The organism is Burkholderia aenigmatica (assembly GCF_902499175.1).
Taxonomy (GTDB): Bacteria; Pseudomonadota; Gammaproteobacteria; order Burkholderiales; family Burkholderiaceae; genus Burkholderia; species Burkholderia aenigmatica.
In genome coordinates this window covers 1-48,153 of the sequence record NZ_CABVQC010000071.1, presented here as the reverse complement: position 1 = coordinate 48,153, position 48,153 = coordinate 1, and the positions used below count along the sequence as shown (strand labels likewise).

45 protein-coding genes, 1 tRNA gene and 2 pseudogenes are annotated in these 48,153 nt (G+C 63.1%); 2 read left to right on the top strand and 46 right to left on the bottom strand.

The window, feature by feature from the left end:
• Positions 1-75: 75 nt before the first annotated feature.
• The 45 genes and pseudogenes from BDO18943_RS34960 to BDO18943_RS34740 form a co-directional block, all read right to left on the bottom strand.
• Positions 76-330, bottom strand: a pseudogene (locus BDO18943_RS34960) (integrating conjugative element protein pill, pfgi-1); the annotation flags it as partial.
• 142 nt (positions 331-472) lie between these two features.
• A complete protein-coding gene (locus BDO18943_RS34955) occupies positions 473-2,194 on the bottom strand; it encodes a UvrD-helicase domain-containing protein (RefSeq protein ID WP_071543045.1) in 1,722 nt (573 codons plus the stop codon).
• Positions 2,191-3,993, bottom strand: a complete 1,803-nt coding sequence (locus BDO18943_RS34950) for an ATP-dependent nuclease (RefSeq protein WP_012205971.1) — start codon at positions 3,991-3,993, stop codon at positions 2,191-2,193. Before BDO18943_RS34950 ends, BDO18943_RS34955 begins: the two co-directional genes overlap by 4 nt.
• 172 nt (positions 3,994-4,165) lie before the next feature.
• Positions 4,166-6,445: a helicase-related protein gene (locus BDO18943_RS34945; RefSeq protein WP_023112354.1), complete on the bottom strand. Its 2,280-nt coding sequence runs from the start codon at positions 6,443-6,445 to the stop codon at positions 4,166-4,168.
• Positions 6,446-6,580: 135 nt separating this feature from the next.
• A complete protein-coding gene (locus BDO18943_RS34940) occupies positions 6,581-6,886 on the bottom strand; it encodes a hypothetical protein (RefSeq protein ID WP_008266046.1) in 306 nt (101 codons plus the stop codon).
• A gap of 69 nt (positions 6,887-6,955) precedes the next feature.
• Entirely contained in the window at positions 6,956-7,267 is a 312-nt protein-coding gene (locus tag BDO18943_RS34935) for a hypothetical protein (protein WP_012251142.1), read from the bottom strand.
• A 102-nt stretch (positions 7,268-7,369) separates the two neighbouring features.
• On the bottom strand, positions 7,370-8,515 hold the full coding sequence (locus tag BDO18943_RS34930) for a DUF6094 domain-containing protein (protein ID WP_223723579.1): 1,146 nt from the start codon (positions 8,513-8,515) through the stop codon (positions 7,370-7,372).
• 40 nt (positions 8,516-8,555) lie between these two features.
• Positions 8,556-9,206, bottom strand: coding sequence for a hypothetical protein (locus tag BDO18943_RS34925; protein WP_012251144.1), 651 nt, complete (start codon positions 9,204-9,206; stop codon positions 8,556-8,558).
• Between the two features lie 84 nt (positions 9,207-9,290).
• Positions 9,291-9,698 carry a hypothetical protein gene (locus tag BDO18943_RS34920; protein WP_012205969.1) on the bottom strand — a complete coding sequence of 136 codons (408 nt, stop codon included), beginning with the start codon at positions 9,696-9,698 and terminating at the stop codon, positions 9,291-9,293.
• Positions 9,699-9,792: 94 nt separating this feature from the next.
• Entirely contained in the window at positions 9,793-10,491 is a 699-nt protein-coding gene (locus BDO18943_RS34915) for a DUF3275 family protein (RefSeq protein WP_012205968.1), read from the bottom strand.
• A 95-nt stretch (positions 10,492-10,586) separates the two neighbouring features.
• Positions 10,587-11,414 (bottom strand): DUF932 domain-containing protein, encoded by an 828-nt coding sequence (locus tag BDO18943_RS34910; RefSeq protein WP_012205967.1) that lies wholly within the window; start codon positions 11,412-11,414, stop codon positions 10,587-10,589.
• Positions 11,415-11,564: 150 nt separating this feature from the next.
• Positions 11,565-12,479 (bottom strand): DUF3577 domain-containing protein, encoded by a 915-nt coding sequence (locus tag BDO18943_RS34905; RefSeq protein ID WP_012205966.1) that lies wholly within the window; start codon positions 12,477-12,479, stop codon positions 11,565-11,567.
• Positions 12,480-12,857: 378 nt separating this feature from the next.
• Entirely contained in the window at positions 12,858-13,670 is an 813-nt protein-coding gene (locus BDO18943_RS34900) for a hypothetical protein (protein ID WP_023112353.1), read from the bottom strand.
• Positions 13,671-13,934: 264 nt separating this feature from the next.
• Positions 13,935-15,155, bottom strand: coding sequence for an ISL3 family transposase (locus BDO18943_RS34895; protein ID WP_175025826.1), 1,221 nt, complete (start codon positions 15,153-15,155; stop codon positions 13,935-13,937).
• A gap of 108 nt (positions 15,156-15,263) precedes the next feature.
• Complete coding sequence (locus BDO18943_RS34890) at positions 15,264-16,373, bottom strand: S-(hydroxymethyl)glutathione dehydrogenase/class III alcohol dehydrogenase (RefSeq protein WP_058131072.1); 1,110 nt, start codon at positions 16,371-16,373, stop codon at positions 15,264-15,266.
• A gap of 72 nt (positions 16,374-16,445) precedes the next feature.
• Positions 16,446-17,030 (bottom strand): flavin reductase family protein, encoded by a 585-nt coding sequence (locus BDO18943_RS34885; RefSeq protein WP_023112350.1) that lies wholly within the window; start codon positions 17,028-17,030, stop codon positions 16,446-16,448.
• 103 nt (positions 17,031-17,133) lie between these two features.
• On the bottom strand, positions 17,134-18,147 hold the full coding sequence (locus BDO18943_RS34880; protein ID WP_023007052.1) for a zinc-dependent alcohol dehydrogenase family protein: 1,014 nt from the start codon (positions 18,145-18,147) through the stop codon (positions 17,134-17,136).
• A 71-nt stretch (positions 18,148-18,218) separates the two neighbouring features.
• Entirely contained in the window at positions 18,219-19,274 is a 1,056-nt protein-coding gene (locus tag BDO18943_RS34875) for an NAD(P)-dependent alcohol dehydrogenase (protein ID WP_023102505.1), read from the bottom strand.
• 27 nt (positions 19,275-19,301) lie between these two features.
• A complete protein-coding gene (locus BDO18943_RS34870) occupies positions 19,302-19,712 on the bottom strand; it encodes an organic hydroperoxide resistance protein (RefSeq protein ID WP_023102504.1) in 411 nt (136 codons plus the stop codon).
• Between the two features lie 63 nt (positions 19,713-19,775).
• Positions 19,776-20,828, bottom strand: a complete 1,053-nt coding sequence (locus tag BDO18943_RS34865) for an aldo/keto reductase (protein WP_023112349.1) — start codon at positions 20,826-20,828, stop codon at positions 19,776-19,778.
• 62 nt (positions 20,829-20,890) lie between these two features.
• Positions 20,891-22,030, bottom strand: a complete 1,140-nt coding sequence (locus BDO18943_RS34860; protein WP_023112348.1) for an alkene reductase — start codon at positions 22,028-22,030, stop codon at positions 20,891-20,893.
• Between the two features lie 80 nt (positions 22,031-22,110).
• On the bottom strand, positions 22,111-23,502 hold the full coding sequence (locus BDO18943_RS34855) for an NAD-dependent succinate-semialdehyde dehydrogenase (RefSeq protein ID WP_023102500.1): 1,392 nt from the start codon (positions 23,500-23,502) through the stop codon (positions 22,111-22,113).
• A 70-nt stretch (positions 23,503-23,572) separates the two neighbouring features.
• Positions 23,573-24,403 carry an NADPH-dependent oxidoreductase gene (locus tag BDO18943_RS34850; RefSeq protein ID WP_023102499.1) on the bottom strand — a complete coding sequence of 277 codons (831 nt, stop codon included), beginning with the start codon at positions 24,401-24,403 and terminating at the stop codon, positions 23,573-23,575.
• Between the two features lie 33 nt (positions 24,404-24,436).
• Complete coding sequence (locus BDO18943_RS34845) at positions 24,437-24,742, bottom strand: DUF1330 domain-containing protein (RefSeq protein WP_023102498.1); 306 nt, start codon at positions 24,740-24,742, stop codon at positions 24,437-24,439.
• Between the two features lie 11 nt (positions 24,743-24,753).
• A complete protein-coding gene (locus BDO18943_RS34840) occupies positions 24,754-25,431 on the bottom strand; it encodes a type 1 glutamine amidotransferase domain-containing protein (protein WP_023102497.1) in 678 nt (225 codons plus the stop codon).
• A gap of 37 nt (positions 25,432-25,468) precedes the next feature.
• Positions 25,469-26,500, bottom strand: a complete 1,032-nt coding sequence (locus tag BDO18943_RS34835) for an NADP-dependent oxidoreductase (protein WP_023112347.1) — start codon at positions 26,498-26,500, stop codon at positions 25,469-25,471.
• Between the two features lie 133 nt (positions 26,501-26,633).
• Positions 26,634-27,245, bottom strand: a complete 612-nt coding sequence (locus BDO18943_RS34830; RefSeq protein WP_023112346.1) for a TetR/AcrR family transcriptional regulator — start codon at positions 27,243-27,245, stop codon at positions 26,634-26,636.
• Between the two features lie 494 nt (positions 27,246-27,739).
• Positions 27,740-28,018 carry a hypothetical protein gene (locus BDO18943_RS34825; protein ID WP_023112345.1) on the bottom strand — a complete coding sequence of 93 codons (279 nt, stop codon included), beginning with the start codon at positions 28,016-28,018 and terminating at the stop codon, positions 27,740-27,742.
• A gap of 96 nt (positions 28,019-28,114) precedes the next feature.
• Positions 28,115-28,852: a DUF5983 family protein gene (locus tag BDO18943_RS34820; RefSeq protein WP_023112344.1), complete on the bottom strand. Its 738-nt coding sequence runs from the start codon at positions 28,850-28,852 to the stop codon at positions 28,115-28,117.
• Positions 28,853-29,063: 211 nt separating this feature from the next.
• A complete protein-coding gene (locus tag BDO18943_RS34815) occupies positions 29,064-29,456 on the bottom strand; it encodes a hypothetical protein (protein WP_023112343.1) in 393 nt (130 codons plus the stop codon).
• Positions 29,457-29,477: 21 nt separating this feature from the next.
• A complete protein-coding gene (locus tag BDO18943_RS34810; RefSeq protein WP_023112342.1) occupies positions 29,478-29,702 on the bottom strand; it encodes a hypothetical protein in 225 nt (74 codons plus the stop codon).
• 328 nt (positions 29,703-30,030) lie between these two features.
• Positions 30,031-30,255 (bottom strand): annotated as a pseudogene (locus BDO18943_RS34805) (hypothetical protein); the annotation flags it as partial.
• 553 nt (positions 30,256-30,808) lie between these two features.
• Positions 30,809-32,821 carry a DNA topoisomerase III gene (locus tag BDO18943_RS34800; protein ID WP_023112340.1) on the bottom strand — a complete coding sequence of 671 codons (2,013 nt, stop codon included), beginning with the start codon at positions 32,819-32,821 and terminating at the stop codon, positions 30,809-30,811.
• A 272-nt stretch (positions 32,822-33,093) separates the two neighbouring features.
• The gene (locus tag BDO18943_RS34795; RefSeq protein ID WP_023112339.1) at positions 33,094-33,546 is read right to left on the bottom strand and encodes a single-stranded DNA-binding protein; all 453 of its coding nucleotides are present in this window, start codon (positions 33,544-33,546) and stop codon (positions 33,094-33,096) included.
• A 73-nt stretch (positions 33,547-33,619) separates the two neighbouring features.
• Complete coding sequence (locus tag BDO18943_RS34790) at positions 33,620-34,147, bottom strand: DUF3158 family protein (protein WP_023112338.1); 528 nt, start codon at positions 34,145-34,147, stop codon at positions 33,620-33,622.
• On the bottom strand, positions 34,144-34,926 hold the full coding sequence (locus tag BDO18943_RS34785; protein ID WP_023112337.1) for a PFL_4669 family integrating conjugative element protein: 783 nt from the start codon (positions 34,924-34,926) through the stop codon (positions 34,144-34,146). The genes BDO18943_RS34790 and BDO18943_RS34785 overlap by 4 nt, the downstream gene beginning before the upstream one ends.
• A gap of 316 nt (positions 34,927-35,242) precedes the next feature.
• Entirely contained in the window at positions 35,243-36,505 is a 1,263-nt protein-coding gene (locus tag BDO18943_RS34780) for an STY4528 family pathogenicity island replication protein (RefSeq protein WP_023112336.1), read from the bottom strand.
• Positions 36,506-36,508: 3 nt separating this feature from the next.
• Complete coding sequence (locus tag BDO18943_RS34775; RefSeq protein ID WP_023112335.1) at positions 36,509-37,069, bottom strand: DUF2857 domain-containing protein; 561 nt, start codon at positions 37,067-37,069, stop codon at positions 36,509-36,511.
• A gap of 15 nt (positions 37,070-37,084) precedes the next feature.
• Complete coding sequence (locus BDO18943_RS34770) at positions 37,085-38,719, bottom strand: ParB family protein (RefSeq protein WP_175025825.1); 1,635 nt, start codon at positions 38,717-38,719, stop codon at positions 37,085-37,087.
• Positions 38,712-38,960, bottom strand: a complete 249-nt coding sequence (locus tag BDO18943_RS34765; protein ID WP_023112333.1) for a hypothetical protein — start codon at positions 38,958-38,960, stop codon at positions 38,712-38,714. The genes BDO18943_RS34770 and BDO18943_RS34765 overlap by 8 nt, the downstream gene beginning before the upstream one ends.
• Complete coding sequence (locus BDO18943_RS34760) at positions 38,944-39,819, bottom strand: ParA family protein (RefSeq protein ID WP_023112332.1); 876 nt, start codon at positions 39,817-39,819, stop codon at positions 38,944-38,946. Before BDO18943_RS34760 ends, BDO18943_RS34765 begins: the two co-directional genes overlap by 17 nt.
• A gap of 42 nt (positions 39,820-39,861) precedes the next feature.
• Complete coding sequence (locus tag BDO18943_RS34755; RefSeq protein WP_012205952.1) at positions 39,862-40,074, bottom strand: AlpA family transcriptional regulator; 213 nt, start codon at positions 40,072-40,074, stop codon at positions 39,862-39,864.
• Positions 40,075-40,192: 118 nt separating this feature from the next.
• Positions 40,193-40,948 carry a hypothetical protein gene (locus BDO18943_RS34750; protein WP_175025824.1) on the bottom strand — a complete coding sequence of 252 codons (756 nt, stop codon included), beginning with the start codon at positions 40,946-40,948 and terminating at the stop codon, positions 40,193-40,195.
• A 564-nt stretch (positions 40,949-41,512) separates the two neighbouring features.
• On the bottom strand, positions 41,513-43,441 hold the full coding sequence (locus BDO18943_RS34745; RefSeq protein WP_014596114.1) for a tyrosine-type recombinase/integrase: 1,929 nt from the start codon (positions 43,439-43,441) through the stop codon (positions 41,513-41,515).
• Between the two features lie 240 nt (positions 43,442-43,681).
• A tRNA-Gly gene (locus tag BDO18943_RS34740) sits at positions 43,682-43,756 on the bottom strand.
• A 164-nt stretch (positions 43,757-43,920) separates the two neighbouring features.
• Here BDO18943_RS34740 and BDO18943_RS34735 point away from each other — a divergent pair.
• Together BDO18943_RS34735 and BDO18943_RS34730 are read left to right on the top strand one after the other, a co-directional pair.
• Positions 43,921-46,440 carry a P-loop NTPase gene (locus BDO18943_RS34735; RefSeq protein ID WP_175025823.1) on the top strand — a complete coding sequence of 840 codons (2,520 nt, stop codon included), beginning with the start codon at positions 43,921-43,923 and terminating at the stop codon, positions 46,438-46,440.
• A gap of 172 nt (positions 46,441-46,612) precedes the next feature.
• Entirely contained in the window at positions 46,613-46,849 is a 237-nt protein-coding gene (locus BDO18943_RS34730; protein WP_175025822.1) for a hypothetical protein, read from the top strand.
• Between the two features lie 5 nt (positions 46,850-46,854).
• On the opposite strand, the gene BDO18943_RS42825 is transcribed toward BDO18943_RS34730, so the two are convergent.
• Complete coding sequence (locus BDO18943_RS42825; RefSeq protein ID WP_235996272.1) at positions 46,855-47,934, bottom strand: HNH endonuclease; 1,080 nt, start codon at positions 47,932-47,934, stop codon at positions 46,855-46,857.
• Between the last annotated feature and the right edge of the window lie 219 nt (positions 47,935-48,153).

Here is a 48,153-nt window from a genome sequence, read left to right as displayed (position 1 = left end):
AGTGGCTCAGCCGACGGTCGTCAGGTGGGGGAATTTGAAGTGACCATACCCGGAGGAATTTGACCGACCGCCGGGGTCCTCGGGCATGGACACGTCGATGGTCTGCAACAGCAAGTCACGCTGCGCCGCCGTGGGTGCCAGCTCGACCAGCGTGTAGCGGCCATAGCGCACGACGGGAATGAACTCGGGTGCCTCGGGTTCGGGAGCGGAGGAGACGCCTTCTATGGCGTCTGGCACCAGCGGCGCGGTGGTGGTCGCGCAGCCGCTGGCCAGCGCTGCGGCCAGGAGACCAGCGCCGACCAGACGCCGGGATACAGGGATTGCGGGCATGGCATCGGCTCTTCTGTTGCGATGCCGATACCTTGGCGGAGCGCCGTTGAGCGGTCAGCTAGGAATGCGGACTGATGGACGACCGCTTTTTCAGAAACATGCGAAGACCGTGCTGATTTGGACAGTACTCGCTACCAGCTGATTACAAAAAAATGCTGCGGTCTCCCGATGGCGTCAGGATTGTTGCTCTCTTCATAGCTCTTGTGACTGCGACCCGCAGTGCCAAAAGGGCTTGGCTTTGACGAGAAGTATCTGCATTCGCAGGCACAATTCGTCCAGCATATCGCCCTTCGTAAATCAGTACCTCGTCAAACTCCTTACCCTTTGCTTTGTGAATGGTCATGAGATGAACTCCACGCCATTCCTTGGCGGCTGCTGTGAAATGCTCCTGCAGCAAAGCGCCCCGGACAGCTTCGATAGCGCCGACATACTGTCCTTGGGATCTCCAAAGCTCTGACAAAGACGCCCGCAGGTTTGAGCCCTTGTGAAGCAGGCGGAGATACTTGGCATCAGCGGCAACGCGCGACAGTTGGCCAACGGCAGACGTCGCGAGAAGCCCCCGCGCAGTCAACCAGTCTTCTTCAGGATGGCCGGTGAATACGACGTCCTGGCGAAGCGCTGCTAGGCGCGCGCACTCGCTGATCAACGCTTGGCGATTCTTGCCGCGGATCTTTCCGGAGACCAAGTATTGGTCGATGGCGTCGGCCATGTCGAGTTCCGCCTGCGCAGGGCGTTTGGTGCCACTGCGGCCCCGGATGTGGGTATGTAAGGCGGAGAGTAGCCGCGCAGCCAGAAGCTCCGAAGGGCCTCCTTCCATTAGCGTGGCGATGACGTTTGCCGCAAGCGCCGGGGATTCCGCGTCCATCGCCACCTCGTGGCGAAGGTTGGGCATGCCATCGGACTCCGCGGAGAGGTAGTCGGACACTTGAAGCATGAAGGCCTTGGATGGGACGAGCACTGCGATGGACCAGGCCGGCTCCTTGCGAAGTCGCTTGATTGCCTGGATGAGCTGGGCCTTCGCATGGAAATGCGGACCCCTTCCGTAGTACACGCCGTACTCGACCACCGACACATTGGCATAGACGGCGCCCTTGTTTTTCCCGGTGAGCAAGTCTGAACCGTACGTTGCGATGTCGGTTCCGGCACTGCGATGATTCTCCCCTTCAAACTCGACTGGCAAGGGGTCGAACTGGTCCACGAATTCCTTGAGCCGCTGAGGATCGGCGCCGCGGAATTCGTAAATACGCTGGTCGGGGTCGGCCAAGGCAATGATCCTGCAGCCGCGTCCAAGCTCGCGGACCATCGCCCATTCGTCGGCGTTCGTGTCCTGGAACTCGTCCACGACGAGTATCGGGTAGGTCGCTGTGTAGATACCTGCCAGCCGCCGGCTGCGGCGCAGCAGTTCAGCCGTCAACTGGGCGAAGAGGTCGAAGTGGAGCAGCCCCTCTTCATGGAAAAGGCGCAACTTCTCCTGGTGATGCTGCTCCTTGGCAAAGTGAGCCAAGCGCGCGGAGCCCTCGGGAGGTGGTAGGAGCTGGAGCGGCTTTCCGTTGCTGAGCAGATAGCCATGACTTCGCAGAACGCTCCATGCGAAGCCGTGATAGGTGTTGACATCTAGAAGTCTCAGATCATCCGCGGTGATGAGTTCCTTGGCTTTCTCAAGGACCCGTGCCACTGTGGGCCTCGCGAAGCTGAGAAACAGGATGCGCTGGCCTGATAGGAGCTTTGCTGATCGAATCTCGTCCCTGGCTTTGACCAGGGCGACATGCGTCTTTCCGGAGCCTGGACCACCCATGGCGAGCACGTGCCCCGTGCTTTGCAGAAAGTCCCTCTTCTGCGGTGTCCAGTCTTGTTCGACCGTCATAACTCTTCGTCATCGAACGGTGCTGCCGCCGCTGACGGCACGGGTGGCAGCGGCGGAGGTTCGACGGTGATGTGGATCACCCGCAGCGTGTCCCGGACATACTGCGGCATCTCCGCCTCGGTGCAGCACCCGAGCAAGTCGCCGGCATCGCCGCTTCCCTTGGCCCAGCCAAAGAATTGCCGCAATGCGTCGCGAATTTGCTCCACGGTCTGGGCGGCGTTAGGAGTTTTGGCGATCAGATGGTTCGGCCACGCGTTCTCCGCGACGAGGCTGAGCGCATATCGACGAAGGGCTGCCTCCGCGGTGTGGTGCAGCACTACGTTCTCGAAACCTTTCTCGGCAGATTCAAATGAGTGGTGCACGGCGGCCTTGATGGCAGCGGAAGCGGCTGGTTCCTGCTTGTCGAACACAGCAAAGACCGTCTTGCCCAAGTCTCTAAAGAACTTGCCGAGAGGCGCAACCTGCGCATCGGTTTGCGCATCGATGACGGCCACCCCCAGGGCCTCAAGCGTCTTGTATTCTGTGGGGTTCAAGTCGTTAAGCCGGCGCGCCGCTGCAGGTATCGCATCGAACTCCGTTCGACCTTCGACAACAAGTACATATCGGGCAAGCAGCGCTTCACAGAAGCGGGCCCTGAACTCTGCCTTGTATGCCTTGGGCTTGACCGCTGGTGGGTATGTCGCCAGCATCGCAGAAAGCTTGCCCCCGTCACGCCGCAGCACATGCATCTCGGACGGCGCGAATTCTTCGAGCACATAGGGCGAGTGCGACGTGAAAAGCGCCTGTGCCGACGTCTCGCGCACGCTGTTAACGATGCGCTTCTGGGTATGTGGCGGAAGGGCGATCTCGGGCTCCTCCATCGCGAAGATGACGTTCTGCTTCAGGCCCGCGATGATGGATAGCAGCGCCAGCACCAGTGTATTGATCGTGCCGGTGCCCTGATGGTGATATGGCGCGCAATAGGTGCTGCCGTCCGGACGCTTCGCGCCGGTGCCCATGAAAACGGTCAAATCCTTGCGCAGGGCCTCTCTAGTGAGATCCGACACGCGCATGTGAGGTTCCTCTGCCCAGTCAGAAGGAACGAATCGGCGAACAGCGTCCTGGACGTCCTTCAAGAGCGGGGCGATGCCGAGTTCCGGCTTATCGGCCACGGGGAGTTTGCGCAACTCGTTCAGCAGGTCTTCCCACATCGTCACGCGCTTGTCTTGAAGCCTGAGGATGACATCAAGCAACGACCCGCGCTCCAGGCTCAATGCCCGCGCCCCTGTCCTCAGCGTCCGGAGGTACAGGAAGCCGCACTTGCGCTTGTCGGTCGTTTTGAAAGTTGGGTGAGTACCTTCAGCTAGCACTGGGGTCGCGAAGAAAGTATTGCCCGTGAAGTCGTCTTCTTCCTTGTCGTAGCGACCCTCGAAAAACACCCGCAGCGCGGCCGACACGTCTGACGCATCCGTGCCTTCCGGGGGCGGGCCTACGAGTAGCGTCTTTTCCGTGGCGGACCACCACTCGATGTGGTCACGAAAGTGTCGCTGCTGCTCGGCGGACAGGTCACTGACGATAACTTCAATCCGAATGAGAACCGGATCTCCCTCTTCATCCAGGTAGCGCCCGGCGTGGAAGTCGTGCTCGTCGATGACGGGTCTTCGGGAGAGCCGTTCCGGGCCGAGGACGAGATCTATGGCCTCCAGCAGCGTTGACTTCCCGACGTTGTTGTCACCGAGAAATACGCTGTGGCCTGACAGCGTCACGATGCCGGATTCAATCCCACGAAACTTTTCGACCTTGACTTTTGCAATCTGCATTGGCTCCCCCGATTCTGCTCATGTGAGTTTAGCCAGTAACCAATCGTTTCTCCAAAGAGAGTCCACACTGAATCTGAAAGGACGCAGCCACGTCCTGCGGAGACTGCGGGACGTGGCTGCAAGGTGGGAAGAACAGAAAGCCGGCGGCGCTAGGCCGGCGATGGCGTGGAAATTAGGTAGCGACCAACTGCCGAGCCAGTGCGACCTCGACGGAATCACCGTCCTGGTTCAGAACATCCAGCCCCGATTCGGGCACATCGCCCGAGGTGGACTGCGAGACCATGATCTTCTTGGCCATCAGTTCCAGGCAGGTCATCTGCGAGGAACCGGCGTAGCCGAGGTAGATCACGCGCACGGGCTGTTTCTGCCCAATGCGCCAGGAGCGGCGTGCTGCCTGTTGGAGCGAGTACACGTTGTAGCCACTTTGCATGAACACAATCGTCGGGAACTCCAGCAGGTCCAGCCCCGTCTTGACCAGCTCGGGATTGGTGACGAGCACGTCGATGCCCCGGTCCAGTTGCTCGGCGATCCAGTCCTCGCGGCGGCTGGCATCCACGCTTGCGCGCAGTACCGCCACCTTGAATCCTTCCTGCTCCAGCAGCCCCTTCAGGCGTGACGTGGTGTCGCGCGTTCCGGTATAGACCGTGTAGGCCAGAACCTTGCGCCCCTGTTCCTTCTCCGCTTTGCAGATGTCGATCAGCTCGCGCTCCTTGGGGCTGATCTCGAACTCATTGAACTGAGCCGGGACAAACGCCAAGGTGTTGCGCGTGCGCGGATGCACCACGGTCTCCGACCGGAAGCAGCAATCCGGCCAGGCCAATAGCACGTTGAGCACCACCCCCAGCAAGGTCGTATCGCGTCGCGCCAGAGCCTGTTTCAGTTCTGCGGTCAGCCGACCCGCCAGATCGCGGTAGGCCGCAGCTTGCGCCACGTCCATCTGGACTTCACGAAACTCCTCGTCATACGGCGGCAGGACGTTGCCACCGATGTCCTTGAGCTTGAGGAAAATCGTAAACGGCAGGATGCAGCGCAAGACGCCTTTCGGGCCGAAGCCGGGAGCCTTGACCGTGCGCACCGATACCTTGGTGCCTTTGGCTGTCTTGTGCGCCGTGCCGGCGCTCTCGGAGTAGATGTCCTTGAGGACGCCGTGATCGCGCATGAATGCCATCGCAGCCGAGGTCATGCTGCCGCTCGTGGTCGGGCGGTAGCCGTCTTCGATCATCCGTCCGGGCAGTGCCCGGAACAGCAGGTAGAACAGATCATCGCCGTAGCCGCCCATCAGCGTGCCGGTCAGCAGCAAGGTCTTGCGAGCCTTCGCCGCCAGCACGCCCATGGCCTGGCCCTGGGCACTGCCACCGTTCTTGTACTCGTGCGCCTCGTCGGCGATGAGCAGGTCGAACGTGCCTTGCGGTAGGTAGCGTTTGATGAACTCGGACGGTTGGTAGCCGCCTTCGCCAAAGCCAAACTCCATGTTGGCCATCGCACGTTCCATGCGCGTGGCCTGACGGTCGGAAAACACCAGCTCGCCGTTGCCATCCATGAGGTTGATGAACTCATGGATGTTGTCGCCCAGCATCGAGGCCAGGAAGCCGTCACCGAACTTCTGCATCAGCTTCTGTGCAGTGACTTCCCCGATGGTCGGGATGCGCTTCAAGGCTTTGAGGACGACCGAGGACTGGTCGCTGCCGGACAGGCTACGCGGGCGGATCAGCGTCCACAGGGGCGCGGCGCAGTGGCTGCACTTCCTGCGGGACTCCTCGGCTTCGAGCGCGACCGGGTTGACCGGCTCGCCGTCGAGGTCGGTGATGAGTGTGCCGCAGTCCGGGCAGGCTGCCACGTCGCCGTGGCGGGTGCGCCGCTGGGTGAAGACAGGTTTCCAGTGGAACCCCATCCGCATCCTGACGCGCCCCAGGATGAAAAACTCCTGGCCCGTGGGCTGCACACCCAACTGCTCGCGCAGCTTGATGAGCTTGACCAGCGTGTCCGGGCCATTGAGCACCCAGACCTTGGCGCCGGCCACCGTCTCCTGGATCTCACGCCGCCACTTGTAAACCAGGTGGGGAGGCGAAAGCACCAGGGTGCGGCGGTAGCCTTCGGCGTTGAGCACGGCGGCCGTGGCGATGCCGACGGTCGTCTTGCCGCAGCCCATTTCGCCATTGACGATCGCAGCGCGCTCGCCTTGATCGACCAGCAGCTCGGCGGCGGCATGGACAACTTCAGCCTGGGCCTGGAACAGCTTGCGCTTGAGGCTGGCAACGACGAGTTGCCGCTGCGCCTGTGCTTGACCGGCATAGACCGGCGGGTTGGCGCGGTTGAGAGAATCGAGCAGTTCGTCGCCGAACTCGCCGACGAAAACCTGAAGGCTCAGGGTCAGAGGGTTGGATTCCGCTTCGAGCAGTTCGCCCTGTACGGGCGCTGCATCGTTGGCGGTGGTGTTGAGATCAACGGACATGGTGATGCTCCAAAGAAAAATGGGACATGCACCACCCCAGCGGGGCGATGGCATGCCCCGTGGTGGGAAGAGAGACGGCGAACCGTCGGTGGTTGGACAGTGCAGGCGCTCGTGGCCTGCGGTGACAACTCGCGGTCAGTACTCGGACGGCAGCACGATGCGGGTCGCGCTGCGATCTGCTTCGGTGAAGATGCGGATGCTCAGGTCACGGGTGACGACGTAAAACGAATCGAGGCGTTCACCAGACTCCAACGCAGCGTTGTTCTGTTGCCATTGGTAGTCGGCGACGTCGCCCCAGTCGCCACGCATGTGGCGTTCGAAAAACGGCATGGGATCGAGCCGGCCTTCGTTCATCAGGCGTTCGACGCCTTCGCTGAACTCCAGTGCACCGATCTCGAACAGCCGTTTGCGGCGATGCTTGTCATGTTGGTTGGATGTCATGTGGCTTTCTTCTGAGTAGAGGGGCTACAGCACCATTGAGGGGTGTCGGTGGCCCCGCGTTGGAGAAGATCAGTACTCGCTGGGCAACAGCAGCGTGGTGACGCTGCGATCCCATTCGGTGATGATCCAGAGCTTCAGGCCGGGTGTGACCTGGTAGGAAGAGAACAGGCGATCCTCACCGGACTTCAGCGCGGCATCGTTCTGCCGCCTGTCGCTGTCGTCGAGGTCGCCCCAGTCGCCACCGAGGTGGCGGCGCAGATACGGAATCGGGTTGAATTGGCCCTGTTGGATCAGGTCATCGACGCCGCAGGTCATGACCACCTGGCCGGGCGAGAAGCGCAGGCTCGGGGTCTGGCTGATGGAAAGTGCTTGGGCTGCCATGGAAGGCTCCTGGAGATGGAGGGGCCACGGCACCCCATCGGGGCGACTGGACCCCGGTGGGTGGAAAAAATCGACGGCGAACCGCCGGCGGTGGAGAAACGATCAGCGAATGGTCAACACCTCGCCCCGCGTGGCGGAGCCAGGCGTCATGTCCCATGCACGGATGACAGGAACGAACTTGTCGGTGAGGATGCGGGTTTCGGCGATGGAGCCGTCGTCGCGTTCGGTGAATTCCCGCTGGAGCGTCTTGTCCTTGTGGGTGTCACCTTTGACGACGAGCACGCGCCCCGCCTTGGATTGCACGACTCCCGAGATCGCGCCTGCGGCCAAAGCCAGGGCGAGATGCCAGTGGGACAAGGCCCGCGCCGGTGGACGCAGCGTCTGCTGCGCGGCCCCCAACTGCGTATCCCGCGACGGCCAGAGGCCTTGCAGCCTGCCAACCTCATCGGCGAACTGCTCCGGCTCCATCGTCACGCGGAAGAAATGCCCCGGCTCTGCCGGGCTGGTGGGGACGATGTACGGCAGGAACGGCCATTCGCTCGGCAGCTCCTCGGCTTCGACTTCGCCAAGCCCAACCTGCAGCAGCAGATTGCGCACGGCCTTGACGCCATCGGGCGTCTGCTCGCGCTGGCGCACCCGGCGACCGAAGATCACCACCTGCTTGAACTGCGTTTCCACCGCTCGGTAGATCCGCAGATCGGTGTAGTGGCGTGTCAGCCAGCCGACCAGCTCGGCGTCGAGCACGTAGCCGGGAACGATGAAGACCAGCACGCCGCCGTACTGCAACAGGGGCAGCGTGCGCTGGTAGAACAGTTTTTCGAGGCGGGCACGGCCCTGACCCTGATAGCCAATGTTGCCGTTGACGTCCTTGGACAGGTCGCCATACGGCGGATTGAGCCAGAGCAGCCCAAAGGACTGTTTGGAGATCATCGTGTCCATCAGGTCCGCGTGCAGGCAGTGATCGACCAGGCCGCGGGCATGGCGCGCCCGCTCTGCGTCGAACTCGACGGCGAACGCCTTGGCATGCTCGCGCCCGAGGGCATGAGCCGCTTCGGCAATCGCCACGCCTTCGCCGGCGCAGGGATCGAGGATGCACATCGGCCCATTGGATTCAGGCGCACTGGGCATCAGTGCATTGAGGGCTCTTTCGAGCGTTGGTTCGTCGGTCGGGAAGTACCCGTTCTTCACGAAATTGCGGGCGAGCCGCGGGAACATGAGCGCCATGGAAGTCTCCTGGTTGGCGGGGATGATTGGCGAAGGCGCGCCTTGGCGTGCCTGCGCAGGTGGGTCAAGCCGCTACCGTTTCCGGCGTCCAAATCTTGGCCGGATAGGGATAGGCGGTGAGCACGTCACTGCGGATCAGCGAGCCGAGCGCCAGGGTCAGCGCCGGCACGTCGATGGCGAGCCGATGGCCCACCAAAGGCCCGAGGGCGAATGGCAGACGGGTCAGCATCTCGCGGCTTTGCAGCAGTTCCAGCACGGTTTCGCGCCAGTGGTCGAGCAACGGCAGTGGGCAGGTGTCCTGCACCAACGTCCACAGGCGGTCAAGCCGGTGGTCGCTATCGCGGGGCAGCAATGCCAGTGCGCTGGCGTTGGCCTTGTCGGGCTTGACGCAGCGCCGATCGAACAGCCACACGTTGGACAGCGAACCGAACAGCGTTCGCCGGTAGGCGCGGGTCATGCGCTTTTCCAGGCGATCGACGTTGCTGACGAACACCGGGACGCTGCTGCCCTGGTCGGTGATGAGGTGGAACTGCTCCAGGCCCTGCTCGTCGCGCCCGAGGGTCAGGCGAGCCAGGAACTGCTGGACGGCGGTGTCCCGTGCCCAGATCGACAGGAAGATCAGGTTGCCCTGGTCATCGCCGACGCAAGCGTCGGCCATCACGTCCGGGCATTCGTCGATGCGGTACAGCGTGGTGGAAGAAGTGTTTGCGGGCATGGTGGTGTCCTCGGATGAACGGGAACAGCATCGCCCGCAGGGGGCAAGCACTGCCCCTTGGGGTGGAAAAAAGGCGTCCCTGACTCAGACCGTCAGCGCCGTAGCTGGAGCTGTGGCTTCCTTGGATGTGCGCCGCCGCGCGTGGTAGGCGCGAACGCCTGCACGCCAGTCGGCGGATTGCTCCGGTGCGAGGTTCAGATAGGACAGCGGGCACGAGTAGTAGTACGGGTGCATGGATTCGTCCAGTGGCTTATAGCCCCACTGGCCGCCGCTGCGTTCCAGCAGATCGCAGCGGATGGTGCACAGGGACTGGCCCGGTGCGAGATCACGGTGTACGCCTTCGGCCTTGGCCGTCACTTGCACAACAGACCAGAGGACGTTGCCACGCAGCGCGTGGGCGATGACCTTCACGCTGGCGCGTTCGGTCTCTTGCGGTGCGATCAACTCCGCGATCAGTTCAGACCGCGATTGGGGTGAGAAATACCAGCCCATGAGAGGCCTCCTGGAAAAATTGAGCCAGAAGCCTCCCCGGTGGGGAAGACCCCCGGCGGGTGGATGAAGCACACCGCAGATGCGGTGCCCAGTACTACGCAGGTTGCAGTTCGGCCTGGCGGCTCCACTCCTGCGTCTTGAAGTCCAGCGCGTAGCCCAGTTCGCCCAGGCGGACGATCTGCGCGCGCAGGGTGCGGCGGTCGATGGTCGAATCCAGTTTCACGGACTCGCCCAGCGGCCAGAGCAAGCTGAACAGCGCGGCGTCGCCATCTTCGGTACTGCAGGGAGCAGTTGCCGCAGCGGGCGTCGGCGCATCCACGCCGAAGGGCGTGGTATCGACCAGCGGGTCTGTGGATGCCTGTACGGGTGCGGGCTTGGCGGGCCTGGAGGTTTTGCTGGGCTTGGCCGGTGTTGCCGGTGTTGTTGCAGGCTGTGCGCCCAGCTCTTCATCAAGTGGATCGAGGTCCTGGGTGGCGAAGCTGCGTGCTTCGTCACGGCTCAGTTTGTCGATGTCGTAGAGCGTCATTCCGTCCAGGCTGGCGCGGATCTCGAAGCGCATGCCGCCACCGACCGGGTAGGACTTCGGGAAGATGTACCTGATGATGAACTCCCCGTCGTACTTGCCTTCGGGGTATTGCTCCAGCTCCGGGTCCTTGACCTCGAACGTACCAAGGTGCGTGGCGAGGCGTCCGACCGTGAAGGGGCCGTTCTTGCCGCGGATGGTACGCAGCGTGAGCTGGCCGGGGACGATGATGGGCGAAACCGATTGCTCGGGTGCCGATTTGGCTGTCATGGTGGTACTCCTGATGATGAATGACGGACGGCTGGTGGCAGCCGGTGGATGAGAGGAAATGAACCTCGCCCGAGGTGGGCAAGGTCCACTTGGCATCACGCCTTGAGCTGGCGCATGCCTTCGGCCAGGAGCCACAACGCCCGGTTCAGGCGCAGGTTCTGGTCGATGCCTTGCACCGGGCGGGTGCGCTGATTGCGGCCATTGGCCGAGCGTCCATTCAGGCCCCCCTTGACGAGGTTCTCTTGGACACGGTTGAAGACGGCCCACAGGTCATCCCTGCGGTCGTCCCAGCGCCTGGGCGCGAGCAGTTGACGCTCCGTGACAGGCGTCGGCTTGGCAGGATCGTCGTACTTGAGTGCCAGCGCTGAGTGCGCGAAGATTTCTGCTTCGCCCTCATCGAGGGTGATGGTGCGCATCGCATCGCGCGAGTCCTTCACGCGCTCGAAGCCTTCAAGGACTTCGTAGGCGCCTTCGATCACCTGGCTGGCCACATCCCCCTTGTGCGGGACACGGATGTCGGCGGTGGTATCGCCGCAGACCAGGCCGTTGTGGCAGACGAATCTGAACATGCCTGCCAGCATCTGGTAACTGCTCGTGCCGTCGTGGCTGTTGAGCAGGATGATCTCGTTCGCCTCGTCGCCGTTGATCTGGCTGGCATGGCGAAGTCGGATGAGATGCTTGGTGTGCTCGCGCCGATCCTCGTTGCGCACGCGCGTCTGGCACACCATGAAGGGCTCGAAACCCTCCTGGCGCAGCTTGGCGAGCACGGTCGAGGTCGGTATGTAGGCATACCGCTCGGATCGGCTCCCATGCGGAGCGTCGGCGAAGATTGATGGAGCAATGGCGCGAATGCGGTCGTCCGAGAGCGGGCGATCTGAGCGCAGGATCGGGGACTGCGGAGCAAAACGGGATGCCAGAGACATGGCTGTTCTCCTGTGAAAAATGCGACAACCGCGCGGCCGTCTGACCACGCGGAACTCGGGGGAAGAAATGCGCGAGCGCGCTATGCGGATGGAGGACGCTGCAGATGCAGCAAGGAGAAGCGGCAAGGCCCCATGAGGGGCCATGCCGGATCAGAACGAAGCAGCCAATGCCGGCTCCTGCTCCTCGACTTCACCTTCGGGCTCGCACTCGGCGGGCTCGGCAGGCTGATCTGCAGCGGGGGCGGCGTCCTCGGCTTCGGGCGCGGGAGCGTCCTGGGCCGGCGGCGAATCTGCTTGCGCGGGGCTCGTCGGATAGACCTTGGTGCCGTCGATCTTGATCAGGCCGATGTGGATCAGTGTCGAATCCAGGCTTGCGGCCGGTTCCCCAGCGCGCTCACCCTTGGTGCGGATGTACGGATCGATCTTCATGTCGTTGAGACGGAAAGCGATCAGCACCTTGCAGTCCCCTTCGATGGCCTGCACGCACCGGCGAACCAGATGCTCGGCTTCAGGGGTGGTGACGATGCTGTCGAAGTACCGATACTCCGGTTCATCGACAGGCCCGGCCAGAGCGGCGACGGTGCAAGAGAGGAACGGGTCGCCATCTTTGGGTGTGACGTCCTTCGGACGGCTGAGGTAGCCGATGCCGCGGGTGACCAGCTCGTGCTGCCTGATCGAAGCCAGTTCGGCCCGGTCAAGCGGCTCGGCCTTGAGCAGTCGCGCCTTGAGGGACGCGGCGGCTTGGCCTTTCTGCTCACCCTTGTCGCGGATATACGCATCGCCCCACAGGTCGCCGAGGCGAAAGCGCACCAGTGGGCGCTGCTTGGGATCGTCAACGCCGATGTAGCGCTCGACCAGCTTCTTGGCCTCGGCACCCGAGACCTTGACGTCGAAATAGCGATAGCTGGGATCCTTTGCGGAACCGACCAGCGCGGCGATGGTGCATGCCAGGAAAGGCTGCGCACGGCGGCCGCCCCGAACAGGCACTTCACGGGCACGCTGGATGTAACCGATGCCCGAGGTGTGGAGGTCGAAATACGATTTCTCGTTGGACGTGGTGCTCATGGTGAATCTCCATAGGGATGAAGCGGAGACACACCGGCCCCACGCAGCGGGGAAAGGTGCGTAACCCCGCGATGGGTTGATAAGGCGAAAGCATCCACCACCAGAGACTGGTGGCCGCTCGCGGATGGATGCGGTGCGAGCTGGCTCGGTCACGCAGTGGGAACTGCGCCGCAACCTCGAAGACCGATGGTTGCCTGGCATGTCGCTGACAACGTCAGCAGGCATGGGCTCAGCATGGCCAGGCCTCGCGCGCGAGGCAGCCATCAATCGGTATCCGATCGTTTCCCTTTGATGAAATCTCCCACGGCAGAAAAAAGGCCCTCCTTCCGAATGGAGGGAGAGCCTGTGGGGGCATGTCGCCTGGTACTTTTCGTGGTGTCACGCCGGTACAGCGCGGCGCCGTCGGGACGTCTCCGCGCCGATCACGCTCACGTCGATCAGGCGCCAGCGCCCGTCGTCTATGAGTCGCTCCAGCACTTCGCCGAGCATGTCGAAATACACCTCGTCGTGCCGATCGACCAACTCGCCGTCGCGGCGCAGCTCCACCGCATAGGTATCGCTGCCGGGCTGGTAGAGGATCGTCACCTGGCCGGCGAACTTCGCGGTCGAAACCGTGAAACTGATCGCCGGAGGCGTTTCGATGATCCTGGACGGCGTCGGATCGACCCAGGTGAAGTCGTGGGCGCCCGCGTCGACCAGCATGTGGGTGATACGCCGGAACCCGTCGGGTGCCGGCATTTCCTCCAACTGCTGGATGAGCTGGCCCAGTTCCATGCACTGCGGCACAGGGACGGGCAGCTTGGCCGGCGCGGAGCCGAGGATGTGCGTCTTGATGGTGTAGGGTCTGCCATCCGACGTGTACTCGGTGCGCTCTTCCGGCGTGTCCGCGCGCAGGCCGTCGAAACGGCGCCGTGCGTAGGGCTGGACATGCACCTTGGCGCCCTCGCTGGGAACGGTGGTGACCAGGTTGGGATCGAGCACCGCGAACTCGCTGGGCTTGAGCTTGACGACGATGGCGTCGTCGTTGGCCGCGACCACCTTGCCGTCGAAGGGTTGGGGATCGATGGCGAAGCCCAGCGTCGAGGACTGCGGCTGGTCATCGAACACGCGGTACTTGAACGACCGCACGTTGCGGGGCACATGGCCGGCGACGAGCGAGGGCATCATGGTCTTGATGAGGGAACGGTCCATGGGAATCTCCTTGGGAAAGAACAAGGGATTCCCCGCCCACAAGGGAGAGGTCCCTTGTGGGTGGATGGACGCGGTGCGTCCGTAGGAAGAAACGACCAGCACGGTCTCCCGTACTTGCAACCTCGAAGGTCTTGGCTGCCTGGGCATGTGTCGGCGACGCCGACGAACATGGGGCAAAGATGGCCCCGGAATGGGCGGATTGCCTGCAGGAAACAGCACCGCGCCGTACCCACTTTCCTGATCCGTGGGCAAGAAAAAGGTTCTTCACCCAACTCCGGGGAATGCCGCCCGGATCTTGAGGAAGAAGTAGGCGTCATCGCGGTAGCCGTAGGCGATGCGCTTGATGACTTTGATGCGGTTGTTGATGCCTTCGAGCAGACCGGTGTGCATGGGCCAGCGCACCCGGCTGAGGATGCCGCGCCAGTACGGCCGCAGGCACTTGGCGAAGTGCATCAGGGCCGGGATCGCACTCTCCCGGGCATGGCGCAGCCATTGTTTCCAGGCACGGTGCCAAGCCCAGGCGCTGGGTGCGTTCCACAATGCCTTGAGTTGCTCCTTCATCACGTAGACCGTCATCAGCGACTGATTGGCTTCCAGCACCTCGCTCAGTCGGATCTGTTCGGACTCGGCCAGGTTTGCCGGGTTGCGCAGCAGCAGCCAGTGCGAGCGTTTGACCACCTTGCGAGCCGGCTTGTCGTGGCGCAGTTGGTTGGCCGCATCCACCCGCACCCGGCCGATCACCTCGCGGCCGTATTTGGAGATCACATGGAACAGGTCGTACACCACCTGTGCGTTCGGGCAGTGCTGACGCACTTCCAAGTCATAGGCGGTGTTCATGTCCATGGCCACCGCCTGGATGTCGGCACAGCGTTGGGGACCAAGCAACTCGAAGAACGGCCTCACCTCAGCCCGTGAGCGGCCTCGGCCAACCCACAGCACCCGCTTGCGCTCCACATCCACCACGACGGTGGCGTATCGGTGGCCCTTCTGGATCGCAAACTCGTCCATCGCGATCCGCCGCACCCCGTCCAGATCCACCGGCCCCAGCCTGCGCTCCAATGTCTGCAAGTCGATCGCCTTGGTCGTCTTCCAGTCCAGTCCGTGCCAACGAGCAGCATGCAGTACCGAGGTCACCGCGCACAGCCGTGCCACGCTCTCGGCCAGCCGCCGCGTCACCCGGCAATGCCGGTCAAGCCAGTCCAATCGCTCCACGCGGGGGCCGCAGGATAGGCAAGCCAAGCGCAGACGCGGCACGTGCAGCTCCACCTGATCATCGGATATCGGCAGCTCGCGGATGCGCCGCATCATGCGGTCATGAATCGCTGTCACCGCCTGACCACAGCCCATGCAATGCCGCTGCGCACCAGGTGCAGGCTCCAACTCGATCACCAGCCAACGCTGTTGTCCACGAGACTCATGGCGCCACTTGCGCACTCGATACCCCTCCCAGCTGCCCAGCCGGGACATACAATCCTGCTCGGCCACGGTCGACCCTCAGTCTGTTGCCTAGAGAACAGCAAGTCTGACCGGTCGGCCGTGTGCCTTCCTCCCCTCAGTTGGGAGAAGAACCATAAATAACCGGGGGATTCCGGGTCAGTAATGCACCACGCTGCGGATCGACTTGCCTTCATGCATCAGGTGGAAGGCTTCGTTGATCTCATCGAGGGGCATGGTGTGGGTGACGAACGGCGCGAGGTCGATTTCGCCCTTCATGGCGTCTTCGACCATGCCCGGCAGCTGCGAGCGGCCCTTGACCCCGCCGAAGGCGGTGCCAAGCCAGCGTCGGCCAGTGACCAACTGGAACGGGCGGGTGCTGATCTCCTGTCCGGCGCCAGCCACGCCGATAACGACCGACTGACCCCAGCCGCGATGGGCTGACTCCAGCGCCGCGCGCATCACGTTGACGTTGCCGATGCATTCGAAGGAGTGGTCGACGCCCCAGCCGGTCATCTCGATGATGACCTGCTGGATGGGCTTGTCGAAATCCCTGGGATTGATGCAATCGGTCGCGCCAAAGGTGCGTGCCAGCTCGAACTTGGACGGATTGGTGTCCACGGCGATGATGCGCCCGGCCTTGGCCTGGCGCGCACCCTGAATCACCGCCAGACCGATGCCGCCCAGGCCGAACACTGCGACCGAGTCGCCGGGTTGCACTTTCGCAGTGTTATGCACCGCACCGATGCCGGTGGTGACGCCGCAACCCAGCAGGCAGACGTGTTCCGGATTGGCCTGCGGATTGACTTTCGCCAGCGAAACCTCCGCGACGACGGTGTATTCGCTGAAAGTCGAGCAGCCCATGTAGTGATAGATCGGCTGGCCGTTGTAGGAAAAGCGCGTGGTGCCGTCCGGCATCACGCCCTTGCCCTGGGTGGCGCGCACGGCCACACACAGATTGGTCTTGCCCGACTTGCAGAATAGGCACTCGCCGCATTCGGCGGTGTAGAGCGGGATCACATGGTCGCCCGGCTTGACGCTGGTGACGCCTTCGCCGACCTGGACCACGATACCGGCGCCTTCATGGCCCAGCACGACAGGGAAGAGGCCCTCGGGGTCGTCGCCCGACAGGGTGAAGGCGTCGGTGTGGCAGACGCCGGTATGGGTGATCTTGACCAGAACTTCACCGGCCTTTGGTGGAGCGACGTCGATCTCGACGATTTCAAGCGGTTTGCCTGGCCCGAAGGCGACGGCAGCACGTGACTTCATGCTTTTCTCCTGTAATCGGTGGGCACTTTACGGAGGTGCGGCAGTTGCCGCTCCACCTGGGCGACCAAAGGTTTAGCGTTGCGTTAAAGGCACGTCCAGGGCATCGCCGATGGTATAGAAATGCCCGCCGGCGACATGATGCAAGCTGCGCCAGACCGGGTCGGCATGCTCGTAGCGCCAGCGGCCATCGCTGAACGCCCGCGCGTCCGCCCAGGCGCCGACCACCTCGCCGATGAACAAGTCATAGGTCTCCTGATTGCGCACTTCCGGGATGAGCCGGCACGCCAGCCAGGCCGAAGCTCCGGCCACGAAGGGTTGGTCGAAGCCGTCGAAGCGCAGGAGCTCCACGCCGCAGTTCTGGAGCTTGTCCGGATCCTGATGCAGGCTCCGGGAGCCTACCTCGTGCACCAGCCGCGCTTGCGCGACAGTTGGAATCTGGATGACGAATTCACCGCTGGCCTCAATCAGTTCGCGCGTTCGTGTGATCTTGTCCAGCACCACGGTCAGCCTGGGTGGCGAAAAATCCAACGCACAGGCCCAGGCGGCGGCCATGACGTCGTCGACTCCACTGTGGCGGGCCGACACAAGGACGGTCGGACCATGGGTGATCAGCCGGTAGGCATCGTCCAATGCGACCGACAGGACGTGTTCGGTCATGTCATTCCTCTCTTCAAATATCCACGCCCGGGTCCGGTATGCAGCCGGGCGCGTCCCGGGCGCCGCGTCCGCCAGCGCAGCTGGACGGACAGGGCTTGGGTGATCAGATATCCACCACGACCTTGCCGAAATGGCGGCCGCTCTCCTGGTAGCGGAAAGCCTCAGCAAGCTGCTCCAACGGGAAGCTGCGGTCGATCACCGGGTGGATGCCGGTCTGCTCCAGCGCCGCCACGTACTCCTGCTGCAGGCGCCGGCTGCCGACGATCAGGCCCTGCAGGCGTGCCTGCCTGGCCATCAATACGGCAGTCGGCACCTCGCCGCCTCGGCCGGTCAATACGCCGATCAGCGCGATATGACCGCCCACGCGCACCGCATGAATGGACTGTGCCAGCGTGCCCGGGCCGCCGACTTCCACGACGTGATCGACGCCGCGCCCGCCGGTGATCTCCAGCACCCGCTTGCCCCATTGCGGCGTGCGGCGGTAATTGATGAGGTGGTCGGCGCCGAGCGAGCGCAGACGTTCGAGCTTTTCATCCGACGAGGAGGTGGCAATCACGCTCGCGCCCATCGCTTTTGCGATTTGCAGCGCCGCCACCGAAACCCCGCCGCTACCCAGAACCAGCACGCTCTCGCCGGCCTTGAGCGGGCCGTCGGCCACCAGGGCGCGCCAGGCGGTCAGCCCGGCGGTGGTGATGGTCGCCGCCTCGGCGTGGCTCCAGCCGCGCGGCGCCAGGGTGAAGTCGGCGGCTGCGCGCACCGCGACTTCGGTGGCGTAGCCGTCGATGCCGTCGCCCGGCGTGCCCTGAAAGTTGCCGACCGCGGCGAACGGCAGGCCGTCGGTCCATTGCGGAAAGAAGCCGGAGACGACGTGGTCGCCGGGCTTGAACTCATTCACGCCTTCGCCCACCTCTTCGACGACGCCGGCGGCGTCGGATAGTAGTACCCGTCCGTCGGCGGCGGGGATGCCGCCGTTGGCGACCAGCAGATCGTGGAAGTTGAGCGAGCTGGCGTGCAGCTTCACACGGACCTGACCTGGACCAGGCTGGCCGGGGTCGGGGAGTTCGCGTAGTTCGAGGCAGTCCAGGCCGCCGGGGCTGCGTGTCACGATGGCTTTCATCTGGAATCTCCTGTTGCTTCGCGCGGGCCGCCTCGCCGGGAAGCGGCCCGCAACGGTTAGGCTGTTTCGCCTCAGGCGGCGGCCAGGCTCGCGCTGTCGATCACGAAGCGGTACTTCACGTCGCTCTTGAGCATGCGCTCGTAGGCGTCGTTGATCTGCTGGATGGCGATCATCTCGATCTCGGCGACGATGCCTTTCTCGGCGCAGAAGTCGAGCATCTCCTGGGTCTCGGCGATGCCGCCGATCAGCGAGCCGGCGATGCTGCGGCGCTTGAAGATGAGATTGGCGATGCTCGGCGACGGGTGCGGGTGCTCGGGTACGCCGACCAGGGTCATGGTGCCGTCGAGTTTGAGCAGGCCAGTGAAGGCGTCGAGGTCGTGGCTGGCTGCGACCGTGTTGAGGATGAAGTCGAAACTGTTGGCGTGCGCCGCCATCTCTTCAGCGTTACGCGAGACAATGACTTCGTCGGCGCCCAGTTCCAGCGCAGCGGCGCGCTTGCTCTCGCTGGTGGTGAAGGCCACGGTGTGTGCGCCCAGGGCATGTGCCAGCTTGATGCCCATGTGGCCAAGCCCGCCGATACCCACGATGCCCACTTTCTGGCCAGGACCGACCTTCCAGTGGCGCAACGGCGACCAGGTGGTGACGCCGGCGCACAACAGCGGCGCCACGGCGGCCAGTTGCGCCTCGGGGTGCGAAACCTTCAGGACGAAGTCGTCCTTGACTACGATCTGCTGCGAATAGCCGCCCAGGGTGTGGCCGGGCGCATCATGCGTCGGGCCATTGTAGGTGAAGACCTGGCCGTGCTCGCAATACTGCTCCAGGCCCGCGTCGCAGGCCGGGCAATGATGGCAACTGTCGACCAGGCAGCCGACGCCGACCGTGTCGCCGATCTTGAACTTGGTCACCGCACTGCCGATGGCCGAAACGTGGCCGACGATTTCGTGCCCGGGCACGCAGGGGTACAGCGTGTTGGCCCACTCGTTGCGGGCCTGGTGCAGGTCGGAATGGCAGACGCCGCAGTAGGCGATGTCGATCTTGACGTCGTGCGGCCCCGGCTCGCGGCGAACAATGTCGAGCGCCGCCAGCGGCGTGTCAGCGGCGTGGGTGCCATAGGCTTTTACTGTCATGGTGTTTCTCCTTGGGTTTGATGTGTTTCAGGCGACGCTGGTGTGCAGGCGCACGTCGACGTTGCCGCGGGTGGCGTTGGAGTACGGGCAGACCTGGTGGGTGGTCTCCACCAGCTTGTGCGCGTCGGCTTCGCTAAGGCCCTGGACTTCCACGTAGAGGTCGATGTCCAGGGCATAGCCGCCCTCGGCGGTCTGGCCGATGCCGACCTCGACCGAGGTCCTGGTGGCGGTGGGTGCCAGCTTCAATTGCTTGGCCGCCACCGGCAACGCGTTGTCGAAGCAGGCGGCGTAGCCCATGGCGAAAAGCTGTTCGGGGTTGGCGCCAGCCTTGCCGGAACCGGGCGGGGACATGTCCAGCGCAAGGCTGCCATCGTCCAGCGTGGTGCGTCCGGAACGGCCGCCGACGGCGGTGGCGCGGGTCTTGTAGAAAATCTTCATGATGTCAACTCCTAAGGGTCAAGGGATCGGAAAAGAGCGGACCGGAGTGGTCCGCGACGAATTTCAGGAAGAAAAGCCGGACCAGCGGTCCACGGGGCCGAGCCGATCCGCGTTCTGCACTTCCAGCACCCAGCCGGGGTACTCGCGCAGCAAGGCGCTGGCCGCATCAAGCGCGGTCAGCTCCACCTCGCTCAGCGCCAGTTCGACGGCGGCAAGATTGTCGTGCAACTGCTCCAGGCGCCGGGCGCCGACGATCACCGAGGTCACCACCGGCCGCGACAGCAGCCAGGCCAGCGCGACGCGGGCGACACTGCAGCCGTGCGCCGCAGCTATCGGTTTCATCGCCTCGACGACGTTCCAGGCCCGTTCCTTGTCGACGAACGGGAAGTCGAACTCCGAGCGACGCGCGCCTTCCGGCTTCTGGTGCTCGCGGTCGAACTTGCCCGAGAGCAGCCCGCCGGCCAGTGGACTCCACACCAGCAGCCCGATCTTCTCGGCCTGCAGCAGCGGTACGAGTTCGCGTTCGATGTCGCGCCCGGCAATCGAGTAGTACGCCTGCAGGGTATCGAAGCGGGCCAGGTTGCGCGCTTCGGAGACGCCCAGCGCGCGGGCGATCTTCCACGCCTGCCAGTTGGAGACGCCGACGTAGCGGACCTTGCCCTGGCGCACCAGGTCATCGAGCGCGCGCAGGGTTTCCTCGATAGGCGTGACCGGATCGTTGGCATGGATCTGGTAAAGGTCGATGTGATCGGTCTGCAGGCGCCGCAGGCTGGCCTCCACCGCATCGAGGATGTGGCCGCGCGAAGCGCCCACATCGTTGCGCCCGGGGCCGGTGCGGGTATAGCCCTTGGTCGCCAGCACCACATCCTTGCGGGCGATGCCGAGGTTGCGCAGCGACTGGCCAAGCACCTGCTCGCTGCTGCCGGCCGAATAGGCATCGGCGGTGTCGAAGAAGTTGATCCCGCCGTCGACGGCAGCCTTGACTATCGCGTCGGCCTCGTCCTGGCCGGCGCTGCCGATGTGCCGGAAGATGCCCTGGCCGTCGCCGAAAGTCATCGTGCCCAGGCACAGCGAAGAGACCAGCAAGCCGGTGTTCCCCAGCGTCTTGTATTCCATCGCGATGTCCTCTGTGGTGAGGGCGGCCATGGCTGCCCGGTGGGTGATGCGACGCGCGCCGGCTAGCCGGCGTGGACCGGATAATCCGTGTAGCCTGCCGTACCGCCGCCATACATGGTGGCGGGGTTCAGCGCATTGAGCGGCCAGCCGTGCGCGATGCGCGCCGGCAGATCAGGGTTGGCGATGAACGGGCGACCAAAGGCGATCAGATCGGCCAGCCCCGCCTCAAGCAGGCGCTCGCCGCGCTCGGCGGTGTAGCGACCGGCGACGATGATGCGTCCGCTGAACGTCTGGCGCAGGTCGCGACGAAAGTCCTCGGGCAGTTCCGGGGCGTTGTCCCAGTCGGCCTCGGCGATCGAGACATAGCCGATTCCCGCCTCCTCCAGCACCCTGGCGGCAGCGATGTAGGTCGCGTGCGGATCGTCCTCGACCAGGCCCAGGTAGACGCGATCCTCATCGGTCGTGGTGAACAGCGGCGAGAAGCGCACGCCCAGGCGCTGCGGGCCGACCACGCCGGCCACCGCCTGGACCACCTCGCGCAGAAAACGCAGGCGGTTGTCCAGCGAGCCACCATACTCGTCGTCGCGCTGGTTGGTACGGGCGGAGATGAACTGGTTAACTAGGTAGCCATTGGCGGCGTGGATCTCCACGCCGTCGAAGCCGGCGTCCAGCGCGTTGCGGGCAGCCTGGGCATAGAGCTGCACCAGCTCCTTGACTTCGGCGGTGCTCAGGGCGCGCGGCACTGACGGCGGCACCAGGGTACCGGCGCCGGGGGCAGTCTCTATGAACACGCTGACCCGGTCGGCCGGGATCGCAGAGGGAGCGACGGGGGCCGCGCCCCCCGGCTGCAGCGCGCTGTGGGAGACGCGACCGACGTGCCAGAGCTGGGCGAAGATGATCCCGCCTTCGGCGTGTACGGCCTCGGTGACCTTGCGCCAGCCCTCGACCTGGGCCGGGCTGTAGATGCCCGGGGTCCAGGCATAGCCCTCGCCGCGCGGCTCGATCTGGGTGCCCTCGCTGATCAGCAGGCCGGCACCGGCGCGCTGCTGGTAATAAGTGGCCATCAGCTCATTGGCGGCATTGCCGGGCTGGGTGCTGCGTTGCCGGGTCAACGGCGGCAGCACGATACGATTCTTCAGTGTGTAGCTGCCGAGTTGCAAGGGCCGGAAAAGGCTTCGGTTGCTCAAGATGTTTTCCTTCATGTTGTGAGCAGAACGGGGTTGGGCGCCGCCAATCGTTCCCGCGATGAGAGCGGGAGCGACTGGCCGCCGGCCGGCCCGCATCAGAACGGCGCGTCGATATCGACCACGTCGATCAGCTTGTGGTTGACGAACTCCTTCAGGCCCAGGCCTAGCAGCTCGCGGCCGTAGCCGGAGCGGCGCACTCCGCCGAACGGCAGGTCGGCCTTGGCCATGGTCGGGTGGTTGACGAACACCATGCCGGTGGAGATGCGCTTGGCGACTTCCGCGCCATGTTTGGCGTCGGCGGTGAACACCGAGCCACCCAGGCCGAACGGCGAGTCGTTGGCGATGGCGATCGCCTCTTCCTCATCGGCGGCGCGGTAGATCAGCGACACCGGCCCGAAGAACTCCCAGTAGTAGGCTGGGTTGTCCGGGGTCACGCCGGTGAGGATGGTCGGCTGCACGAAGGCGCCTTGGGTCGGCACCTTGGGTCCGACCTCAGTGGCGGTAGCGCCGTGGGCGACAGCTTGACGAATCTGCTCCTTGATGTCGTCGGCGGCTTTCTGCGAGGACAATGGCGCCAGGGTGGTTGCCGCATCGAAGGGGTCGCCCGCCTTGAGCGCGGCCACGCCCTCGGTGTAGCGGCGCAGGAACTCGTCGTAGATGGCCTCGACCAGGATGATGCGCTTGGAGGACACGCAGACCTGGCCGGCATTCCAGTGGCGACCGAACACCGCCCACTTCACGGTCTTGTCCAGTTCGGCGTCGGCCAGTACCACGAAGGCGTCGGCGCCCCCCAGTTCCAGCGTCGACTTCTTCAGCGCCTTGCCGGCCTGGGCGGCGACCACTGCGCCGGCACCCTCCGAGCCGGTCAAGGCCACGCCGTGCACGCGCGGATCGTTGATGATGGTCTCGATCTGCTGGCGCGTGGCGTAGAGGTTCTTGAAGGCGCCTTGCGGCAAGCCCGCGTCGAGCATCAGTTTCTCGAAGGCGTCCGCGCTCTGCGGCACGTTGGCGGCGTGCTTGAGCAACAAGGTATTGCCAGCGGCCAGCTGCGGAGCCAGGATGCGGGCGATCTGGTAGTAGGGGAAATTCCACGGCTCGATCGCCAGGATCACGCCCAGCGGCTCGTGCACCAGCAGCGCGTCGCCTTCGGCCGGATCGGCCACCGGCAATTTCTCCGGTGCCAGCAGGGCTTCGGCGTGCTTCACGTAGTACTCAAAGATGCGCGCGGACAGCTCGACCTCGGCCAGCGCTTCGGCGGTGATCTTGCCCATCTCCAGGGTCAGCAGCCCCGCATGCGCCTCGGCATTCTCGCGCAGCAGGTCGGCGGCGCGCTGCAGGATCGCACCGCGCTCTTCGAACGAGCGCTCGCGCCAGGCCAGGAAGGCTTCATGGGCGGCGCCGATGGCCTGGGAGACTTCGGCGTCGGTAGCGTCGGGGAAGGTCTTGACGACTTCGCCGGTGTAGGGGTTGGTGGTGGCGTAGGCCATAGCTATGACTCCTTGCAGCAGTGAACGAACAAGTTGCGTTCGGCTCGACACGAGCCGGACGCGGTGGGTTTCAGCGCAGGGCGAAGCCGAGCGCGTTCAGGGCCTCGCGCAGGCGGTGGCGGCCCATCAACGCTTCGGCACTGCCGACGCGCTGCAATGACGTCTGCGACCAGGGCCGGTCGTCGCGTTGCTGGTCCTGCTGGAAGCGGCGCATCAGCGGGTCGTAATGCCCCACCGCGACCGCCTCGCCCGCGGCGTCGTAGTGCTCGCGGTGCAGCACCGCCGCCTGCGCCAGGCGCGGCTTGATCTCGGCCGGGCGGGCCTGATCGGGATGGCCCACGCACATGCCGAACACCACGAAGCTGTCCTGCGGCAGGCCCAGTTCGGCGGCGGCCGCCTCCGGCTGGTTGCGCATGCCGCCGATATAGACGATGCCCAGCCCCTGGGCCTCGAAGGCGACCACGGCGTTCTGCGCGGCCAGCGCGGTGTCGACCACACCGACGGTGTAGCTCTCCAGGTAGTCGATACCGTCGGTCGCCACGCCTTGCGCGGCACCGAGCCGGCGCAGCCGCGACCAGTCGGCGACCCAGGCCAGGAACAGCGGGGCCTCGGCCACGTGCCGCTGGCCGCCTGCCAGCTCGGCCAGCCGCGCCCGCCGCGCGGGGTCGCGCACGGCGATCACGCTCCATGGCTGCAGGTTGGACGAACTGGAGGCCGATTGCGCGGCGGCGATGGCGAGTTCAAGCGCCTCGTCGTCGACCGGCTGATCGGTGTAGGCGCGCACCGAGCGGTGCGCCAGCAGCGCCGCCAGGACGGCGGGAACGGGCGGCAACGGTCGGGTGGCAACCTCCCCGTAGCGGGCCTGCCACGCAGTGGCGGGATCAATTTGTTGGGATGTCATGCCAGATTCCTGTGCGTGTGTGGGAGCGTCGACTCAGGCCGCAGGCGGCGCATCGATACCGTCGAGCAGGACCACGCGGTATTCCGCGCCCTTGAACCGGTGCGCTCGTGCCGCCTGGTAGGCGGGGCTGTGATACCAGGCGCGCGCGGCCTGCATATCGGGAAAGCGCAGGATCACGCCGCCCTCGATCGTCGGGCCTTCCAGCACTTCGAAATCGTCATAGAACGCCAACGGCGTCAGGTCGTGCCCTTCGCGCGCGGCTGGAGCTTCCTTGGCGTAGGTGTCAAGTTCGCCGGCGTCGAGGGTGCGTTCTCGCAGGAAAACCACATAAGCGGACATGTTCAGACTCCTCACAGAAGGGAAAGCAGGGCCTTGGCGGCGTCGGCGGACGAGGCCGGGTTCTGGCCGGTGACCAGCAGGCCGTCGGTCTGCACATGCGAGGCCCAGTCGGCGCCCTGGCTGTAGTGGCCGCCATTGGCCTTGAGCACGTCTTCGACCAGGAACGGCACCACCTCGGTCAGGCCGACCGCTTCCTCCTCGCTGTTGCTGAAGCCGGTCACCCGCTTGCCGGCGACCAGCGGCTTGCCGTCGACGCCCTCGGCGTGGCGCAGCACGCCCGGCGCGTGGCAGACCGCACCGACCGGCTTGCCGGCCCTGACCGCCGCCTCGATCAGGCCGATCGAGGCGGGGTCTTCGGCCAGATCCCAGAGCGGGCCGTGGCCGCCGGGGTAGAACACCGCATCGAATTCGCCGATGGCGACTTCGGACAGCTTGCGGGTGTTGGCCAGCGCCTTCATCGCGTCGGCGTCGGACTGGAAGCGGCGGGTGGCCTCAGTCTGGGCGTCGGGTTCGTCGCTCTTGGGGTCGAGAGGCGGCTGGCCGCCCCTGGGCGAGGCCAGTGTCAGGGTCGCGCCGGCATCGTGGAAGGCGTAGTAGGGTGCGGCCAGTTCCTCCAGCCAGAAACCGGTCTTCCTGCCGGTGTCGCCGAGCTGGTCGTGAGAGGTGAGGACGACGAGAATGTTTGCCATGTGGAAGTTCTCCTTGGAATGATGAAGATGGAAAGATTCAGGCGCCGGCCACGCGCACCACGACCTTGCCGAAGTGCTTACCGGCCAGCAGGTCGATCAGCGCCTGCGGCGCGCGCTCCAACCCCTCGACGAAGTCCTCGCGGAGCTTGACCTTGCCCGCGGCGACCCAGCCGCCCATGTCGCACTGGAAGGCTGTGAAGCCGTCGGCGTAGTGATCGCTGATGATGAAGCCCTGGAGCAGCAGGCGCTTGCGCAGCACCAGGCCCAGCAGCTGCGGCATACGGTCCGGGCTGGGCGGCAGGCCGGTGTCGTTGTAATGCGCGATCAGCCCGCACACCGGCACGCGGGCGCCGACGTTGAGTCGCGGCAGCACGGCGTCGAGCACTGTACCACCGACGTTCTCGTAGTAGACGTCGATGCCCTGCGGCGTGGCGGCCGCCAGTTGCTCGGCGAAGTCAGGCGCACGGTGGTCGAGGCAGACGTCAAAGCCCAGCGCTTCCACCGCGTAGCGGCATTTCTCCTCCCCGCCGGCGATGCCGATGGCGCGCGCACCCTTGAGCCTGGCAAGCTGCCCGACCACCGAGCCGACCGCGCCGGTGGCCGAGGCGACGACCACGGTCTCGCCCGCTTGCGGCCGGCCGATGTTCAGCAGGCCGTGGTAGGCGGTGAACCCCGGCATGCCCAGCACGCTCAGCGCCAGCGAAGGATTCGTGGTCCGGGAATCGAGCACGACCAGTCCACGACCGTCGGAAAGCGTATGGCTCTGCCAACCCGTGTCGCCGACGACCAGGTCGCCAACCTTGAATGCCGGGTCGTGCGAAACCTCCACCCGGCTCACCGCGCCGCCGGTCATCACCTCGCCTAGCGCTACGGGTGGAGCATAGGACGGAGCATCGCTCATTCGCCCCCGCATATACGGGTCGAGCGAGAGGTACAGCGTGCGCAGCAGGAGCTGGCCCTTGCCTGGCTCAGGCAGCGATTCCTGTTCCAGCCGGAAGTCGTCTGGCGTCGGCTCACCCGAGGGGCGTGAGGCAAGTACGATGCGGGTTTGCAGGATCGCAGTGGTCATCGCTGACTCCTGAAAAGGACGGCCGAAACGGACTCATGTGCGTGCGTGGAAGCAAAGTTTGTCATCTGATTGAATTAGACCGGTCGTATACAGTTTGGGCAAAAAAAAAGCTACGAGGACTTTTTTCTGTCTGTCAGGCGCAGCGTCGAAGATGAGAAGACAGGCCTAGCAGGCCCTGCGTAGCAGCCAGCGCGGCCTCCATGGGTACACGGTCGCGCGTGAGCTTGGCGCACAGGCTCGCGCCCAGCCACAACTGGTACAACGTGTTCGCCGTTGTGCTGGCATCCAGCTCAACCGGAAGCGAGCCGTCGCTGGCGCCATCCTCGATGGCGCTGGCCAAACGCGCGATCACTCGCGTGGTGCCCTGTTCAAGAACTAAACGCATCGCCTCGGAGAGGTCGCTGACCTCCGCAGCCAGCTTGACCGCCAGACACTTGCCCTTCGGGTCACAGGCTGCCTGGGTCTCCAGCCAGTACTCGAAATAGGCGATCAGTCGCTGTGCTGCGGAAAGATCAGGACGACTCAGCAGATTATCGAGCGAAGCCAGGTAATCGGCGAAGTAATCCTCCAGCAGCGCTTCGCCAAAGGCCTCCTTGGAGCCGAAGTAATGGTAGAAGGAACCCTTCGGCACGCCGGAAGCCTGGAGAACCTCGTTCAGGCCCACGGCGCTGAAGCCCTTTCCCGCGATAATGATCCGGGCGGTATCGAGGATATGTTGGCGGACGTCGTTCGTGGCATTAGTCATGGTTTGTATCTTACCCTGAAACTAGACCGGTCGTCTACAATCATCGGGCAAGTTGATGATGACAGTTAAAAGCTATTAATAGAGCGCTTGCTGCGCAATGCCAGGGACGCTTCCCGGACAGCAGCAGCCGCTTCTCAAGAGGAAGATTCGCGCTCAACGGCTTATCTGCTTGGTATGCGTGTCTGCTTCTCTCGCCGGCAGCGTACAAACGCGGGCGGCAGCTGGCTGTGCCAGCAAACCGTGATGGTTTCTGGTTACCGCTACAGTTACCGCCACCCGAGTTCCCATTTATCCGGGTTCTGTATTTCGGGAATTCCGAAAATGATCAGCCGGAAAAAGTGGGGAAATCCGTGTACCCGTTGGCGCCGCCGCCGTAATAGACGCTGCTGTCAGCAGCCGCCAATGGCTGGTTGCCGCGCAGTCGCTCGACAAGGTCAGGATTGCCGATGAACGGCCGGCCAAACGAAAAAGCCCCTCGAAAGGGGCTGGTTGGGTCAGGCTTCGTACACGAAGTAGTGCTCGCGCTGACGCGGGAAGAAGACATGCTTCCATGTGTCGCCGCTGGTGCTGCCACCGTCGAAGACGACCATTTCGTACTCGTCGATGTCGGTGTCCGCCAGGTCGGCGCTGGCGATATGGCGCATGTGCAGCCTGCCGCGCATGCGCTCGAATACCAGGACCTGGCCGATGGCGTCGTCCTGGCCCATAGCGTTGACGCAAGCCCCGAGCTGATGCTCGAAGTCGCTTACGGGCGAGATGAGGTCGGGGAACATGAGGGTGCTCCTATGAAATTGGACCGGCCCGGCTCCGGGCAGGAGACGGGCTGGCATGGGGAGAACGAAGAGGAAACACGGCGTGTAGCGCGGCTGCTAGGACTCGTCCAGCGGCAGGCCCAGCAGCGCGGGTGCGTCGGCATCGAGGATCAGGATGCGCACATCGGCCTGGCCAGCCAGTTCAAGGATGTTCGCCAAGTCGTCCGGCATACCCTTTCCCCGGTGCTCCTGCCGAAGCTGCGCCGCGCTGATGCCTTCGGCATGTTCCAGGTTCTCGTCCGTCCAGGGGGTGGAGATCAGCTTGATGCCGATCGCCGGGCTGTATGGAACCCGGAACGCGATGAACAGGAAGGCCTCCGGCGTGGCAAGGTCTGCCAGGTTGGCGAGGTAGTGCCAGGAATCGACGGTGATGTGCTCACGACTGATTTCCCAGCACCGGCTGTAGTAGCCGGTCTCGAAGCTCAGCCGCTGCACGACTTCCCGGGCGGCCTCGGCCGAATAGGTGTCACCGACGTGGACCGGGCGGCCGTCGAAGTCGTCGCCACGGATGGCATAGACCACGGCGCCGATCACGCCTTCGCCTCTGACGCCTTCACCGGCATCGCATTCGGCCAGTACCTCGGCGCTCACGGGTTCGGGGCCATAGCTGACCACGGCGAAACCGTTGGTGACGATGCAGGAGGATGAAACCAGTTCCTCGTCGGAAAAGTGTTGCTGGCTCGCGTGGATGTTTCGCCAGACATGCGGGCTTCCGTCCTCGTAGCTGATGGGCAGCGTGCGGACGATTTTCAGATTCCAGTAGCCGCGAAGAAAGGGATTAGGTTTCTGGGACATGGGAACTCTCCGGATTGAATAATGGAGCCAATTCCCACCACCGGGAATTGGACCCAGTGGGTTGAGAATGAAAAATGCGTCAGGGCAACGCTGACCTTGGCGCTGTCAGCATTGCGCTGGACGCCGGGAAACAAATTGAGGGACATGGCCTCGTGGGCGCATGTCCCTCTTGGGGAGTGAACGAAAACGCGGTGGTGTGCCGGAGACCGGCTCACCAGCCGTCGTAGTTCATGAGCAGGTCGGCGATGACCTTGCGGCGTTGCAGGTCCAGACCGTCGAAGTCCGACAGCCCGTGGAAGTGGCAGCGCTTGAGCATGGCACCGCCCTCGCGTGCGTTGTAGAAGCTCACCATGGCGGACAGGAACATGCGTTCCCCGCTGCTCAGGACGCCGAGGGCATCGTTGAGCCGCAGCATGTTGGGACGCAGATCCCACTTGCTCTTGGCCTGGTTCAGAGCTTCACGGGTGCCGTCCCCGAACCACTCGGGACCAGCGATCTCGACGCCGCGCTTCCATGCCTCGAAAAAGGCTTGGGGCGCGGCAGCGAAATGCTGCTCTTCCCGCATGATCTGATCGACGACTTCCTGTGGCAAAAGCTGGTTCATGACGTGATTCCTCCAGTTGGATCAGGGAATGGCGAGCTGGGACCAGCCGCCTCTTTCGAGGGCGCGTTGAGCCGCGGCATAGCTGCGGAAGTACTCGCGGGATTCCCGCGAAACGGGGCCTTCGGTATCGCGCGTGCCGATGTAGTGGCCAGCGGCGCTTTGCAGGACTTCGAGCGGCAGGAACTTGCCGCAGTAGGTCGAGGCCAATTGCCCGAAGGCTTGGCCGAAAGAGGCTTGCTGGGACATGGAAGGGCTCCTTCGATAAGCGGGGCCTTGTCCCTCACGGGATGGCAGCTCCCGCACGCGGTTGAAAAAAAGCATCAGCGTCATGGGGACGCGCGTCTGCGGAATTGATGCGATGCGGACTGGTGGGCAACGCGGGAGAGACCCGCGGCAGCCTGGAACCCTGGCTGCTGGCATGTGCTGACGAATCAGCGAACATGCGGGCAGCTTCCTGCGACGGCCGCGCTGCGTCAGTTGGAAAATGGCATCCGGCCCAGCCCCGATTGATGGACGCAGGAAAAAGAAACCCCGCACGAGTGCGGGGCTGCCAGGATGGCGTGTCGGCGTTGGGTCAGTTGGGCTTGTCGCCCAGGACATGCTGCTTCCACAGGTCGAATGCCTGCTCCGGCGGAAGCTCGGCGAGGATGACGATGGGCTGGGCCTGCCGGGCGCGCAGTGAAGCGAAGTACACCTTGCGGTCGGCGATGGCTTTGAGCCTGATGCCATTGATGAACAGCAGTTTGCCGTCCTTGATGAACAGCACCTTGTTGCCAATGTCGCGCTCGAACGCGGCTCGTACTTGCTCCGGTTGTTGCATACGTCGGTTTCCTGTTGGTGTGGCCCGCTATCGGGCCAGAATGTTGATCGGCGGGAGAAAGGCGCCGAAGGCCCTGCGGCCTTCGGCTCGGGAGGACGGAACCACCCGTGGGCTGATTGGCAGGCCCGGTCGTCGCTAGAACCGTCTGCTGTCAGCAATCGCACCCGGCGCATGTCGTGGTTGGCGCCGGCATCTTCTGGCGCACATCCGCGCACAAAAGGAGCCCAGTTTTTCGCCGTTGGGCACGGCATTGAATACCGCTGACCACGAAGGGTCTCCGGGTGGCTCGCGCAGCCTGGCAAGCCATCGGGGGACCCTTCGCAGAGGCGGAAAAATGCAGATCAGCAGAACGCGCCGGGAAACCCCGGACATGGTTCGCGGAGAAGCTACCTTCAGGCCCCGCAGCCGGGGACGGCTGGGCGGGACGCGCACACGGACAAGAGAAGGCGTTGCGCGCTGGGCGTCCCGCAGGGCGTGCGGGACACAGGCCGTACCGCCGATGGCGGGCACGGCTCTCGGGGAGTGGGGTCGGTCAGAAGCCCTTGCGGCCGCTACTGCGTGGGCGCGAGGCACCGCGCTTGGACGCGCCGGTTTCGACCGGCAGCGTGCCTTTGCAGTCGGGGTAGCGACTGCATGACCAGAAGGGGCCGGTCTTGCCAGTGCGCTGGCGCGTCGGTGCGCCGCACTGCGGGCAAGCGGGTCCCTGGGGAACCTTGATGGACAGCGAGGTGCTGCCGTACTGCGCGATCAGTTGCGAAATCCATGCAGCCTGCTTGCCGATGAACACGTTCAGGGTGAGCTGTCCGGCCTCGATCATGTCGAGTGCCTGCTCCCACACAGCGGTGGTTCCGGGGTCTGCAATCGCCGCGGGCACGGCGTCGATCAGCGTGAACGCCGCATCCGATGCGCGAATGGAGCGTCCTTTCTTCACGAGATAGCCCCGCGTCAGCAGGCCGGTGATGATGTTGGCGCGCGTGGCTTCGGTGCCGATGCCCGTCGTGTCCTTCAACTTCTGTTTTAAGCGCGGGTCGGTTACGAAGCGCGCCACGCCTTTCATCGACTTGACCAGTTCGCCCTGCGTGTAGGGCTTGGGCGGCGTCGTCTTCAGCGCCTTGATCTCGGCCTCGGCCACCTGGCACGCCATGCCTTCGCGCAGCGCGGGCAGCACCTGGCTGCGCACGGCGGCGTCGCCGTCCTCGTCCGCTTGCGGCTCGGCCAGCACCAGACGCCAATCCTGGGCGATCACCTGCTTTCCGGTGGCCACCAGCTTCTGCTGGCCGCTGGAAAGCTGAGCCACGGTGCGGTCGAACTCGTGGTGAGGGAGGAACTGCGCGAGGTAGTGCGCGCGGATCAGCCGGTACACCGCCAGTTCCTTCTCGCTCATGGCAGAGAGGTTCGCGGGTTCGAGCGTCGGGATGATGCCGTGGTGGGCGGTCACTTTGCCGTCGTTCCATGCGCGTGAGCGCTGGGAGCGGTCGAGCTGGCCCATGATGGGATGCAGCGACGGGTCGGTCTTGAGCAGGCTGTCCAGAACCGTGGGCACCTCGGCAAACATGCTTTCAGGCAGATAGCCGGAATCCGAACGCGGGTACGTGGTGGCTTTGTGCGTTTCGTACAGGGCCTGAGCGATCTCCAGAGTCTCCTGCACGTCCAGCCCAAGCTGCTTGGAACAAACCTCCTGAAGCGTGCCCAGGTCGAACAGCAGCGGCGGACCTTCGCGCACGCGCTCGGTCTCGACTGATACCACCTGGGCACTGCCTGCAGCGCGGATCTGCTGCTCGGCCTGCTGGGCGACCGGCTGCTGCAGGCAGCGGCCAGCGTCGTCAGTGCAGCCATTGGGCGCAACCCACTGCGCGCTGAAAGCCTGTCCACCTGCGGAAAGGGACACGTCGATGGTCCAGAACGGCACCGACTTGAAGGCCGCGATTTCGCGGTCGCGGTCCACGACCAGTTTGAGAGTCGGCGTCTGTACGCGCCCGACCGACAACACGCCGTCGTAGCCGGCCTGCCGACCCAGCATGGTGAACAACCGGCTTAGGTTCATGCCCACGAGCCAGTCGGCGCGCGAGCGCGCCAGCGCCGAGTAGTACATCGGCAGCGTGTCGGATGAAGGTCGCAGCTTGCCGAGCGCGGTGCGGATCGACGCATCGTTGAGCGCCGACAGCCATAGCCGCTCGATGGAGCCGCGGTAGCCGCACAGGTCGATGATCTCGCGGGCGATCAGCTCGCCCTCGCGGTCGGCATCGGTGGCGATAACGAGGTGGGTCGCCTTCGCCAGAAGCGCCTTGACGACCTTGAATTGCGGGGCGGTCTTGGGCTTGACCTCGACCTGCCACTGCTGGGGAATGATGGGCAACTGCTCCAGCGACCAGCGCTTGAGCGCTGCGTCATAGACCTCGGGAGCTGCCGCTTCTACAAGATGGCCGATGCACCAGGTGACGGTGACGCCGGAGCCGCTGAGACAGCCTTCACCGCGCTGCGTCGCGCCGAGAATCCGGCCAATATCCTTGCCCTGGGAGGGCTTCTCGCACAAAAACAGCCGCATGTCCGTCCATCCGATTCCCGTGGTTCATCGAGTTGCTGGAATCGAGGATGCCGAGCACCACCAGGGGCAGCAGCAAACAAGCCGCATGCGGTGGCGACCACTTTCACGGGATGGAATGGCGGGGACGGGAGTGGCGTGCGGCCGGGGATGTGCGGGCCGGGAGCCGCGATTTTCGGGAGCGCGTGGCAGCCGGTGGACGTTGATGGAGCTATCCCCGGGGATAGCTCACAAGGGCATGGGGCGACGAACGACTGCCGCCGCCCCATGCCGCATCACTTCCTGCGCTTCGGCTCCTTCGGCGCGGTCGGTTCCTGGGCGGCTTGGGATTTCGGCTGCGCGTCCTGCGCGGTCTCCTGCTGCCTGGGGCTGAGGGTCACGGACTCGATGCGGAAGGGCAGGATGCCGACGCTGCGTGCGTTGATCTGCCAGGTCTCGCGCGGCTGATCCTCGTTGTCCGTCCAGGGTTCGCGCTCCATGCGGCCGACGACCAGCACGCGCATGCCTTTCTGGTACAGCTCCTTCCAGTGCGCGGCGTCGCGGTGCCAGATTTCCACCGGCGCCCAGAAGCCGCCGCGGTCCTCGAAGGTGCCATCCTTCTTGGGAATGGGGTTGTCGAAATAGACGTTCAGGCGCAGAAGGCGGCTGGGCTCGTCGTTGCCGTTGGGGAACTCCCGGTACTCGGGGGGCGAACCGATGTTGCCCTCGCCAGAAAAATGCGTGCTCATGTTGCAATCTCCGTGGTGGTTGAAATACCCGCACCTGGTCGGCGGCGGGCGCGTGCTGGGGTGCCTGGCGCGATCACCGATCACGCATGGCGGGTGGCGTGGACTTGAGCCGGCGCAGGTAGGCGTCTTCCGCCTCGGCGGCCTTGCTGGCGCACTCCTGGGCCTGCCTGCCCAAGGTGTGCAACAGGCTGATCTGCATGTTCAGCGTGATGCGCTGAAGCTCGATGGCGTGCAGGTCGGCCAGGAGGTTGACCGGCGTGCTGGTACTCGCCATCAGCTCCTGCCACAGGGCCACGCCCATGGCTGACCTGTCGTGCTTGCGCCAGCGAAGAAACGCTGTGCCTGCGCCAGTGGTCTGCTGGGCCAGTTCGATGGGTAGCAGATGGAAGGGATGCCCGACTGCCTGTTGCAGCACCTGTCGCTGCGCCAAGTCCATCAATTCGTCGCGCATGGCGAAGCACTGGCTGGCCCAGGCCTCCAAGTCCCCTTTACCTTTAAAGGGCTTTAAAAGGCCTTTTTGAGAGCCTGCGTGTTCCAGCTTCATGAAGGCTGTCTGTTGCAGGGGACGGAAGTAGCGGGTGTCGCGGTTCGGGTCGATCATGCCCGCGCGTCCTCGCCGGCCGTCGCTTCGTGCGCCGCGGTGGCTGCGGCCTCGTCGCTGGGGGAAGGTGCTGGGGCGGGACCATCACCGGGCTGCTGCAGGCTACGGCGCACGATGGGCGGCGCGAACTTCGAGCGGCGCGTGCCTTCCAGCACGTCCTGCGGCAGCTCGCCGAACTTCTCCAGCGCTGCCCGTGCTGCGGCATTCTTCGCGGCGAAGTCGTCGCGGGTGCAGCCCGAGTAGCGGTATTGCTGTGCCAGCGAGAACAAGCTGCGCAGTGCATGGGCGCCTTCGTTGAGCCAGCGCTCCAAGGTGCTGCGGTCGATGAGCGCGGTGTGGTGCGCGAGGATCAGCTTGCGGGCGACGTCGTCGTAGTCGGCCAGCAGATACACGGCGGCAAAGCCGAGCTGCGCATTGACGAACAGCGGCAGTTTGACGGGCTGAACATTGAGGTTTTCGCCCAAGGTGAGTGCCGGCGGCACGCTCGCCAGCGCCTGGTCCACCTGTTCGCGCAGCGATTGCAGCGTGGCCTTCGTTTGGTCGAGCTTGTCCTCGATGCGCAGCATCCAGAAATCGCTGTACGGATCGTCCTGCTCCGAGCCGCGCCGCATCTTGTTCATCTGGGCGATGTAGCCGTTCAGGCCGACGATGCCCGGTCGCCCCTCGGCGGCGGCGCGGCCGTGCCAGATGCGCGAGGCGTGGTGCGTGTGCAGCGTCAGCGACATCGCGCTGCGCAAGGAGCCGAGATTCAGTTGCAGGGGTTCGTTGGTGGTTGCCATGGTGTCCGCTCGTTGTTGGAAAAGAGCGGCCAGCTTCGGCAGGAAGCGGAAGGCAGTCAGTCAACAAACCGAAACCCGCCAGTCCCCGGTTCAAGGCGCGGCGGGTGCATGCGGCGTGAGCTATCCCCAGGGGATAGCTCCATGGAGCGCCAAGGAACGCTGCACGCCCGGATCAGCGCGGACAAGGCCGATCCCGCGGCAGGCGATCGAGGCCTGGCGTGCAGCGGTTCGATGTCGTAGCCGTTAGTGGAACTATCCCCAGGGGATAGCTCTACTGGAAGCCACCGGCATCCACTACACCGCCATGCAGGCCCGCTCACTTGCTGGCAAGCAGGTTGCGCAGCCGTTCGATGTGCTGCTTGGCGACTTCCGGCGGCACAGGCTTGCCCTGTGGCTGAGATGGCGGTGGTGCCGGTGGTGGCCGCTCATTCGGCAGCACGGGTGCCGATGGCGCGTCTTTCTTGGCCCAGGCGTTGAACTCGCCATGGATGGCCCGCTGGATGATGCCGAACAGATACCCCGCAGGATTGCGGATGCCATGGCTGCTGCATCGAGTGGCCCATTCGTCCAGCACGGCCTGCCTCAGCGCTGCATCGACCTGCTGCAATGCCACCTTGACGCCTGCCTGTTGTTCCGCCTTCAGTTCCGCGAAGCGTTTGGGCCATTGCAGGTCGCCTAGCGCACGCGCCTGCGCTTGTACCTGCGCGGTAGTACGTACTTCATTAATACAACTACTACGTACTGTACGGGCCTGCTTCGGATTCCGAAGAGAGGCGTCTGGCGCGGGTTTCGGCCCTGCTTCGGATTCCGAAGACGGGCCATCGGCATTCCGAAGAAGGCTTGATGCCCCTTCTTCGGATTCGTGAGTCGCGGCCTCCTGTGGATAACTTTCGGTGGCCGTGATGCCTTGGCTGGCGAGACGTTCGGCCAGGACCTGCAGCCGCGACGGCAGCGTGCGGCCGGACAACAGCGGGTCTTCCGCGATCTCCCGGAGAGTGTTCAGCCCCACCATCTGGATGGCCTTGGCCGAATGGCCGAGGGACTGGCTGACCAGCGCCAGGTAGTCGGCGTCGAGCTGCATGGCCTCGAAGGGCGTCAGGGGTTCATCGTGCAGAACGTAGAGGTTGCCTAGGATGCGTCCGGTCTTGGGGTCGCGCCGTCGCCGCACCAGGCTCAACCATCGGGTGAGGCGCAACAGCGTCAGTGCTCGGGCCACGGTTTCATGCGAGGCCTGCCCGGCGCAGGGCATCGAGGCCAGCCAGGGCCGAAGCTGCTCATACGTCGGGAATGCCGTCACGCCATCGTCGTTGAGCATCAGCCGGAACACCTGCCAGGCGTTGCGCTCCAGCGGCGTCAGGCGGCGGTCGAGGAACAGTCGTCGCGGTACGGTCTCATGTCGGTTGCCGCTGAAGAGGAACGCATCGCCGGACGCGGCCGGTGTCGCAGGTGACGGCGCAGGTATAGGCATGCGCGTGGGCGTGGGTGGGCCGGGCCTGGGCGCAAGGTCTTTCAGCGCCGCGTCGAACAGATCAGCGAGTGCGACGGGGCCATGGCGTGGTGCGGTGTCGTCCACGGCCATGGCTCAACCCAATCCTTGATCGACCCACGACTTGATCGCGGCCCAGACCACCGACAGCGGCAAATCCATGCCTTCGGCGAGGTCCATGGCCGCGTCGAGAATCGAGGTCTCGTCCTCCAAGTCCACATTCCTGCTGCTGGTGATGGCTTTCCAGCGCCGCCACAGTTCGACGTCCTGCTTCTCGTCCAGGACAGGGTGACGCCCCTTGCGCTTGGGCAGGCCCAGCACCTCACGGCGCAGGGCGATTTCCTGATGGGTCAGGCCATAAAAGCGGCTGACCATCTCCGTGCTGGCCCCCAGTCGCAACATGCGATCGACGGTCGCGATTTCCTTCTCCACGTCCTGCGCCTGCGAGAGCAGACGCCGGAGCACCTCGCGGTTCACGGACACGGAACACCACGAGACATTGGCGTTGGCCAGTACGCTCACCATGGCGGGATGCTTGAGCGCATCCAGCTCGGCCTCGCTGAAGCCCATCGCCTTGCAGCGGCGCAGTTGGCCGTTGCGCAGGTCGTAGAGCGCCTGGGCGATGACGGCCTGATTGAGCGGGTGCGGGGCGGACATGCTGGTCTCCTTCCTTCATGCCCCAGGGCTTGCGGCACCGAACTCCAGGTCCAGCAGGCGCCGGGCCAGGCGCAGCAATCGGAACAGCTTGACCAGCGCGGTGTCGCTCAATCGCCGGTTCGCATCGCCTTGGCCGTGCAGCAGCGCCGGCAGCTCGGCGGCAAGCTGCCCGCCGTCCAGATCAGCATCGGTGAAGCTCTGGCCTGCCAGGCTCGCCAGCAATGTCAGCACGGCGCGGCCCTGCGGTGATGGGGGCTGCGCGCTGGCATGGCATGCGAAGCCAACACCGTCCGCGCGTTCCTCGATGCACTGATCAAGTCCTGCCTCGCCCGCGATCTCGCGTGCGAACTGCGCGATGTGGATGCGCAGGCGGTCGGGCGTGTCCAGGCCCGCGTCGATGTGCCAGACGTCGGAAATCGGGTAGAGACCGCCTGCCTGGACGGGAATGGACTGCAAGACATTGGCCGAGAAATCGGGCAGCGCATCGCCCAGCTCGTCGGCGATCATCCGCTGAATGGATTGCAGCCGCTCCGTCGTCGGTGCAGGCGAAACGATGTGCCCCTGCAGCAGATCATCAGGAGCCGCCACGGGACTTCCTGCGGGCGAGCCGTCTGTCCCCGAGCCGCCCTCGCGTTCGCGCGACCCAGGCGTGGCCGGCGGCGCCAGGGCCGATGGGGCTGGTGCGGCGGGCGGGCGTGCCATGGTGCCAGGCTCAGGCAGCGCGGGCGGTGCCGATGGCGGGGTCGGGTCGCTGACCAGGGCGCGATGGCGGCTTTCGGATTCGGTGAGGTCGAGCGCCAGCACGTCGTAGTCGATGCCGAGCAACTCGGACATCTGGCCGATCAGTTCATCCTGCACGCGCTGGGGGGCGAACTCGTCGGCCTGCGTGTCGAACTGCGACAGCACCTCCTGAAAGAAGTCGTCGAAGTCCTGTACCAGTGTGTGGCCCTTGGCGTAGCGCTCCCACGCGAGCATGCAGGCCTTGCGCATGACCGACAGGCGTTCGACTTGGTGGCGGCCGAGCCCGCCGTAGAGCACGGTCGGGATCGCCGGCAGGAGGTAGCGCACCGCGTCGTTCATCCGGCTGATGTGCGACTGCTGGACAGGGAAGCCATCGGCGGCGAGGCGGCGGGCCAGCTCGGACTGGCTCAGGGCGGCGCCGCTTTCCTGCTCGTAGAACTCACGCGCCTTCTCGACGCCGAGGGCGCGCTCGATGAACGTCAGGCCCCCGCGCAATTCGTTCTCGGCCAGGTGGCCGGTCAGCATCACGACTTCGCCGCGACTGGGCCACGGGCGGAACAGGCACGATATGCGGAAGAATCGCTCGTCCTTGGTCTCCGACCACAGTTCGCGCAGGATCGCCAAACGTGTGTTGCCGCCGTTGCGGATGATGTAGTGATCCTCGCCGGGACGGCGCGTGATGGCCGGTGCCGCGTCCAAGCCGCGCTCGCGGATGGACGCCTTGATGTCCTCGTAGGCCGGGTTGCGCTTCTTCCTGGGATCGTGGTCGTAGGGGCGCAACTGGTCCAGGGTCACGACCATGGGCGTGTCGGCGATCGGATCGCTCAAGGCCGAGGTGGACGGGCCGCTGCGCTCGAACCCGGCCGCGAGCAGCTTGCCGGCCATCTGCTGGGAGGTCATCTCAGCCATGGCGGCCTCCCTGCGCTGGGGACCGGGCCTCGCGCTCGGCGCGGCGGATCTGCGCCCGGGCATTGAGGGCCGCCCGGTGGTCGCTGGCGGTCGAACTGGTGTAGATCGCAGCGCAGCCAGCCTTGGTGAATTTCAAGTGCCCGCCAGATGTGCGCTTGACGTGCCAGCCCTCGCCGACGGCGAACTCGATCAGGGCGCGCAGACGCTTGTGGCCTCGGGCCAGTTCATGTGCGTTCGCCATGAGGCCTCCCGGTATCAAGAGGGGCTGGTGAACGGCCGGACACCGTGGCAAATCGGTGCTGCCATTGCGGGAACAGCTCGCCAGCGAGGCCGCGCATGGTGTCGAGCGCGGCGGGGGCGACTCTGCCCGGTGGCTGGCGGTACTCGACCCGATGCACCGGCAGGCCGCGCGTCGCGGCGCGCGGATAGGCTTCGATGGCCGGCACGTCGGTGGCCAGCACGCAGATGCCGGTGTGGTCCTGGAACAGGTCGCGCAAGGCCTGCTGAATCAGCCGGGCGTTCGCCGACACCGGGTGGACGCGGTTGATGAGCAGGTGCAGCGGCGGTGGTTCGATGCCCAGGTGCCGATACGGCGCGATGTCTTCGAGCAACTGCATGGTGCCGCGCCGCAGCTCTCGTGCCGCGAGGATTTCCGGGGTCACGGGCGACAGCGCAACGTCGGAGGCGAGCACCGCCATCTCCAGCAGCACCGAGCGCGCGCCCTGGGTGTCGATCAGCACCAGGTCATAGAGGGGAGCCAGGACCGGCAGCAGGTGCCGCAGCCGCAGGCGCCCATCCGGCGCGTGTAGCAGCAAGGTGTTCAACTCGCCCCGGTGGTCGTTGGAGAGCACCAGATCGAGGCCCGCGATGATCGTGCGGGACACGAGCTGGCCGAGGTCGCGCTCGTTGAAGGCCAGCAATTCATAGATGCCGCCAGGCGCGCGGTGGCCCAACTCGTAGTAGGACGACAAGGTGGGCTGCACGTCGAGATCGAGCAGCAGCACGCGCAGCCCCGCGTCGGCGGCAAGCCCACCCAGGTTCGCGGCCGTGGTGGTCTTGCCCACGCCACCTTTGGTTGAAATGATGGATACGACCTGCATGGCGTTCTCCGTGTGAGGATGGGAAGTCCGCGGGAGAACGGGTCAGGCCCTGTTGTTGACGCGCTCGTCGATCCACTGATCGATTTCGATGGAGTCCCAGCCCACGGCGCGCACGCCCAGACGCAGCGCCTGCGGGAACTGGCGTTTCTTCATCAGGTTGTAGATGTGGGCGCGCTTGAAACCGGATTTCGCTTCGACTTCTTCCAGGCGCAGGATGCGGCGCTCGTTTGGCGGCAGTACAGGTGTTTGCGACATGGCGGTCACTCCTGAACGCTCAGTGGCGTTTGTTGGCGTGACCTCTATTCAATAGACACGGCAGCGAAAAGACATTGCAAATGCAATCTCCGCGACTGCACATACAAGCTGGCAAATCTCAGCGGGAGGCGCTACGCAACCGGCGCCTGGCGGTGGCGAACTTGCCGTTCAATGTCCGCTCCGCGATACCCATGGCGCCGCTGTGATGGGCGACCAGCGCGCTGACCACGGCCTCCTGCGTCTTGAAGCTGGAGTACGGCGTGCCCGATGGCGACTGGCCGAGCATCAGCTCTAACAGGGCGCCAACGATGTTCAGGTAGGTGGCCTCGGCCCGATCACTGATCGGACACTGCGCGCATGCCGAAATCACCGTGGACTGCTTGAGCAGCGCGTCATGCTTGTCCTGCAACTCGCGAAGCTGACGTTTGGTCTGTTCCAGGGCGGATTTCAAACCCTGGCGTTCGACCAGCATGGCTTGCCCTGTTTCTAGGGAGATGAAGGGATGGATGATGCGCTCGCTGCGGGAGAAGAGAAAGCCGGGCCGCTGCTCGGGGTAGTGCTGGCGCATCCAGCACTTCAGATCGACATGACGTACCGTCAGATCAGGCGATTCGATCAACGCGGTGTCGCGTGTCGTGATGCCATGCTGCCCGAAGGGCAGTTCCCCGTTGAGGATGCCGTCATAGATGCGGTCGGTGTACAGCCGCAGTTCGCCCAAACGCGGGCAGTCCAGCGACTGCGGCAGATCCATAGGCGACGAGACCGAAGCCAGGATCACCTGCTCGTATCGCAGCAGTCCGGCCCAGCGGATGGACGCTTCGAGCGGGCGGTAGAACACCTTTGATGTTGGTGCATCATTTTTGTTCTCGTGCATGCTCCGTCTCCTTCCAGGAGAAGAACTACAGGGCCGACTGCTTTTGCAGCCGTCCTCATGGTCGGCCTGTTGTCCGCGCAAGACGCGAGTGATGACGCCCGCTTTTGATGACTTCTGATCAGTTCGCGCAACGAGTAGGCGTTGTGTGCTCGATGTGCAAAAATCCATCGGGCACAAGAAAACCGAGCGTCTGTCGCGGCTCGACAGTGACGCTTGCGCTATCAGGATCGTGAGAAGTGGCTGCTCTCGCAAAACCGTATCGGTATGGTCTGATGCGCCAGCGGTTTCAAAAAGCGGCGAACGCTCGGAATCTATTGATCGGGGCTTGAGATTGGCAACGAAAATCCGCTGGTGTCATATCCGATCGAGATACTGATATAGCGAGATAGCATTACCGAGAAGTCGCCTATGGTGACTGCCGAGCGCTGATCCGACGCTAAACGCTGCCTGCCAAAACGTGGAAATTGCGAGTTGGCCGCGCAGAAGACGGATGGGCGGCCATGCGAAGCGATCGACGTTCCCTCCTTTGACCTTGACCGGACGGTGCTGCCGCCCGGCCTCAGCTCAACGGGCGACGGGATCTTCGGGCATATCAACCAACATTGCCGTTTTTACCAGGCGCTCTACAGTCTGCCTGGCCAGCACCGGAGACGCCTCCGATTGCTCTGCAAGCTCATCGGTTTCTATGGCATGTGCGGCGACCAGTCGAGCTGCAAGATGCAGGTTGGTCGGATCGACGGCCTCGATGACTGGACACTTGCCCAGGGCATCGTATGGCCGCAGCAGTGCGTGATAGATGTGCCAGGTGTCGATACCGCGCGGCACCAGCTTCAGGACAGCCTGAATCAGCTTGCGCTTGATGGGGTCGAGTTGCCAGTCCGGGACGCGCTGCCCACGGTGACCCAGATGGATCGACAGGAGATTGCCGGCCTGAATCTCGTAAGTGATCCAGCGGCGGGACTTGCCAACCAGCTTGGCGTAATCGGCCACCGACAGGTTGTGGGATGCCTCGAATATCTCCAGCAATTGCAAGCGCTCGCGCTGCACCTCTGACAGCGTGGGTCGCGCGTACTCGGGCAGATGCACCGCCGAAAGTCGATAGACGGAAGCTGGAACCGCTGGTGCATCGGGTGCAGGCGCAACGATCAACTGAGGGGCGTTTGGATTCAGGGCGGGCGGCTGCGCTGCCGCCTGTCCGGCGATTGTGGGCAGGCCCTGCAACGTGATGGTCAAGTGCGTGCTGGCAACTTCGACCTGATTCTGCTCGAACAAGTCCAGCCGGTCGGCCCAGTCCTGCATCATGACGCGGCGTTGCTCGACGTACTCGGCGTGGTTGTAGGTCGCGCTGATCCGATCCGGATCGGCATGCGAAAGTTGGGCGTCTACCCACTTGGGCGGATACCCCAATTCATTGAGCGCAGTCGAGATGGTGGCGCGAACGCCATGCCCAGTGAGTTGGTCTTCATAGCCCATACGCTTGAGCGCGCCATTGAGCGTGTTCTCGCTCAGAGGGTTTTTCAGGCACCAATCACCGGGGATGAGATACACCTGTGCTGGCTTCAGATTTCCCAGCAAATGACGAACGACCTCTTGTGCCTGCAACGACAGTGGCACGATGTATGGCGGGATGTCGGCGAAACGCTGGCGCTTCTTCTTGGTGAGCTGCTTGCGTTGCTTGAGCCTGACAACCGGGATGATCCACAGACCGCGCTCCAGATCAAACTGATCGGGCGTGGCGTAGCGCAATTCACCGGTGCGCACGCCCGTGAGCAGCAGCAGACGTAGACCCAGTTGCGTATTCAGGCGACCGCTGTACTTGCGCAACGTCTGCAGCATTGCCGGCAGCTCGGGCATGCGCAAAAAGGGATTGTTCTCCACCGGGGGCAGCGGCATCGCCACCACGTCCAAATCCTTGGCCGGGTTGTCGCCCATGTTGGGCACCACCACCGAGGCGTAGGTGAATAGCTGGCTGAACCAGGTGCGCAGCTTCTCGGCCACCGACAGCGAGCCACGCTTTTCCACTCTGCCGATGATGTCCAGCAGGTGGGCGCGGGTGACGTCGTAGATGGTCAGGTGGCGCAATACGGGAAACACGTCCTTGGCGAAGACGCGCCCGATCTGCTTGGGCGTACTTTGGCGGCCCTCATTTTCCAGAGAGAGGCTGCGGTGGGCCAGCCATTTGTCGTAGATGGCCTGGAAGGTGTGCTCGCCCGCCAGGACGATGGCGTGGCGCTTGCGCTTGCGCTCCGAATGCGGGTTGATGCCCTTGGCCAGCATGGCCCGGGCCTCGTCGCGCAGATTGCGAGCGTCTTTCAGGGAAAGCGCGGGATAGCCACCGAAGGACATGCGCTCGCGCTTGCCGCCCCAAGTGAAGCGGAAGTGCCAGGCCTTGAAGCCGGTGGCGGAGATGTAGAAGTAGAGACCGTCGAAATCGACAAGCGAATACGCCTTGCCGGTCACCTTGGCCTGTCGAACCTGGAGGTCTGAAAGCATGAGTCCAACTCCTGCGAAGCGAGTTGGATGCCATGTTCCCGACGGAACCCCGGCTCCTCCAGCAACAATACGGTTTTGGGGACCTCCGTATTGCCAGTGTACCGCTCAACGTACCAGTTAGAACCGGCTGGGAGTGGATTTCGCTGGATGTCAGTGGATTGAGATCAGGTAAAAATCTCAATCCTGACAATGACTTACGACGTTCCCTGGCGTTCGGTGGAAGTCCCTGGAAAGTCGAAGTGGAGCGGGCGATGGGAATCGAACCCACGTCATCAGCTTGGGAAGCTGAGGTAATGGCCATTATACGACGCCCGCAGAACGCGTAATTCTACAGGGGTTTGGGTGGGGATGGCAAGCGTCGGATTCTGGCTGCTGGCATCGAAACTGGCATGGCTCGACAATGAAACGGTGGCATCGCCATTGGCTCTGAGGATTGTTCTCTTTAAGATAGGTAGAAATCTAGAACCAAGGGGATCACCGTGGGGTCGGAAAAATATGATGCGAATCTGTCGAGGGTTGCCCAGATGGGCGTACCGGTCGACCTGATACCTGTCCTGTTGCAAGGTTTGGCAGAAGGTCAGTATCACCTTCTATGTGGCGCTGGTGTAAGCATTGGTGCCCGCGGTGGGGATGGCGGTGAACTCCAGGTTGCTGCGAAAGTCGCAAAAGAAATTTTGGACCGAACCTCTACGATCGTCGATCCGGCCGAGGAAGGCAATCTCGCCATCGTATACGAAGAAGCAAAGGTACAAGACAGAACGAAACTAAACGAGTACCTTAGAAAGCGATTTATGCAATGTTCACCGACGTGGCAGGCGAAATTATTTGATATTCGGTGGCATCGCATATGGACTCTCAATATCGACGACGTATTGGAGCGTGTTTTCGATGGGGAAAATAATAAGGCAAAATTTAGAAAAATAAGCCCTGTCTCGTGGCGGGATAAATTTTCACCGCCGGAGAAGTCTGCATCCGAGGTTCAGGTTATACATCTACACGGACTCGCGGAAAGAGTGGGTGGGGACGGTGAGGATTTAATTTTCGGATTGGTAGAGTACTCTAACGTTGTACGAACCGTGCCTCCTTGGCACGCGGCATTCGAAACTGCTTACGTGCAGGATCCGTTTATAATTTGTGGTGCTCGGTTGGCGGAGGAGCCCGATTTCGCAATTGCGACGCGAACAAAAAATCAGTCACGGATTGCCACGGGTTTCCCTTCAGTAATAGTGTTAAAAGAAGTATCGCCGGCGTTGAAGATAAGGTTGGAGCGCTTTGGCCTGATCCCCGTCGAGGCTACCGGGGATGCTTTTTTCTCGGCATTGTTGGAGGATATTGGTGAATATAAGAATTCACTCGAAAAAATTGCCGTGAAGAACGGGGTGTTCGAGCGCTTCTCTATTCAATTTAGGAAGCTAGATCCACGCGCGGATCTGATCGATCTTGGTACGGATTTCTATGGTGGAGATGAGCCAACTTGGCTGGATATAGTGAGCGGCAAAGATGTTATATTTAAAGTGACTGGAAATGTAATACGGGATATAGAAAAGCAACGTGGAAGTTATGTCTACATCCTGCATGGAACTTTGGCTACAGGAAAAACTGCGGCCTGCCTGCGGATTGCCAAAGATATTGTGCAGTACGGCTATACATCTTATTTTTTTAGGAACGAAGAATCAATTGATGTAGACGCTTGCTTGGGTTTTTTGAGCGCAGCACCCAAGACAGCTCTTATTTTTGATGACGCTGCCGATCACAGTGCTGGGATTGGTAAATTGGCGACTCGTTGTGCGGAGGCCGGAATCCAGTGCGTTATTATCGCTGCTGAACGTCCACGCCGCCTTCGTGCACTGAAAATCGACGTGCCGGATAAGTATCGACGTGAGTACCTGTATAGCAGGCTGGATGACTCGGATCTTTGGGGGCTTATAGCGCACCGACGCAAGGTTGCACGGCTTGGGTCGCTGGTACGGAAATCTGACCGGCAAGTGTTCGATTTCTTTCGGGACGCTTGCCATCGCGAGCTTTTCGAGTCGCTCTCACAGGCAGAGTACTCCAAGGGATTTAAGGCGCGCATCTCAGATTACATTGATGCGGAGTTGCGAGACGCAGCGACAAAAAATGTGTCGACAGTTGTTGCCTGCGTGCATCGATTCGGCCATTTGCTGCCGATTGCGACGGCAATGAGGGCGGCTGGGGCCCACTTTGACCGATTCAAGGCTCTACTTGAAGAGGCGCTAGGTTCGGACGGGATTATTGTGCGAGAGCGTAAAGGCCTGCGTCTCCGTCACCGCGTGATTAGCGAGGAACTCTGGAAGTTCCAAACGGTTGGTCAGAAATATGACGCTATGCTTCTCGTTTGTCAACATTTGGCACCTGCAATCAATCCGAAAACAATTAAGGCAAAATTACTTCCTCATCGCATTGTTCGTGAAATATTGGACGTCGAAGAGGTGGTGAATAGTTTGCAATTGCAGGCATTCGAATTTTATGCTGAATTGGAGCCAATATACGGGTGGAGTTCGCGATTTTGGGATCAGCGAGCCATTTTGGAGTCGAAGGCTGGTAATTTCCAGAAGGCATATTCGTATTCTCAGAAAGCTGTCAGTCTAGAGCGACACGCCTTCGCTTATAATACATTGGGCTATATATGCCTTGTTCAGGCAAACCACATAGCGGAGTCAAATTCGCAGGAATCTAAGGAGATTTATACAGAAGGTGTCGCGGCATTAGACGATGCGCGAATGGCTGCCGAGCGGAATGATCTTTCGTTCGAGCATCCATATGTCACTTTTTTTTCGAATACGCTCAGATACGCGCAGCATTTTGGACGAGATGACGTGTCTTTTTCTTTGGTCGAGTCTCATTGGGATCGTTGGATTAAGGCAGCGCATGATGCAAGTTGCTTTAAAACGCACTACGGACAGCAGCGTATTCGGGAGCTCATGGCAAGCTGGCTAAAAATTAAGCTTGCGCGCGGGAAGGACTCGTCAACGAAATGAATTTGTTCCCCCTTTACTAACTGTGCCAGCATAGTGTGGTTTGGAATGATGAACAAAAGTAGCGTGGGCGCGGAGGGGCTATAAGATACGCTTTAGGCTGTGGTGACGGCTAGACGCGTACAAATTCTGCCTCTCTGGTCAAACAGACGACGATGTTGTGCCCGGAGTCGGGATGCGGGGGGACGACATTCAACACCCCAACGATTTCCCGACGTTGACCAACGAGCAGATTTGCGAGCTGGCTGCGGCGGTGTGTGACGATTTCGGCGGCGACCTCTCGCGAGCAGCTTTCATAGAGAAACTGTGGTTGCTTGTCGAAGACGTTCCAGGATTCGAGGCCGGCGAAGTGGACGCGGGGCTCATTGAATCGATGTGGGCGGCGTACAGCGGTCGCCCACCCAATTCCTGAGATTGCTACTCGCGCACCAGCTCAGCGACCTTTCCATAGAGCGTTTCTCGATACGCGCGAGCATTTTCCGAGAAGTGGAGCCGTCGATGGCAGTTCGGGCAAACGGCGACCGCGTTCGTTGGCGTATCCGATCCGTCGTCCGCAAGTCTGCGGAGATGATGGACCTCAAAAAATGGGAAACCGTCTGCGCCGATAAACGGAGCCGGTTGGTCACAAGCCTCGCATGTCCCATTTGCTCGCTCCAGCACCCATGCTTTGACCTGCGGATCCCGTACGACGCTGGTCGTGGTTGATGTAGTTTTTTGGGGCGTTTTGCTTCCTGCGGGGCGTTGCTTCAGCGTCTTGCGAAACTTGGCGACCGTAGCTGCTTCGGTAGCCTTCGGCGATTCGTGGCGGCCTTCCAGTTCGCAGATGAGCGTTTCTATCTGCTCAGTGACCCTCACCCCCACGTTCTTTGCCGGTGGGAGGCCGGGTATCCAGTCTCGTCCCATGAGAGCTAAGACATGGGAGATGTTTTGCATCCGGTATTCGCACGATTTTTCGGACCGGCCAATTCCCGCGGAGAGGTCTCGATAGACCTGCTTCTTTACAACGGGTTGCCCGTTCCGGAGCCGACGTGCCATGTCGAGATACGCGACGACCGACGCTCTCAATTCTGGCTCGGACCAATCCGATTCAAGCCGATTTTCGTCGTCGATCCTACTCGCCCAGTCTCGCATCAGAAGCAGACTCGTCGCTTCATCTTTGACCCAAAGATACGAGCCGCTATAGTCGCTATGGACCTGCAGCAGATTCGGGTCGCAACCACGTCGCTGAGCGAATTCAATCTTGTCGAAGCCTGGGGGAGCCTTGGCACGGTTCTTCTCGAACCGGTACAAGCAAGCATATGGAGGATTATGCCCCCAGAGATTCTCGTGCATATTCCCGACGTGCACGCCGCGCCAAGTGATACGGAGAGTCTTTCTCTGATCATTCGGACCCTGCGTCGTGGGACCGATAGTAAAGCCGGCAGCTTCCAGCGCATGGATGACGCTCAGTGCGAACGCATTCGGCGGGTTGCCCGTATAGTTCGAAAGATCAGGCATGGAACAATTTGATCCGAGTGAATGCGACGTTTGCCGCTGCAAGACTTGACTGTTACTTGCGCCGTTTGCTCTTGGGCGAATGCTTGGCCTTGAGCATGTCGGTGAACTGTTGAACGAAATTCACGACGAGTTCGCGCTCGTTGCTAGTGCAGTGTTCCGTTCTGTTTGGAACTTAAGCGACTGTTGGCGCGAATGACCTTCTGCAAGATGTCGCGCGCG

Bases quoted from the DNA above. Each gene is read 5' to 3' on its own strand.
- BDO18943_RS34955 (WP_071543045.1), bottom strand. From the start codon at position 2,194: ATGACGGTCGAACAAGACTGGACACCGCAGAAGAGGGACTTTCTGCAA.
- BDO18943_RS34950 (WP_012205971.1), bottom strand. From the start codon at position 3,993: ATGCAGATTGCAAAAGTCAAGGTCGAAAAGTTTCGTGGGATTGAATCC.
- BDO18943_RS34945 (WP_023112354.1), bottom strand. From the start codon at position 6,445: ATGTCCGTTGATCTCAACACCACCGCCAACGATGCAGCGCCCGTACAG.
- BDO18943_RS34940 (WP_008266046.1), bottom strand. From the start codon at position 6,886: ATGACATCCAACCAACATGACAAGCATCGCCGCAAACGGCTGTTCGAG.
- BDO18943_RS34935 (WP_012251142.1), bottom strand. From the start codon at position 7,267: ATGGCAGCCCAAGCACTTTCCATCAGCCAGACCCCGAGCCTGCGCTTC.
- BDO18943_RS34925 (WP_012251144.1), bottom strand. From the start codon at position 9,206: ATGCCCGCAAACACTTCTTCCACCACGCTGTACCGCATCGACGAATGC.
- BDO18943_RS34920 (WP_012205969.1), bottom strand. From the start codon at position 9,698: ATGGGCTGGTATTTCTCACCCCAATCGCGGTCTGAACTGATCGCGGAG.
- BDO18943_RS34915 (WP_012205968.1), bottom strand. From the start codon at position 10,491: ATGACAGCCAAATCGGCACCCGAGCAATCGGTTTCGCCCATCATCGTC.
- BDO18943_RS34910 (WP_012205967.1), bottom strand. From the start codon at position 11,414: ATGTCTCTGGCATCCCGTTTTGCTCCGCAGTCCCCGATCCTGCGCTCA.
- BDO18943_RS34905 (WP_012205966.1), bottom strand. From the start codon at position 12,479: ATGAGCACCACGTCCAACGAGAAATCGTATTTCGACCTCCACACCTCG.
- BDO18943_RS34900 (WP_023112353.1), bottom strand. From the start codon at position 13,670: ATGGACCGTTCCCTCATCAAGACCATGATGCCCTCGCTCGTCGCCGGC.
- BDO18943_RS34890 (WP_058131072.1), bottom strand. From the start codon at position 16,373: ATGAAGTCACGTGCTGCCGTCGCCTTCGGGCCAGGCAAACCGCTTGAA.
- BDO18943_RS34885 (WP_023112350.1), bottom strand. From the start codon at position 17,030: ATGACCGAACACGTCCTGTCGGTCGCATTGGACGATGCCTACCGGCTG.
- BDO18943_RS34880 (WP_023007052.1), bottom strand. From the start codon at position 18,147: ATGAAAGCCATCGTGACACGCAGCCCCGGCGGCCTGGACTGCCTCGAA.
- BDO18943_RS34875 (WP_023102505.1), bottom strand. From the start codon at position 19,274: ATGACAGTAAAAGCCTATGGCACCCACGCCGCTGACACGCCGCTGGCG.
- BDO18943_RS34870 (WP_023102504.1), bottom strand. From the start codon at position 19,712: ATGAAGATTTTCTACAAGACCCGCGCCACCGCCGTCGGCGGCCGTTCC.
- BDO18943_RS34865 (WP_023112349.1), bottom strand. From the start codon at position 20,828: ATGGAATACAAGACGCTGGGGAACACCGGCTTGCTGGTCTCTTCGCTG.
- BDO18943_RS34860 (WP_023112348.1), bottom strand. From the start codon at position 22,030: ATGAAGGAAAACATCTTGAGCAACCGAAGCCTTTTCCGGCCCTTGCAA.
- BDO18943_RS34855 (WP_023102500.1), bottom strand. From the start codon at position 23,502: ATGGCCTACGCCACCACCAACCCCTACACCGGCGAAGTCGTCAAGACC.
- BDO18943_RS34850 (WP_023102499.1), bottom strand. From the start codon at position 24,403: ATGACATCCCAACAAATTGATCCCGCCACTGCGTGGCAGGCCCGCTAC.
- BDO18943_RS34845 (WP_023102498.1), bottom strand. From the start codon at position 24,742: ATGTCCGCTTATGTGGTTTTCCTGCGAGAACGCACCCTCGACGCCGGC.
- BDO18943_RS34840 (WP_023102497.1), bottom strand. From the start codon at position 25,431: ATGGCAAACATTCTCGTCGTCCTCACCTCTCACGACCAGCTCGGCGAC.
- BDO18943_RS34835 (WP_023112347.1), bottom strand. From the start codon at position 26,500: ATGACCACTGCGATCCTGCAAACCCGCATCGTACTTGCCTCACGCCCC.
- BDO18943_RS34830 (WP_023112346.1), bottom strand. From the start codon at position 27,245: ATGACTAATGCCACGAACGACGTCCGCCAACATATCCTCGATACCGCC.
- BDO18943_RS34825 (WP_023112345.1), bottom strand. From the start codon at position 28,018: ATGTTCCCCGACCTCATCTCGCCCGTAAGCGACTTCGAGCATCAGCTC.
- BDO18943_RS34820 (WP_023112344.1), bottom strand. From the start codon at position 28,852: ATGTCCCAGAAACCTAATCCCTTTCTTCGCGGCTACTGGAATCTGAAA.
- BDO18943_RS34815 (WP_023112343.1), bottom strand. From the start codon at position 29,456: ATGAACCAGCTTTTGCCACAGGAAGTCGTCGATCAGATCATGCGGGAA.
- BDO18943_RS34810 (WP_023112342.1), bottom strand. From the start codon at position 29,702: ATGTCCCAGCAAGCCTCTTTCGGCCAAGCCTTCGGGCAATTGGCCTCG.
- BDO18943_RS34800 (WP_023112340.1), bottom strand. From the start codon at position 32,821: ATGCGGCTGTTTTTGTGCGAGAAGCCCTCCCAGGGCAAGGATATTGGC.
- BDO18943_RS34795 (WP_023112339.1), bottom strand. From the start codon at position 33,546: ATGAGCACGCATTTTTCTGGCGAGGGCAACATCGGTTCGCCCCCCGAG.
- BDO18943_RS34790 (WP_023112338.1), bottom strand. From the start codon at position 34,147: ATGATCGACCCGAACCGCGACACCCGCTACTTCCGTCCCCTGCAACAG.
- BDO18943_RS34785 (WP_023112337.1), bottom strand. From the start codon at position 34,926: ATGGCAACCACCAACGAACCCCTGCAACTGAATCTCGGCTCCTTGCGC.
- BDO18943_RS34780 (WP_023112336.1), bottom strand. From the start codon at position 36,505: ATGGCCGTGGACGACACCGCACCACGCCATGGCCCCGTCGCACTCGCT.
- BDO18943_RS34775 (WP_023112335.1), bottom strand. From the start codon at position 37,069: ATGTCCGCCCCGCACCCGCTCAATCAGGCCGTCATCGCCCAGGCGCTC.
- BDO18943_RS34770 (WP_175025825.1), bottom strand. From the start codon at position 38,719: ATGGCTGAGATGACCTCCCAGCAGATGGCCGGCAAGCTGCTCGCGGCC.
- BDO18943_RS34765 (WP_023112333.1), bottom strand. From the start codon at position 38,960: ATGGCGAACGCACATGAACTGGCCCGAGGCCACAAGCGTCTGCGCGCC.
- BDO18943_RS34760 (WP_023112332.1), bottom strand. From the start codon at position 39,819: ATGCAGGTCGTATCCATCATTTCAACCAAAGGTGGCGTGGGCAAGACC.
- BDO18943_RS34755 (WP_012205952.1), bottom strand. From the start codon at position 40,074: ATGTCGCAAACACCTGTACTGCCGCCAAACGAGCGCCGCATCCTGCGC.
- BDO18943_RS34750 (WP_175025824.1), bottom strand. From the start codon at position 40,948: ATGCACGAGAACAAAAATGATGCACCAACATCAAAGGTGTTCTACCGC.
- BDO18943_RS34745 (WP_014596114.1), bottom strand. From the start codon at position 43,441: ATGCTTTCAGACCTCCAGGTTCGACAGGCCAAGGTGACCGGCAAGGCG.
- BDO18943_RS34730 (WP_175025822.1), top strand. From the start codon at position 46,613: ATGCGGGGGGACGACATTCAACACCCCAACGATTTCCCGACGTTGACC.
- BDO18943_RS42825 (WP_235996272.1), bottom strand. From the start codon at position 47,934: ATGCCTGATCTTTCGAACTATACGGGCAACCCGCCGAATGCGTTCGCA.